48 protein-coding genes, 2 tRNA genes and 1 other RNA gene (1 of these 51 only partly in view) are annotated in these 56,706 nt (G+C 67.8%); 29 read left to right on the top strand and 22 right to left on the bottom strand.

What is annotated here, in order from left to right:
• Positions 1-406: 406 nt before the first annotated feature.
• Both gap and ACOMD9_RS17025 read left to right on the top strand, forming a co-directional pair.
• Positions 407-1,429, top strand: a complete 1,023-nt coding sequence (gap, locus tag ACOMD9_RS17020) for a type I glyceraldehyde-3-phosphate dehydrogenase (RefSeq protein WP_421417175.1) — start codon at positions 407-409, stop codon at positions 1,427-1,429.
• Positions 1,430-1,548: 119 nt separating this feature from the next.
• A complete protein-coding gene (locus tag ACOMD9_RS17025) occupies positions 1,549-2,292 on the top strand; it encodes a sulfite exporter TauE/SafE family protein (protein ID WP_421417177.1) in 744 nt (247 codons plus the stop codon).
• A 3-nt stretch (positions 2,293-2,295) separates the two neighbouring features.
• Here the strand turns inward: ACOMD9_RS17025 and ACOMD9_RS17030 are convergent, their stop codons facing one another.
• The 13 genes from ACOMD9_RS17030 to smpB all read right to left on the bottom strand — a co-directional run bounded on the left by ACOMD9_RS17030 (position 2,296) and on the right by smpB (position 18,695).
• Positions 2,296-3,588 carry an aspartate kinase gene (locus ACOMD9_RS17030; protein ID WP_421417178.1) on the bottom strand — a complete coding sequence of 431 codons (1,293 nt, stop codon included), beginning with the start codon at positions 3,586-3,588 and terminating at the stop codon, positions 2,296-2,298.
• Between the two features lie 150 nt (positions 3,589-3,738).
• A complete protein-coding gene (nspC, locus tag ACOMD9_RS17035) occupies positions 3,739-4,896 on the bottom strand; it encodes a carboxynorspermidine decarboxylase (protein ID WP_421417179.1) in 1,158 nt (385 codons plus the stop codon).
• Between the two features lie 9 nt (positions 4,897-4,905).
• Positions 4,906-6,105 carry a saccharopine dehydrogenase family protein gene (locus tag ACOMD9_RS17040; protein ID WP_421417180.1) on the bottom strand — a complete coding sequence of 400 codons (1,200 nt, stop codon included), beginning with the start codon at positions 6,103-6,105 and terminating at the stop codon, positions 4,906-4,908.
• A gap of 208 nt (positions 6,106-6,313) precedes the next feature.
• Complete coding sequence (locus tag ACOMD9_RS17045; protein ID WP_421417181.1) at positions 6,314-8,395, bottom strand: TonB-dependent siderophore receptor; 2,082 nt, start codon at positions 8,393-8,395, stop codon at positions 6,314-6,316.
• Positions 8,396-8,496: 101 nt separating this feature from the next.
• Positions 8,497-9,441: a helix-turn-helix transcriptional regulator gene (locus tag ACOMD9_RS17050; RefSeq protein WP_421417182.1), complete on the bottom strand. Its 945-nt coding sequence runs from the start codon at positions 9,439-9,441 to the stop codon at positions 8,497-8,499.
• Entirely contained in the window at positions 9,438-10,190 is a 753-nt protein-coding gene (gene fhuF / locus ACOMD9_RS17055; RefSeq protein ID WP_421417183.1) for a siderophore-iron reductase FhuF, read from the bottom strand. The genes ACOMD9_RS17050 and fhuF overlap by 4 nt, the downstream gene beginning before the upstream one ends.
• A gap of 55 nt (positions 10,191-10,245) precedes the next feature.
• Positions 10,246-10,767, bottom strand: coding sequence for an RNA polymerase sigma factor (locus ACOMD9_RS17060; protein ID WP_421417184.1), 522 nt, complete (start codon positions 10,765-10,767; stop codon positions 10,246-10,248).
• Positions 10,768-10,877: 110 nt separating this feature from the next.
• The gene (locus ACOMD9_RS17065; protein ID WP_421417185.1) at positions 10,878-13,340 is read right to left on the bottom strand and encodes a GNAT family N-acetyltransferase; all 2,463 of its coding nucleotides are present in this window, start codon (positions 13,338-13,340) and stop codon (positions 10,878-10,880) included.
• Positions 13,341-13,342: 2 nt separating this feature from the next.
• Positions 13,343-14,515 (bottom strand): MFS transporter, encoded by a 1,173-nt coding sequence (locus tag ACOMD9_RS17070; RefSeq protein ID WP_421417186.1) that lies wholly within the window; start codon positions 14,513-14,515, stop codon positions 13,343-13,345.
• Positions 14,512-15,840: a lysine N(6)-hydroxylase/L-ornithine N(5)-oxygenase family protein gene (locus tag ACOMD9_RS17075; protein ID WP_421417187.1), complete on the bottom strand. Its 1,329-nt coding sequence runs from the start codon at positions 15,838-15,840 to the stop codon at positions 14,512-14,514. Before ACOMD9_RS17075 ends, ACOMD9_RS17070 begins: the two co-directional genes overlap by 4 nt.
• A gap of 18 nt (positions 15,841-15,858) precedes the next feature.
• Entirely contained in the window at positions 15,859-17,406 is a 1,548-nt protein-coding gene (locus tag ACOMD9_RS17080; RefSeq protein ID WP_421417188.1) for a pyridoxal phosphate-dependent decarboxylase family protein, read from the bottom strand.
• Between the two features lie 377 nt (positions 17,407-17,783).
• Positions 17,784-18,163, bottom strand: a transfer-messenger RNA (tmRNA) gene (ssrA, locus tag ACOMD9_RS17085).
• Between the two features lie 40 nt (positions 18,164-18,203).
• The gene (gene smpB / locus ACOMD9_RS17090; RefSeq protein ID WP_421417189.1) at positions 18,204-18,695 is read right to left on the bottom strand and encodes an SsrA-binding protein SmpB; all 492 of its coding nucleotides are present in this window, start codon (positions 18,693-18,695) and stop codon (positions 18,204-18,206) included.
• Between the two features lie 128 nt (positions 18,696-18,823).
• Between smpB and ACOMD9_RS17095 the strand changes: the two genes are divergently transcribed.
• A complete protein-coding gene (locus tag ACOMD9_RS17095; RefSeq protein ID WP_421417190.1) occupies positions 18,824-19,261 on the top strand; it encodes a type II toxin-antitoxin system RatA family toxin in 438 nt (145 codons plus the stop codon).
• Positions 19,248-19,553: an RnfH family protein gene (locus ACOMD9_RS17100; protein ID WP_421417191.1), complete on the top strand. Its 306-nt coding sequence runs from the start codon at positions 19,248-19,250 to the stop codon at positions 19,551-19,553. Before ACOMD9_RS17095 ends, ACOMD9_RS17100 begins: the two co-directional genes overlap by 14 nt.
• 44 nt (positions 19,554-19,597) lie before the next feature.
• Here ACOMD9_RS17100 and ACOMD9_RS17105 read toward each other — a convergent pair whose 3' ends face one another.
• Positions 19,598-20,074 (bottom strand): outer membrane protein assembly factor BamE, encoded by a 477-nt coding sequence (locus ACOMD9_RS17105; protein ID WP_421417192.1) that lies wholly within the window; start codon positions 20,072-20,074, stop codon positions 19,598-19,600.
• A 72-nt stretch (positions 20,075-20,146) separates the two neighbouring features.
• Between ACOMD9_RS17105 and fur the strand changes: the two genes are divergently transcribed.
• Positions 20,147-20,593, top strand: coding sequence for a ferric iron uptake transcriptional regulator (gene fur / locus ACOMD9_RS17110; protein WP_421417193.1), 447 nt, complete (start codon positions 20,147-20,149; stop codon positions 20,591-20,593).
• An 80-nt stretch (positions 20,594-20,673) separates the two neighbouring features.
• Here the strand turns inward: fur and recN are convergent, their stop codons facing one another.
• Positions 20,674-22,347 carry a DNA repair protein RecN gene (gene recN / locus ACOMD9_RS17115; protein ID WP_421417194.1) on the bottom strand — a complete coding sequence of 558 codons (1,674 nt, stop codon included), beginning with the start codon at positions 22,345-22,347 and terminating at the stop codon, positions 20,674-20,676.
• A gap of 246 nt (positions 22,348-22,593) precedes the next feature.
• On the opposite strand from recN, the gene grpE reads away from it, so the two are divergent.
• From grpE to dnaJ, 3 genes are all read left to right on the top strand, one after another.
• Positions 22,594-23,220 (top strand): nucleotide exchange factor GrpE, encoded by a 627-nt coding sequence (grpE, locus tag ACOMD9_RS17120; protein ID WP_421417195.1) that lies wholly within the window; start codon positions 22,594-22,596, stop codon positions 23,218-23,220.
• Positions 23,221-23,349: 129 nt separating this feature from the next.
• A complete protein-coding gene (gene dnaK, locus ACOMD9_RS17125; RefSeq protein WP_421417196.1) occupies positions 23,350-25,281 on the top strand; it encodes a molecular chaperone DnaK in 1,932 nt (643 codons plus the stop codon).
• Positions 25,282-25,372: 91 nt separating this feature from the next.
• Positions 25,373-26,524, top strand: a complete 1,152-nt coding sequence (gene dnaJ, locus ACOMD9_RS17130; RefSeq protein WP_421417197.1) for a molecular chaperone DnaJ — start codon at positions 25,373-25,375, stop codon at positions 26,522-26,524.
• Between the two features lie 72 nt (positions 26,525-26,596).
• On the opposite strand, the gene ACOMD9_RS17135 is transcribed toward dnaJ, so the two are convergent.
• On the bottom strand, positions 26,597-27,214 hold the full coding sequence (locus ACOMD9_RS17135) for an HNH endonuclease (RefSeq protein WP_421417198.1): 618 nt from the start codon (positions 27,212-27,214) through the stop codon (positions 26,597-26,599).
• 776 nt (positions 27,215-27,990) lie between these two features.
• Positions 27,991-28,182, bottom strand: coding sequence for a hypothetical protein (locus tag ACOMD9_RS17140; RefSeq protein ID WP_421417199.1), 192 nt, complete (start codon positions 28,180-28,182; stop codon positions 27,991-27,993).
• Here ACOMD9_RS17140 and ACOMD9_RS17145 point away from each other — a divergent pair.
• Together ACOMD9_RS17145 and ACOMD9_RS17150 are read left to right on the top strand one after the other, a co-directional pair.
• A complete protein-coding gene (locus ACOMD9_RS17145; RefSeq protein WP_421417200.1) occupies positions 28,181-28,459 on the top strand; it encodes a DUF2218 domain-containing protein in 279 nt (92 codons plus the stop codon). The genes ACOMD9_RS17140 and ACOMD9_RS17145 overlap by 2 nt on opposite strands.
• Positions 28,456-29,373, top strand: a complete 918-nt coding sequence (locus tag ACOMD9_RS17150) for an EamA family transporter (protein ID WP_421417201.1) — start codon at positions 28,456-28,458, stop codon at positions 29,371-29,373. The genes ACOMD9_RS17145 and ACOMD9_RS17150 overlap by 4 nt, the downstream gene beginning before the upstream one ends.
• Before the next feature lie 22 nt (positions 29,374-29,395).
• Here the strand turns inward: ACOMD9_RS17150 and ACOMD9_RS17155 are convergent, their stop codons facing one another.
• Positions 29,396-31,342: a Clp1/GlmU family protein gene (locus ACOMD9_RS17155; protein ID WP_421417202.1), complete on the bottom strand. Its 1,947-nt coding sequence runs from the start codon at positions 31,340-31,342 to the stop codon at positions 29,396-29,398.
• Between the two features lie 137 nt (positions 31,343-31,479).
• On the opposite strand from ACOMD9_RS17155, the gene dapB reads away from it, so the two are divergent.
• The 4 genes from dapB to greA all read left to right on the top strand — a co-directional run bounded on the left by dapB (position 31,480) and on the right by greA (position 37,414).
• A complete protein-coding gene (gene dapB / locus ACOMD9_RS17160; protein WP_421417203.1) occupies positions 31,480-32,286 on the top strand; it encodes a 4-hydroxy-tetrahydrodipicolinate reductase in 807 nt (268 codons plus the stop codon).
• A gap of 224 nt (positions 32,287-32,510) precedes the next feature.
• Positions 32,511-33,656, top strand: a complete 1,146-nt coding sequence (gene carA / locus ACOMD9_RS17165) for a glutamine-hydrolyzing carbamoyl-phosphate synthase small subunit (RefSeq protein WP_421417204.1) — start codon at positions 32,511-32,513, stop codon at positions 33,654-33,656.
• A 54-nt stretch (positions 33,657-33,710) separates the two neighbouring features.
• Positions 33,711-36,941 carry a carbamoyl-phosphate synthase large subunit gene (gene carB, locus ACOMD9_RS17170; protein ID WP_421417205.1) on the top strand — a complete coding sequence of 1,077 codons (3,231 nt, stop codon included), beginning with the start codon at positions 33,711-33,713 and terminating at the stop codon, positions 36,939-36,941.
• A complete protein-coding gene (greA, locus tag ACOMD9_RS17175) occupies positions 36,938-37,414 on the top strand; it encodes a transcription elongation factor GreA (protein WP_421417206.1) in 477 nt (158 codons plus the stop codon). Before carB ends, greA begins: the two co-directional genes overlap by 4 nt.
• A 122-nt stretch (positions 37,415-37,536) precedes the next feature.
• On the opposite strand, the gene yhbY is transcribed toward greA, so the two are convergent.
• On the bottom strand, positions 37,537-37,863 hold the full coding sequence (gene yhbY / locus ACOMD9_RS17180; protein WP_421417207.1) for a ribosome assembly RNA-binding protein YhbY: 327 nt from the start codon (positions 37,861-37,863) through the stop codon (positions 37,537-37,539).
• 259 nt (positions 37,864-38,122) lie between these two features.
• On the opposite strand from yhbY, the gene rlmE reads away from it, so the two are divergent.
• The 15 genes from rlmE (at position 38,123) to pnp (ending at position 53,919) form a co-directional block, all read left to right on the top strand.
• The gene (gene rlmE / locus ACOMD9_RS17185; protein ID WP_421417208.1) at positions 38,123-38,791 is read left to right on the top strand and encodes a 23S rRNA (uridine(2552)-2'-O)-methyltransferase RlmE; all 669 of its coding nucleotides are present in this window, start codon (positions 38,123-38,125) and stop codon (positions 38,789-38,791) included.
• Positions 38,792-39,035: 244 nt separating this feature from the next.
• Entirely contained in the window at positions 39,036-41,015 is a 1,980-nt protein-coding gene (gene ftsH, locus ACOMD9_RS17190; RefSeq protein WP_421417209.1) for an ATP-dependent zinc metalloprotease FtsH, read from the top strand.
• A gap of 89 nt (positions 41,016-41,104) precedes the next feature.
• Positions 41,105-41,968 carry a dihydropteroate synthase gene (gene folP, locus ACOMD9_RS17195; RefSeq protein WP_465249816.1) on the top strand — a complete coding sequence of 288 codons (864 nt, stop codon included), beginning with the start codon at positions 41,105-41,107 and terminating at the stop codon, positions 41,966-41,968.
• Positions 41,961-43,316 (top strand): phosphoglucosamine mutase, encoded by a 1,356-nt coding sequence (gene glmM / locus ACOMD9_RS17200; RefSeq protein WP_421417210.1) that lies wholly within the window; start codon positions 41,961-41,963, stop codon positions 43,314-43,316. The genes folP and glmM overlap by 8 nt, the downstream gene beginning before the upstream one ends.
• Positions 43,317-43,416: 100 nt before the next feature.
• Positions 43,417-44,166, top strand: coding sequence for a triose-phosphate isomerase (gene tpiA / locus ACOMD9_RS17205; protein ID WP_421417211.1), 750 nt, complete (start codon positions 43,417-43,419; stop codon positions 44,164-44,166).
• Between the two features lie 4 nt (positions 44,167-44,170).
• Positions 44,171-44,530 (top strand): preprotein translocase subunit SecG, encoded by a 360-nt coding sequence (secG, locus tag ACOMD9_RS17210; RefSeq protein ID WP_421417212.1) that lies wholly within the window; start codon positions 44,171-44,173, stop codon positions 44,528-44,530.
• A gap of 41 nt (positions 44,531-44,571) precedes the next feature.
• A tRNA-Leu gene (locus ACOMD9_RS17215) sits at positions 44,572-44,658 on the top strand.
• A gap of 123 nt (positions 44,659-44,781) precedes the next feature.
• Positions 44,782-44,858, top strand: a tRNA-Met gene (locus ACOMD9_RS17220).
• A 237-nt stretch (positions 44,859-45,095) separates the two neighbouring features.
• On the top strand, positions 45,096-45,557 hold the full coding sequence (gene rimP / locus ACOMD9_RS17225) for a ribosome maturation factor RimP (protein ID WP_421417213.1): 462 nt from the start codon (positions 45,096-45,098) through the stop codon (positions 45,555-45,557).
• 66 nt (positions 45,558-45,623) lie between these two features.
• On the top strand, positions 45,624-47,114 hold the full coding sequence (gene nusA / locus ACOMD9_RS17230; RefSeq protein WP_421417214.1) for a transcription termination factor NusA: 1,491 nt from the start codon (positions 45,624-45,626) through the stop codon (positions 47,112-47,114).
• Positions 47,115-47,219: 105 nt separating this feature from the next.
• A complete protein-coding gene (gene infB / locus ACOMD9_RS17235) occupies positions 47,220-49,730 on the top strand; it encodes a translation initiation factor IF-2 (RefSeq protein WP_421417215.1) in 2,511 nt (836 codons plus the stop codon).
• Between the two features lie 18 nt (positions 49,731-49,748).
• Positions 49,749-50,180: a 30S ribosome-binding factor RbfA gene (gene rbfA / locus ACOMD9_RS17240; protein WP_421417216.1), complete on the top strand. Its 432-nt coding sequence runs from the start codon at positions 49,749-49,751 to the stop codon at positions 50,178-50,180.
• On the top strand, positions 50,180-51,097 hold the full coding sequence (gene truB, locus ACOMD9_RS17245) for a tRNA pseudouridine(55) synthase TruB (protein WP_421417217.1): 918 nt from the start codon (positions 50,180-50,182) through the stop codon (positions 51,095-51,097). The genes rbfA and truB overlap by 1 nt, the downstream gene beginning before the upstream one ends.
• A gap of 79 nt (positions 51,098-51,176) precedes the next feature.
• Complete coding sequence (gene rpsO / locus ACOMD9_RS17250; RefSeq protein WP_421417218.1) at positions 51,177-51,446, top strand: 30S ribosomal protein S15; 270 nt, start codon at positions 51,177-51,179, stop codon at positions 51,444-51,446.
• Positions 51,447-51,783: 337 nt separating this feature from the next.
• On the top strand, positions 51,784-53,919 hold the full coding sequence (gene pnp, locus ACOMD9_RS17255) for a polyribonucleotide nucleotidyltransferase (protein ID WP_421417219.1): 2,136 nt from the start codon (positions 51,784-51,786) through the stop codon (positions 53,917-53,919).
• Between the two features lie 216 nt (positions 53,920-54,135).
• On the opposite strand, the gene ACOMD9_RS17260 is transcribed toward pnp, so the two are convergent.
• The 3 genes from ACOMD9_RS17260 to panC all read right to left on the bottom strand — a co-directional run.
• A complete protein-coding gene (locus ACOMD9_RS17260; RefSeq protein ID WP_421417220.1) occupies positions 54,136-55,311 on the bottom strand; it encodes an acetyl-CoA C-acetyltransferase in 1,176 nt (391 codons plus the stop codon).
• Positions 55,312-55,483: 172 nt separating this feature from the next.
• Positions 55,484-55,864: an aspartate 1-decarboxylase gene (panD, locus tag ACOMD9_RS17265; RefSeq protein ID WP_421417221.1), complete on the bottom strand. Its 381-nt coding sequence runs from the start codon at positions 55,862-55,864 to the stop codon at positions 55,484-55,486.
• A gap of 41 nt (positions 55,865-55,905) precedes the next feature.
• On the bottom strand, positions 55,906-56,706 hold the 3' portion of the coding sequence (gene panC, locus ACOMD9_RS17270) for a pantoate--beta-alanine ligase (RefSeq protein ID WP_421417222.1). The gene runs 48 nt beyond the window's last position; the window shows 801 of its 849 coding nt (coding positions 49-849); its start codon lies off the right edge, out of view; its stop codon occupies positions 55,906-55,908.

Here is a 56,706-nt window from a genome sequence, read left to right on the forward strand (position 1 = left end):
GCGGATGGGATCGTGCAGCGGTGTGCTCGACATGTCGGGCTCCTCCGGTGGGTAGTGTTGTTGTCGGGTCACGATAGCGCTTTTATGGTAAGTTTACTACATAAAGGCGGCCTGGCCAGCCGGGCTACGATGACGGCATGCTCCGGAAGAACCGGCGCATCGCAGTGCAATGGTTGATCATGGCCGCTATTGAGGCGATGGGGCGCGTCGGGAGGGGAAGAACATTATGTTGTAAAGTTACTAAAAAACGCTTGAGACTTTTCGTCGGCTGGTCCACATTGAGTGGAAGATGAGCCGCAGGCCGTCACGCAGGGACGAGATCGACGCCGGTCGCCAAGCCTGGATGCCTCCACCAATCGGCTCAACCACGACCCATCCGACGCCACTGGAGCGAGAGGAAGACGCCATGACGCTCAAGATCGCCATCAACGGCTTCGGCCGCATCGGCCGCAACGTGCTTCGCGCCCTGTACGAGAACGGTTACCGCAACCGGGTGCAGGTGGTCGCCATCAACGACCTGGGCGATCCCGCTCTCAACGCCCATCTGCTGCGCCACGACACCGTACACGGCCACTTTCCCTTCACCGTGGAACACGACGAGGAGAGCCTGGGGGTGGATGGCGACCGTATCGCGATTCTCTCCGAGCGTGATCCCGCCGCCCTGCCCTGGCAGGCGCTGGATGTCGACCTGGTGATGGAGTGCACCGGCCTGTTCACCCGGCGCGAGGCGGCGGCGAAGCATCTGGCCGCCGGCGCCGAGCGCGTGCTGATCTCCGCGCCGAGCCCCGATGCCGATGCCACCGTGGTCTATGGGGTCAACGAGGGTGTGCTCCGCCCCGAACACAAGGTGGTCTCCAACGCTTCCTGCACCACCAACTGCCTGGCCCCGGTGGCCCAGGCGCTGCATGAGGCGGTGGGCATCGAGAACGGCCTGATGACCACGGTCCACGCCTACACCAACGACCAGAACCTCTCCGACGTCTACCACAAGGATCCCTACCGGGCGCGCAGTGCCACCCATTCCATGATCCCCACCAAGACCGGCGCCGCCGCCGCGGTGGGGCTGGTGCTGCCGGAGCTCGAGGGCAGGTTCGACGGCCTGGCGGTGCGCGTGCCGGTGATCAACGTCTCACTGGTCGACCTGGTCTTTACCGCCGGTCGCGACACCACCAGGGAGGAGATCAACGCCATCGTCGCCAAGGCGGCCGAGGCGTCGCCCGTGCTGGCGGTCAACGCCCAGCCGCTGGTCTCCATCGACTTCAACCACGACGCCCACTCCTCCACCTTCGATGCCAACCACACCCGGGTGAATGGTCGCCTGGTCAAGGTGATGGCCTGGTACGACAACGAGTGGGGCTTCTCCAACCGCATGCTCGATACGGCGCTTGCCATGCAGGCCGCGAGCGACGCCAAGCGAGATGCGGCCTGATGCGGTGATCGCAGGTGGTATGATTGAACGCCGGGGCGGGCAACCGCCCCGGCGTTCGTGCGTTCCGGGCCTGCCTGTCCCGAGTGCCGCTCCGATCACCTCTTCCGCAAGGACGCGTCATGCTGCCCGACTACTCCTGGCTCGCCTGGAGCCTCATCGTGACTTCCACCTACCTCACCGGCGTCTCCAAGGGCGGCTTTGCCGGGGGCTTCGGGACCCTCTCGGTGCCGCTGATGGCGCTGGCCATCGGGCCCATCGAGGCCGCCGGCCTGCTGTTGCCGCTGCTGCTGGTGATGGACGCCTTCACGGTGAAGGCCTGGTGGGGGCGGGATGACGGGGCCGAGGTGCGCCGCCTGGTGCCGGGGCTGGTGGTCGGCGTGGTGATCGGTACCCTGCTGGCCGGCACCCTCGACGAGGACGGGGTGCGCCTGCTGCTCGGCGTGCTCTCCCTGCTATTCGCCGCCTATATGCTGCTGCGCCCGGCGGCAGGCCGGCCCATTGCCTCGTTCTGGGCGCTTCCGGCCGGCACCGGCTGCGGCTTCACCAGTTTCCTGGCCCATGCCGGGGCACCGCCACTCAACCTCTACCTGATCCCGCGCCGGCTCTCCAAGGAGACCTTCATCGCCACCAGCGCCATCGCCTTCGCCGCGGTCAACCTGATCAAGCTGCCGCCCTACCTGTGGCTCGGCGAGATCAACCTGACCAGCGCCTGGGCGTCGCTGGTGCTGGTGCCGGTGGCCTGGGCCGGGGTGAAGAGCGGCCTGTGGCTGCAGCACCGGGTCAGCGAGGTGCTCTTCTACCGCCTGGTGATCCTGGCCATGGCCATCGTCGGCGTGCAGCTGGTGGTCAAGGCGCTGGGGTGAGTCTCACCTCGGGATATGCCAGGTCCCGGGGCACTCACTGCTGCGAAACAGCCGCTGCGCGGTGTCACGGTTGCGCCGTTCGGCGAGGATCTCGCGGCCCCCGCCGAGCGCCTCGAGCAGGGGCTCGCTGGGGTGGCGCACGGTGAGCAGCGTCAGGTCGTCGTGGCGCTCGAGGGCATAGTCGGCGGCCAGCGCCTCGACCAGCGGCTCGAGGCGCGCCGGGTGCGAGTCGAGGCAGAGCGACAGGCGCATGGCGCCGCTGTCGACCAGGTTGGCGTGCGCGCCGGCCTCGACGAGGCGGCCGAGGATGTCGTGCTGGCGGGCCTCGTCCATGAAGGAGAAGTCCCGAGGCGAGACCTCGAGCAGCACCTGCTCCTCGGCGAGGATGAAGGCCGGCGCGGCGGCACTCGCCCCCTCGGCGGAGATGGTGCTGGGCGGGGCATCGAGCGCCTCGAAGGAGCGTACCGTCAGCGGGATACCCTGCTGTCGCAGCGGGGCCAGGGTCTTGGGGTGGATCACCTTGGCGCCGTGCCAGGCCAGCTCGATGGCCTCGTCGTAGGAGATCTGCGCGAGCTGTACCGCATTGTCGAAGCGCCGTGGATCGGCGTTGAAGAGCCCCGGCACGTCCTTCCAGATCACCAGCTCCTTGGCCTCGAGGCAGTGGGCGAAGATCGCCGCGCTGAAGTCCGAGCCCTCCCGGCCCAGGGTGGTCGAGACCCCCTCGGGGGTGCCGCCGATGAAGCCCTGGGTCAGCAGTAGCCGGTCGCCATCCCTCGGGAGCGCCCGGATCTTCCTGCCGGTGGCCTCCCAGTCGATATTGGCGGCCTGGTGGCAGGCGTCGGTGACGATCAGCTCACGGGCATCCTGCCAGTCGGTGGCGGTGCCGATCTCGTCGAGCCAGGCACTCACGATGGTGGTGGAAAGCAGTTCGCCGAAGCAGATCGTCTGGTCGTAGTGGAAGGGGCGCGGCTCCCGCCAATGTGCCCGATGCCGCCGGTCGAGCTCCTCGAACAACGCCGCGACCCGTTCGGCGACGCGGGCCGCCCGGTCGCCGAAGAGGGCGTCGACGGTGGCGAGGTGGGCGCGGCGCAGCTCGTCGAGTCGGCTGCGGTAGTCCGCCTCGTCGTCGCTGCGCGCGGCGGCGAGCAGCGCCTCCAGGGCATTGGTGGTCTTGCCCATGGCCGAGACCACGACCACCAGCGGTCGCGTCCTGACGCTTGCCAGCAGCTCGCCCAGATGGCGGATGGCCGCGGCGTCCTTGATCGAGGCGCCGCCGAACTTGTAGACCGTGGTCATCCCTGGCTCTCCCTGTCTGTCGAGGTTGCTATGGGCACCATGCGGCAAATCCGGGCCAGGGAAAAGGGGGAATGGTGGGAGAGGGAAAATGAGTGGCCCAGGAACGAAAGAAGCATCCGCAGGTGCTTCCCTCGTCCTCGCGCCTCGAGCTCAGCTCAGGCGCTGCATGTAGTCCACGTAGCCGAAGGTCCTGACCGTGCGCACCTGGCGGCTCGCCTCGTCGATGCGGCAGATCGACGGCAGGCGGATGCCGTTGAAGGTGGTGGTCTTGACCATGGTGTAGTGGGCCATGTCGGTGAACACCAGGCGGTCGCCGATGGCCAGCGGCGCGTCGAAGGAGTATTCGCCCACCACGTCGCCGGCCAGGCAGGTCAGGCCGCCCAGCCGATAGCTGTGGGCCTTCTCGCCCGGTTCGCCCGCGCCGATGATCTCCGGTCGGTAGGGCATCTCCAGCACGTCCGGCATGTGCGCCGTGGCCGAGGTGTCGAGGATGGCGATGGGGCCGCCGTTGTCGACGATGTCCAGCACCGTGCACACCAGATAGCCGGTGTTCAGGGCGATCGCCTCGCCGGGCTCCAGGTAGACCGTGAGGTGCGGATGGCGCGCCTTGAACTCGCGGATCACGCGCACCAGCCGCTCGACGTCGTAGTCGGCGCGGGTGATATGGTGGCCGCCGCCGAGGTTCATCCACTTCATGCCGGCGAGGTAGTGGCCGAACTTCGCCTCGAAGGCTTCCAGGGTGTGTTCGAGGGCATCGCTGTTCTGCTCGCACAGGGTGTGGAAGTGCAGCCCCTCGAGGCCCTCGAGATCGGCGTCCTCCAGGTCCACCGCGCGGGTGCCCAGCCGCGAGCCCGGGGCGCAGGGGTCATAGAGCGGCACCGCGCCGGTGGAGTGCTCCGGATTGACCCGCATGCCGCAGGAGACCCGCCGGGGCGCCGCCGCGACGGTATCGCGGAAGCGCCGCCACTGGCCCGGGGAGTTGAAGCTGAGGTGGTCCGCGTAGCGCAGGACCACGGCCATCTCCTCCTCGGTGAAGGCCGGCGAGTAGACGTGCACCTCGCCGCCGAAGGTCTCCGCCCCCAGCCGCGCCTCGTCCTGGCCGCTGGAGGTCGTCCCTACCAGATACTGACTCACCAGCGGGAAGGTGTCCCACATGGCGAAGCCCTTCAGGGCCAGCAGGATGCGGGCACCGCTGCGCGCCTGGACCTCGCCGAGCAGTTCCAGGTTGCGGCGCAGCAGGGCGTCGTCCACCACATAGGCAGGTGACGGGCAGGCCTGCACGTCAAAGGGATAAGCCGTGGTTCCCATGTCGTGCGATCAGGCCAGCGGGTCGGCGTCGGGGTCGAGCTCGACCATCTGCCAGGGCAGGCCCATGTCGCCGATGCGCGCCATGAAGGGGTCGGGGTCGAGCTGTTCGACGTTGAACACGCCCTCGCCCTTCCAGAGGCCCTCGAGCATCAGCATGGCGCCGGTCACCGCGGGCACGCCGGTGGTGTAGGAGATGGCCTGGGACTTCACCTCCTCGTAGCACTTCTCGTGGTCGCAGATGTTGTAGATGTACACCTTGCGCCGCTTGCCGTCCTTGATGCCGTCGAGGATCACGCCGATGTTGGTCTTGCCCTTGGTGCGCGGGCCCAGCGATGCAGGGTCGGGCAGGATCGCCTTGAGGAACTGCAGCGGGGTGATCTGGCGACCCTCGAACTCGATCGGCTCGATGCTGGTCATGCCGACGTTTTCCAGCACCTTCAGGTGGGTGATGTACTTCTCGGAGAAGGTCATCCAGAAGCGGATGCGCTTCAGGCCCTTGATGTTCCGGCTGAGGGACTCGAGCTCCTCGTGGTAGAGCAGGTAGAGGTCCTTCTCGCCGATGCCGTCGAAGTCGAAGGTGCGCTTCTCGGCCAGCGGCGCGGTTTCCTTCCACTCGCCCTCTTCCCAGTAGCGGCCGTTGGCGGTGATCTCGCGGATGTTGATCTCGGGATTGAAGTTGGTGGCGAACGGGTAGCCGTGGTCGCCGCCGTTGGCATCCAGGATGTCGATGCGGTGGATCTCGTCGAACAGGTTCTTCTGGCCGTAGGCGCAGTAGATGTTGGTCATGCCCGGGTCGAAGCCGCAGCCCAGGGTGGCCATGTTACCCGCCTCGGCGTAGCGCTCCTGGAAGGCCCACTGCTCCTTGTACTCGAACTTCGCCTCGTCGGGATGCTCGTAGTTGGCGGTGTCCAGGTAGGGCACGCCGGTACGCAGGCACGCCTCCATGATGGTCAGGTCCTGATAGGGCAGCGCCACGTGGATCAGCACGTCCGGCTGGAACGACTCGATCAGCGCGACCAGCGCCTCGACGTCATCGGCATCCACCTGGGCCGTCTGGATGGGGCGGTCCAGCTGGGCGGCGATGGCGCGGCACTTCTCCTGGTTGCGGCTGGCCAGCAGGATATCGCTGAAGACTTCGGGGTGCTGGGCGCACTTGTGGGTGACGACGCCGCCGACGCCACCCGCGCCGATAATCAGGACTTTGCTCATGGGGGTTCGAATCCAGATCGGGGAAAGTGGAAGTGTCTTGGCCTCGCCCGGCCCCCCGACAGGAGGAGGCGAGTGGGCGCTGATAATGGCGTCCCCTGAGGCTGGTATCAAGTGGTTTTCGCGTCAAGGCTGCCACGCAAGTCGGGGAGGGGGTGAGCCCGCCTCACGCGCCTGCCGCAGGCCGACAGGCAGGCGAGGCGGGCGGGGATCAGAACGCGTAGCTGACCGTGGCCTTGACGCTGCGCTCGGCGCCGAAGTAGCAGAAGTTCAGGTCGTAGCAGGAGGCCACGTACTCCTCGTCGAGCAGGTTGCTGACATTGAGACGCGCGGTCATGCCGTCCAGGCCCAGGCGCTCCAGGTCATAGCCCAGGGTAGCGTCGACCAGGGTGTAGTCCGGCACCCTCTCGGAGTTGGCGTCGTCGGCGTGGATATCGGCGTGGTAGCGCACGCCGAGCCCCGCATCCAGGCCGGCCAGGGCGCCGGACTGGAAGGCGTAGTTGCCCCAGGCCGCGAGCTGGTGGCGCGGCACCTGGTTGTCGTGGTTGCCCTGGTTGGCGTCACCGGTCTTCTCCAGGGTCACGTCGGTGTAGCTGTAGGCGGCCTGCACCGAGAGGGCCTCGGTCAGCTGGCTATGCGCCTCCAGCTCGACTCCCCGGGACTGGATCTCGCCGGTGGCGCGATGGAAGTTCTCGTTGGGCAGCTTGGAGGAGACGTTCTCCTGGGTGATATCGAACAGGGCGAGGTTGTAGCGGTCACGGGTGCCCGGCGGCTGGTACTTCAGGCCCAGCTCGACCTGTTCGCCCTCGGTGGGCGCCAGCAGGTCGCCGTTCTGGTCGGTGGTGCTGTTGGGGCTGAAGGAGGTGGAGTAGGTGGCGTAGGGGGCCAGGCCGTTGTCGAACGCATAGAGCAGGCCGGCGCGGCCGCTGACCTGGGTGTCATCCAGCACGCTTTCGGCACCGCTCACCGGGTCGGTGTTGGTGATATCCACCCAGTCGTGGCGCAGGCCCAGGTTGGCCCGCCAGTTGCCGAAGGCCAGCTGATCCTGGAGGTAGAGGCCGGTCTGCTCCAGCTCGCGGTGCTGGCGGACCTCCGGGAACATCATGCTGGGTTCGGCGCCGTACCGGGGATCGAAGGCGTCGATGGGCGGGAACATGCCCGAGGTCCAGAGTACCTCGTTGTCGCGCTGCTGGTAGTCCAGGCCCAGCAGCAGGGTGTGGTCCACGCCGCCGGTGGCCAGGCGTGCCTCCAGCTGGTTGTCCACGGTCAGGGCGTCGAGGGACTCTTCGCCGCCGGAGAAGTAGCGGTTGAGCTCGGTGGCGGAGGCCCAGCCGTAGGCGTAGACCTGCTCGAGCTCGACGTCGGATTCCGTGTAGCGCAGCCGCTGGCGGGCGCTCAGGGCGTCGCTGAAGCGATGCTCGAACTCGTAGCCGACCATGGTCTGGTCGCGCTCGAACGTCTCGAAGGCTTCCTCGCCCTCGAAGAAATTATTGGAGATGCGTCGGCCGTTACGATCCACCACCGTGCCCTCGAAGGGCAGACCGGCGTGGTAGCCGCCCTCCGGATCCTTGTGCAGGTAGGCGTGCAGGGTGAGGCTGGTGGCGTCGGTGATGTCCCAGGTGAGCTGGGGGGCGATGGCATAGCGCTCCTCCTCCACCGGGCCGAACTGGGTATCGGCGGCGCGGGTCAGGCCGGTGAGGCGGAAGGCCAGTCGGCGCTCGGCGTCCAGCGGACCGGTGAGGTCGAAGGCGGCGCTGCGCTGGGCGTTGTTGCCGACGCCGAGGCGCACCTCGCCGCCGGGCTCGAACGCCGGGCGGTGACTGGTCTGAGCCACCAGCCCCCCCGGGGAGGCGCGGCCATAGAGCACCGAGGCGGGCCCCTTGACCACCTCGAGGCGCTCCAGGAACCAGGGATCGATCACCAGGGAGCTGAAGGAGCCGCCGTCGCTCATCACCTTGAGGCCGTCGAGAAAGGTGTTGTTGATGCTGCCGTCGGCGAAGCCGCGCAGCACCAGGTAGTCGTAGCGGTTGGAGGCGCCGATCTGGTTGGTGAAGACGCCGGGGGTATAGTCGGCGGCGCGCTGCACGGTCTCGGCGCCCCGGGCCTCCCACTCCTCGTTCTCGACGACCGAGACCGACTGCGGGGTCTCGTTGAAGGGCGTCGCGGTCTTGGTGGCGGCCTGGCCGGTGACGGTCAGGGTCGAGAGCTGATCGGTCTGCTGGGCCTGGGCGGTGAGCGAGGCACCGGCGGCAACGAGCGACACCGCCAGCGTCAGGGAGCGTGGAGTCGGCATAGTGGTTTCCTGCGGATGGGAAGTCATGTCACGAATGAGAATTATTACGATCAGGGGCCCGAGTGAGGTATCCGCGATGCTCACCCGTCTATGCCGGGCGCTCAGCTTGCCGGTGCCAGGGAGCTCGGCGGGTAGCCGAAGTGACGCCGGAAGGCGGTGGCGAAGTTGCTGGCGTGGCGATAGCCCGAGAAGTGTGCGGCCTGCTGGACGCTGTAGCCGCGCCTCAGGTAGTCGTGGGCCAGGCTCAGCCGGCTCTCGCGCAGGTAGTCGAACACGGAACGGCCGTAGGCCGCCCGGAACTTGCGCCTCAGGCTGGCGGGACTCATGGCGGCAAGCTCGGCCAGGGTCGCCAGGCGATGGTCACCGGCCGGGTCGTCGTGCAGGGCGTCGCGGACCCGTTCCAGGCGCAGGCGTTCCTGGGGGGGCAGCCTGGGGAGCGTCCCCGATGGCGGGGCAGCGAACCGACCGCCGTGGGCCAGCAGTTGCAGGCTCAGTCCCTCGAGGACAAGGCGCAGGGCCTCCCCGGGCAGCGGGGCGTCCAGGGTCTGCTCGAGGCACTGGCGCAAGGGGACGGGCAGTCGCCAGGGATGACAGCCGGCGCCTCCCGGGGCCGGCGACCTCATCCCCAGGCGGGCCAGGCAATTCTCGTCGAGGCTCAGGGTCAGGGCACGCAGGCGCTGGCCGGCCGGCTGGCTGGCGACCAGTCCCCGCCGGGGCTCGAGCCGCACGCTCAGCGCCATGCCGGGCATGAGAGTGAGTGGACGCTCGTCGTCCAGGGCCACCTCGGCCCGCCCCTCCAGCAGGACGATGATCGACAACGGTGAGGACGCGCGGGAGCGCGAGTCGTAGCGGTGGATGACCTCCACGTCGGAGGTGACCAGCTGCATGCCGGGTCGCGGCGAGAATTCGCGCACCACCCCGCTGACCACCGGTACCTCGGCCTGGGGCGAGAGATCCGGCACCCGATAGTCGAGGCCGTAGCGCCGGCCATAGGCCTGCAGGTCCCGGGGCGTGTGCTGGCGTATCGCAGGGTCGGGCGGGTTCATCCGGCTACCTTCGTCGTCCTGGCGTTGCGCCGGCATGCCAGGGGGCAGTTGCCGCAGACGCCCAGCTCGCCGATCAGGTAGCGGATACAGCACAGACGGCGGATACGGGCGGGGGCGCCTGGCTCGCTGGACTCGACATAGCGCACCGGGCGGTAGAGGGGGTTGCGTCGGCCGTCGGGCAGGGTACGGCTCTCCATCAGTGCCCGAGCGGGCTCGCCGACGTCCGGCACGGCCATGGGATGCTCGCGGATGGCGCCGGCAAAGTGCTCGAAGTAGTTGCCGGCGTTGCTCCAGAACACCCTGGGCGAGGCCCCGGTGGCCGAGGCCAGCGCCTCGACCAGCGGCGACAGGTGGTGGTCGAGCAGGGTCGCGAAGCGTGACAGGGCGCCGAGATCGGCCAGCGGGCGGCCGGCATGGCGCAGGTCGAGGCCGGTGGTCTGGCCCTCCGGGGACTGCGCCAGGTGCAGGTCGTCCAGCCCCAGCGGCAGGTCGCGCTCGAGCAGCAGGTTGGCCGCCAGGCCATGGGCCGCGAGAGCGCTGAAGTGCCACTTGGACCATAGCGAAGCCACCGCCCGGCGATCGACCCTGCGACCGTACCGGGCGCCGAACCGCTCGAACAGGTCGACCAGGTAGGTCGGGTCCAGCAGCGTGCATGCGGGCACGGCGTCAGGGCCGGGTTCCGGCGAGACTCGGGGCGGCGTCAGGCCCTCCAGGGGGCCGATATAGAGTGTCGACAGCGCTTGGGTCATGGTGGCTCCGCCGAGGGTGTCGGGGGTCGGATGATAAGTAAAATGGTAATCATTATCAAATGGAGCCTCGACCCCTCTCCCTGGCCAGCCGGTCGCGGCACCGCGCCAGGGCCTGGGCGACATAGCGGCCGGCCATGCGTTCGGAGACGCCCAGTCGGCGGCCGATCTCCGCCTGGGTCAGCCCCTCGAGACGGTGCCAGGTCAGGGCCTGCCTCAGGCGGGTGGGCAGGGTATCCATGGTTTCGCGCAGGCGCATCAGGCAGAGGTGGCGCTCGGCCTCCTCTTCCGGGCAGGGGCGCGGGCAGACCAGGCACAGGCCGGGGGTGTCGAGGGGCTGACTGGCGGGGCGCGAGCGACAGCGTCGGTGATGATCGATCACCAGGTTGCGGGCCATGCGGAACAGGTAGGCCCGGGGCGCCTCGAGCCCTCCGGGCTCGGGGTGCTGGCCGAGGCGCAGGAAGATCTCCTGGCAGAGATCCTCGGCCAGGTGGGGACACTGCAGCTGGCGCCGCAGGTAGCCAGCGAGGTCCGTGGCGTGACGCTGGAAGAGGGCATCGAGATCGGGGTGGGCCGTCATGCGAGCTCCGTCCTGGGAACCGGAGCGCCCCATTATTATGATAATGAGTCTTATTATCAATTAAAGATGGCCAGGCGCCGCCCGAACAGCGCCTGGCCAGTGGCGCGACGTCAGGCCAGGGCGTTGTCGCTCGTCCTGGCCGCGACCGGGATCGGCCGATAGGCGGCGATGGGGTTGACCAGGGTACCGGCGAACTGGAGGTTCTTCGCCGGGTCCGCCAGGTCGATCATCTGCTGATGATCGTTGAGCTGCAGCCGGTTCAGGCAGGAGCGGGTGAACTCCGGGGCGAAGAGGTCGTGGCGGGCGAACTTCTCGGCGAACTCGGGATGGTCCTGCTGGTAGTCGATGACGCAGCGGGCCACCCGCTCCCAGAACTCGCCCTCGGTGATGTCGCCCTGTTCGACGAGGAGCGGTGCCATGAAGCGCAGGAAGCAGTCGAAGACGTCGGTGAAGATCGACAGCACCTTGAGCGGTTCGGGCACCTCGACGGCGATGCGCGAGATGGCTTCGGGCAATTCCACCTCGGTGTTCATGATGCCGATCTCCTCGGCGATGTCCTTCATGATGGCGCGCACCGGCACCCCGTCCTCGAGCTGCAGGATCAGGTTCTCGCCGTGGGGCATGAACACCAGGTCGTAGGCGTAGAAGCAGTGCAGCAGCGGGCGGAAGTAGACCCGCAGGTAGCGGTCCAGCCAGTCGTGGGTGGCGAGCCCCGAGGCCTGGATCAGCCGCGGCAGCAGGGCGCGCTCGTCGGCGTCGACGTGGAGCAGGGCGGCCATGGTCATCAGCCGCTGGCCGTCCTGCTGGTAGCGCACCGGGCTCTCCCGCCACAGGCAGGCCAGCATCTTCTTGTAGGCGCTGTAGCGGTCGAAGGCCGGCTCGATGGCATCGCGGCGAAAGCCGATGGCGGCCTCCTCGCGCAGCACCGTGAAGCCCCGGGCGGCAAGCTCCGGATCATTGTCGACCAGTCGCTTGATCCAGTCGTTGATGGCCGGGGTGGCACGCATGTAGTGGGGCGAGAGGCCGCGCATGAAGCCCATGTTGAGGATCGACAGGGCCGTCTTCACGTAGCGCCGGCTCGGCTGGCTGACGTTGAACCAGGTGCGGATCGACTGCTGGGCGCGGTACTGATCGAAGCCGTAGCCCAGGCAGATGATGCGGCCCCGGGCCACCTCGGCGGCGAAGGTGATGGCCAGCTTGTGGAACCACTGCCAGGGATGGGCGGGCATCAGCAGGTAGTCCGCGGGGTCGAGGCCGTGGGCCTCGAGCCGGCGGTGGAAGTCGTCGAGGGTCGCCTCGCCCAGCTCGTCGCGCAGCAGGGCCGCGTAGTCCAGGCCCTCGATGGCGCTGAAGTGGGCGTCCTCGCGGTGCACGGCCAGCCACACCAGGGTGATGGGGGCGGCGGCCTCCGGGGCATAGGCGTGGTAGTCCACGGCGTCGAAGCCCATGCGGCCGTTGTTGGCCACGAACACCGGGTGGCCCTCGGTCATGGCGGCCTCCAGGGTCTGGAAGTCGGCGTCGACCAGGCCGTCGGCGTCGGGGCGGGTGCCGGCGAGCTTGTAGGCGCCGCCGAACAGGGTGCTGGCGACCTCCTCCAGGTAGACCGGCAGCATCGCGTCGCCGATGCCCAGGGGCCGGCGGAACTCGAGGATGAAGCGCTGGGCGTCGAGCTCGGCCGGGGCGCCGTCGACGCGCTTCTCCAGCGAGTCGAGGTCGATGACCCAGTGATCCAGGGCCAGGCGGCGGGCGCGGAAGCGGTACTCGGCCGCCTCGTCCGGGGCGGCCAGGCGGTAGTCGCCGTGGTCGTCCGCATCGACGGCCGTCGTTTCGACATTCAGGGCCTCGGGGGCCAGCAGCTTCTCATGGGTGAACTCGGCGATGGCCTTGCGGATCAGCCAGCGGTTGGCCCGGGCCCAGAGCGCGGGGGTCAGGTGGGCGGCGGCGCGGGCCGGGTCGGCGGCCAGGGCCGGGTCCAGGCGCGGGTTCCCGGCGCTCACCGCCGAGGCGAAGGCCGCCCGGTCGCAGAAGGCCAGGTGGGCGGTCTTCTCGGGGAGCTCGACCTCGCGGTCGTAGACGAAGCCGACCCGGCGGTTGAGCGGATGGATCTTGCGGTTGTCGACGTCCGGCTCCACCACCACCCGCCGCGTCTCGGCATCCTCGAACATGAAGGCCAGGATGGTGGTGATCACCTGGGCGCTGAAGCCGGGCAGCGGCGTCTCGGCCGGGGCCACCAGGAAGTGCATGCCGCGGTCGCCCTCGGCCACGTCATAGTGCGCGCCGATGGGATCGTGGCGCGGGTCGTAGCACTCCACCAGGAAGGCCGGCTCGCCGTCGAAGAGCCCCAGGTAGCCCTGGGCGTGCTCGCTCTCCTGGAGGTTGCGGTAGAAGGCCTGGACCCGCTCGGGGGAGTGCCCCTGCATGCCCCAGAAACGGGCCCGGGGCGCGCTGACCCAGGCGTGGATCCGCGCCAGGTCCTCGGGAAGCTGCAGCGGGCGCAGGCTGAAGGTGCCCAGCCCCTGGGCGTGGCGGGAATAGGTGAGGCGGGTGGTCGGGGTCGGTTGGAAGAGCTTCATGGTCAGGTCCTTGCAGAAACGGGTTCGTTAGGCCGCGCCGGGGTCGCCTCGGCCCGGGCGAGCAGCAGGCGATGGGCCAGGGCGCAGAGGGCGAAGCCCAGCGCGGCGACGAGGAAGGGGCTGGCCAGGCCCTGGGCGTCGACCAGGCGGCCGGCGCCCCAGGAGGCGACGAGCACGCCGAGCCCCTGGAAGACGTGGATCTTGCTGAAGTCGCTGGCGTAGCGCGCCGGGGTGCTCAACTGGAAGAGGCGCACCTCCAGGCGCACGGTGACGCGGAACAGCGCCCAGCCGAACAGCACCCGGCCGGCCAGGATGGCGGCGATCTCGCCGCTGGCCTGCAGCAGCAGGCCGGTGAGGCCGATGGCCAGGGGCAGGACGATGGCCTCGCCACCGGGGCGGCGGCCCAGCAGGTCTAGGGCCAGCAGGGCCACGGCCACCCCGCCGGGAATGGCGAAGACCGCCCCGGCCAGCACCTCGCCGGGCAGGCCCGAGGCCAGTGCCCAGTACTGGGCGAAGAAGGGCCGGGCCAGGGTGGCGCTGAAGGTGAACAGCAGCATCACCAGGCCCAGGCGCAGGATGGCGCCGCTGGTGCCCGGGGCCGGCGGGGTGGCGGGGGCGGCATGGGGCGCCCGGCCGCGCCGGAGCAGCAGCAGGCAGACCGCCACCTGGAGGGCGTCGCTGACCGCCATCACCCGGAACACCTGGGCCGCCTGCCAGTGCTCCAGTACCAGGCCGCCGATCACGGCGCCGAGGATGCCGCCGGCATGCACCACCACCGAGAGCAAGCCGATCAGGGAGGCGTGGCGGTCCCGGGGCGCGAAGTGCATCAGGTAGGGATAGACCAGCAGGTAGCTGGCCTTGGCCACCAGCATGGCCAGCGACAGGCCCCAGAACCACGGCAGCGAGGTGATCACCGCGCAGGACAGGCTCAGGCCGCCGGCCACCAGCTGGGTGGCGATCAGCAGCCGCAGGGTGCCGAGCCGGCGCGCCAGGCGCGCCCAGACGGGCAGCGCCAGCATCACCACCAGGCAGCTCATGGCCAGGTAGCCGCCGACATGGGACGGATCGGCCACGCCGAAGCGCTCGGCGAAGAACTGCGGGTAGAAGGGCAGCAGCATGGCGTCGCTGACCACCGCCACGGCGGTCACGGCCACCAGCCAGGGAGTCGGGCTCATGCGGGCTCCGCGTCCATGGGTTCGAAGACGGCCTCGCTGGGCGCGCCGAAGCGCTGGTAGGCGATGCGCTCCTCGATGGGGTAGACCTCCTTGCCGGTCAGGGCGCGGATGATGCAGGCGTTGCGGTAGGGCCCCATGCCGAGGTCCGGCGCCACCAGGCTGTGGGTGTGCAGCTCGGCGTTCTGCACGAAGAGCTCGCCGCGCCCGCCGTCGATGTCGTAGAAGCGGCCCACGGCGAAGCGTCCGGCGTCATCGAAGGCGATGCGCGAGGTGATGGGCGCCAGGAAGTCCGGCATGTGGTAGCGGTAGCCGGTGGCCATGATCAGCGCCGGGGTGCGATGGCGGAAGTGGCGCTGCTGCTCGGTGTGCCACAGGGTCAGGTCGTACTCGCCGCGCTCGGCGTCATGGCGGCAGGTCTCGAGGCGGGTATTGGTGAGCAGCTCGGAGCGCACCTCGCCGCTGAGCTCCTTGGCGTAGCGCAGCTCGTAGATGGCGTCGATGAGCGCCAGGTCGATGCCCTTGTAGAGGCTCTTCTGGCGCTGCATCAGCGCGTTGCGGGTGGCCTCCGGCAGGGCGTGGAAGTAGTCGATGTAGTCCGGCGAGGTCATCTCCAGGGTCAGCTTGCCGTACTCCAGGGGGAAGAAGCGCGGCGAGCGGGTGATCCAGTCGAGGCGATAGCCGAAGCGGTCGATGTCGGCGAGCAGGTCGTGGTAGATCTCCGCCGCACTCTGGCCGCTGCCGATCAGGGTGATGGCCGCCTGGCGCTGCAGCTCGGCCTTGTGCTCGAGGTACTCGCTGGAGTGCAGCGGGCGCGGGTCCAGGTCGCGGCAGCCCTCCGGCAGGTAGGGGCTGGTGCCGGTGCCGAGCACCAGGTGCCGGCTCAGGTGGACCCGGGCCTCGCCGCTTTGGGTGTCGCGGCAGTTCACCCGGTAGACACCTGCGGCCGCGTCGTGCTCCACCCGGGTCACCTCGGTGCCGAAGCGGATGGTGTCGAGCTGGGAGGCCGCCCACTGGCAGTAGCGGTTGTACTCGTTGCGCAGCAGGAAGAAGTTCTCGCGGATGTAGAAGTTGTAGAGCCGGCCCTGCTGCTTCAGGTAGTTGAGCACGCTGAAGCGGCTGGTGGGGTCGGCCATGGTGACCAGGTCCGACATGAAGGGGGTCTGCAGGGTGGCGTCCTCCAGCAGCATGCCGGGGTGCCAGTCGAAGCCGTCGCGGCGCTCGAGGAAGAGGCCGTCGAGCGTCTCTATGGGGTCGGTCAGGCAGGCCAGGCCCAGGTTGAACGGGCCCAGTCCGATGGCGATGAAGTCGTGCACTGTCTGTTGCATGATGGGATCTCGTCAGTGTCAGGAAGCGGCGGCACGGGACGGGGCCTGGGCTTCACACCAGTCGCGGCCGTGGTGGACGATGCGCTCGACGATGGCGGTGAGATCCTCGAGCCGGGTGTCCGGGTTGAGCAGGGTGAACTTGAGGTAACGCTTCCCGTCGACCCGGGTGGCGGCGATCACCGCCTCGCCGCTGCGTGACAGCGCTGCGCGCACGTGGGCGTTGAGGTCGTCGAGCTCGGTGTCGTCCAGGCCCGCGGGGCGGTAGCGGAACACCAGGGTGCTCATGGGCGGATCGAGCAGCACCTCGAAGTCGGGGCGGCGGGCCAGCTCGGCGTGGGCCTCGCCGGCCAGGTCGATGACCCGCTCGAACAGCTCGCCCAGGGCATCGGCGCCCATGATGCGCAGGGTCAGCCACAGCTTGAGGGCGTCGAAGCGCTTGGTGGTCTGCAGGCTCTTGTTGACCTGGTCCGGGGTGCCGGCCTCGGCCTGGCACAGCGGGTTGAGGTAGTCGGCGTGATAGGTGACGTGGCGCAGGTCGCTGCGCCGCCGCACCAGGAAGGCGCTGCAGCTCACCGGCTGGAAGAAGGTCTTGTGGTAGTCGACGGTCACCGAATCGGCATGCTCGATGCCGGCCAGGCGGTGGCGATAGCGCGGAGAGCACAGCAGGCCCCCGCCGTAGGCGGCGTCCACGTGCAGCCAGATGCCGTGCTCGCGGCACAGGGCGGCGATCTCCTCGAGGGGGTCGATGCTGCCGAAGTCGGTGGTGCCGGCGGTGGCCACCACGGCGATGGGGATCAGGTCCATCGCCAGGCACTCCTCCAGGCGCACCTTGAGGGCCGCCGGGTCCATGCGGTAGCGGTCGTCGCAGGCCACCGGCATCACCGCCTGGTAGCCGAGCCCGAGGATCGCCGCCGATTTCTGCAGGCTGAAGTGGCTGACCTGCGAGCCGAGGATGCGCAGCCGACGGTAGTCCGCGGGCAGGCCCTCGTACTTGTTGCCGCCGTGATCCGCGAGGGAGGCCCCGTGGTGGTCCCGGGCGATCATCAGCGCCATCAGGTTCGATTGGGTGCCGCCGCTGGTGAAGACCCCATCGGCGTCCCGGCCCAGGCCGATGCGGTTCGCCGTCCAGTCGATCAGCGACTGCTCGATGAAGGTGCCGCCGGCGCTCTGGTCGAAGGTGTCCAGCGAGGAGTTGATCGGCGAGAGGATCGCCTCGGCGAGGATGCCGGGCAGCACGATGGGGCAGTTGAGGTGTGCCACGTAGCGGGGGTGGTGGAAGTAGACGGCGTCGTCCAGGTAGACCCGCTCCAGTTCCTCCAGGGCGGGACGCAGCTCGCCGAGGGGGGTGTCCAGGTCGATGGTCGCGAAGTGCCCCCTGAGCTCCTCGGGACGGGCCCCGCTGAAGGGGCGGTCCACGCCGGCCACCTTGCGCCGTACCAGGTCGAGGCAGCGGGTCGCCTGTTGCCAGTAGGCCTCGGCATGACGGGCATTGAACAGCTGATCCGTCGCCAGGGGGGCGGGTGTGCTGCGGAGGGATCTTTCCTCTTCTAGGACCTCTGGAGTCATGGTGTCACCTCGTGCGTTCGTCGTGCCGTCGCCGATGTGGCCGCGGCATCTGGGGGAGGCCGTGCCCGTCCCGGATCCGGGAGCACGACCGGACTCGATGATAATGCGAATCCTTATCATTTATTGGCGTAGATCAAGGGATAACGAAGGCGCGAGAGGTTTCTGAACCGGAGAGGGACTATTTCGGGTTCGTCGCCTGTAGCGGTGCCCCTGTGCAGGTGGGCGCGCTGCAGGCGCTGCATGCCGGTAGGCTTGACGGCCAGGTCATGCGACAGGACGGATCGGGAGGGAGAAGTGGCAGAGGTTCCACCCATTGACGAAGTGTCGAGGGCACAAACGAAAAAAGCACCCGTAGGTGCTTGATTCGCTTGCTTGATTGGTGGAGGCGGCGGGGATCGAACCCGCGTCCGCCGGCACTCGCCCATTGGCTCTACATGCTTAGGTCCGTCTTTTGCTTTAACGCTACTGGCTCCGACGGGCAGGATCCAGCAACGCGATTCCTCAGAGTTTTAACGATCGGCGTGAGGACGCCACCGCTCGCGATCCCATCAGTCTTGGCTCATATCCCCTCCGCGATGAATGGGCACATCGCTTCGGGGCCGGGCTAGAAGCTAACAGCGTTTATGCTGCCAGCGCGCCCTGAGCGTAGTTGTCGTCGTTTGCGACTATTTAGTCGTGATGTTGGATTTACGAGATACATCACGCTCTCGGCATGCACCGCAGGGGTTGTCACCAGCGTCGAAGCCATGTCGCCCCCATAACGCCCATCCTATCAGGATGTGCAGTTCTGTGACACCTCAGGCCTTGTTTTGTTCCCGCATGATGCGACCTTTCTGCCGCTGCCAGTCGCGGTCCTTCTCGGTGGCCCGCTTGTCGTGCAGCTTCTTGCCGGTCACCAGTGCCAGTTCGCACTTCACCCGGTTGCCCTTCCAGTAGAGCTTGAGCGGCACGCAGGTGTGCCCCTTGTCCTGGGTGCGCGAGAAGATCCTGGCGATCTCCTTGCGATGCAGCAGCAGCTTGCGGGTACGGGTGGGGTCGGCCACCTCGTGGGTGCTGGCGGTGTTGAGCGGCATGATATGGCTGCCCAGCAGCCACGCCTCGCCATCCTTGATCAGGATGTAGGTGTCGGTCAGCTGTGCCTTGCCGGCGCGCAGGCTTTTCACCTCCCAGCCGGCCAGCACCAGGCCGGCCTCGAAGGTCTCGTCGATGTGGTACTCGAAGCGCGCCTTCTTGTTCAAGGCGATGACGTTGCTGCCGGGCCCCTTGCCCTTGCCTTTCTTGTTGGCCATGAAACCTCGTGTCGTGTTCTGCCGATGGCGGCTGCCCCTCCGACATGGGGGGAAGCGTGATACCATTCAAGGCCCGAAATAACGGCTCATGATACGCCCTGGGCACGGTGAAGTCAGCGGAGAGCTCAATGCCAACGGTCAATCGATCCGCCATGGTGCGGCACACCCCCAAGGAGATGTTCGATCTGGTCAACGACTTCGAGCGCTATCCGGAATTCCTGCCCGGTTGCCGTCGTGCGCGGCTGATCGAGCGCGACGACTCTCACCTGATCGGCGAGATGACCCTGGGGCGGGCCGGCATCGAGCAGAGCATTGCCACCCGGAACGACCTGATCGAGCCCGATCGCATCGAGATGTCGCTGGTCAGCGGCCCCTTCAAGCGCCTGCGCGGTCGCTGGCTGTTCATGCCCATGGGGGAGAATGCCTGCAAGGTGAGCCTGGAGATGGAGTTCGAGTTCGCCAGCCGGCTGCTGGGCATGGCCTTCGGCAGGCTCTTCCAGCAGGTGGCCGGCCAGCTGGTGGACTCCTTCACCCGGCGTGCCGATGACATCTATGGCCGCTACTGAGATCGAGGTCGAGGTGGCCTTCGCCCTGCCGGACCGACAGCGCATCGTCACCCTCGCCGTGCCGGAGGCCACCACGGCCCGAGCAGCCGTGCGGCTGGCACGGCTCGAGCGGCACTTCCCCGAGCTGCCCCCGCCGGCCTTCCTCGAGGCGGACCTGGGGATCTTCGGCAAGCGGCTGCGTGATCCCGAGCACCATGTGTTGCGGGCCGGTGATCGCGTCGAGGTCTACCGGCCGCTGGAGATCGACCCCAAGCAGGCACGCGCCCGGCGTGCCACCCGCACCAAGCGCTGACCCCCGGGCCGATGCACCCGGCGGCGGGGGGGGGAGACGGGGGCTCAGAGGTCGAGAGGCTCGCCGGCCGGCTCGCCGCCCTGGGGCAGGGTGCCTCCGGCCTCGGGTTGTGGCTCCGGCGTCGGCATGGCGTCCAGCGGATCGGCTCCCTCGGTCTGGGGGCCGATGCCCTCGACGGGGCGCAGCTCGATGTCGCCGCTGAGATCCCCCATGCGCTCGACGTTGGCCAGGCGGTCGCCGGAGAAGGTCAGGGTGACCCGGCGGCTATCCACGCCACCATACGCCTCGTCCAGGCGGAAAACGTAGTCCCACTGGTTGGCATCGAAGGGGGCTTCCAGCAGCGGGCGCCCCATCACGCGGACGACCTGCTCGCGACTCATGCCGGGCTGGAGCTGGTCGACCATGTCGGCGGTCACCAGGTTGCCCTGGGGCAGGTCGCGCTTGTAGACCCCGAAGTAGCTGCAGCCACTGCTCAGCAGCAGTAGGGCCGAAAGGGTGACGATTCCTGTCAACTTTTGCATTTGCGCCTGTTCTTCACTATCGTGGTTTCGGTCGATCATACCCGACCCTACCCGATACTGCGAAGAGCGACCATGGCCGACCAGAACCATGAATTACGCAAGGCCGGTCTGAAGGTGACCCTGCCGCGCGTCAAGATCCTGCAGATCCTCGAGAATGCCTCCGAGCAGCACCACCTGAGTGCCGAGGATGTCTACAAGACCCTGCTGGAAGCCGGCGAGGACGTGGGCCTGGCCACCGTCTATCGCGTGCTGACCCAGTTCGAGTCCGCCGGCCTGGTGATCCGCCACAACTTCGATGGCGGTCATGCGGTCTTCGAGCTCTCCCAGGAGGAGCACCACGACCACATGGTCTGCCTGGACAGCGGCGAGATCATCGAGTTCTTCGACGAGACCATCGAGCGTCGCCAGCAGGAGATCGCCGACGAGCACGGCTTCGAGCTCGTCGACCATGCGCTGGTGCTCTACGTGCGTCCCAAGGGCTCCAAGGCGACCCGCCAGGAAGGCATACAGAAGAAGTAGCCCGCATAGGCCGCAGGCACAGCTCGGCCCCGATCATCGATCGGGGCCGAGCTCGTTCTGGGCGGGTGGTTCCAGCCGGGTCAGTGATGGGCGCGCCGGCTGGCGTCGAGCATCTCCCGGGCATGGGCCAGGGTGTGGTCGGAGAGGTTGATTCCGCCCAGCATGCGGGCCAGTTCGCCGACCCGGCCCGCTTCGTCGAGCAGTGCCATGCGGGTCAGGGTATTGTCGCGCTTGGCCCGCTTCTCGATATGCAGGTGATGGTGGGCCTGGGCGGCCACCTGCGGCAGGTGGGTCACGGTCAGCACCTGGCCCTGCTCGCCCAGCCGACGCAGCAGCTGGCCGACGATCTCGGCGGTGGCGCCCGAGACCCCCACGTCCACCTCGTCGAACACCAGGCAGGGAACGGTCGAGTGGCGGGCGGCCACCACCTGGATCGCCAGGCTGATGCGCGACAGCTCGCCGCCCGAGGCGACCCGGGCCAGCGGCCGCGACGGCTGGCCCGGGTTGGCGCTGATCAGGAAGCGCACGGCCTCCAGGCCTCCCGCCGCCGGGGTGTCGCGGGTCTCGACCTCCACCTCGAAGCGTGCCTTGCCCATGGCCAGGAAGGCGAGCTGCTCCTGGACGGCCTTGCCGAAGCGCCGGGCCGCCTTGCGGCGCGCCTCGCCCACGGCGCGGGCCTGCTCCTTCCACCGTTCGCGCCAGGTGTCGACCTCGCCGGAGAGCGCCTCGAGGTCCTGGTCGTCCCCCTCGAGCCCCTCGAGCTCCACCTGCAGGGTTCGGTGCAGCGCGGTGAGCTCCTCCGGCATCACATGGTGCTTGCGGGCCAGGCGGTGGATCTCGCCGAGCCGCTCCTCCACCCAGGCCAGCCGTTCCGGATCGAGTTCGGTGGTGCTGGCGAAGTGGTTGAGCTCGCGGGCCGCCTCCTCGACCTGGATGCGCGCCTCGCCCAGCATGGTCAGGGCCTCGTACAGGCTGCCGCGGTCGCTGCCCGGCAGTGCCGAAAGCCGGTTGATCGCCTGGGTCAGCAGGGTGGCGGCGCCGCCCTCTTCGTTGTCGCAGCACTCGGTGGCGAACTGCGCCTCGCGCAGGCGCTCCTCGGCATGGGCGAGCTCCTCCTGCTCCTCCTCCAGGCGCTTGAGCTCGTCCTCCGCCAGCGCCAGCTGGTCGAGTTCCTCGACCTGGTAGCGCAGCAGCTGGCGGCGGGCGGCCTGCTCGTCGCCATCCTCGGCCAGGCGCTTGAGCTTGCGGCGGGCAGCCTGCCAGTGGTTGAAGGTCTCGGCGAGCTCGGTCACCGCCTCGCGCTGGCCGGCGAAGTCGTCGAGCAGCCGCAGGTGGGTCTCCTCGCGCAGCAGCGCCTGGTGGGCGTGCTGGCCATGAATCTCGATGAGCTGCTCGCCCAGCGACCTGAGGTCGGCCACGGTGGCCGGCTGGCCGTTGATCCAGGCCTTCGAGCGCCCCGCGGTGGTGACCACCCGGCGCAGCAGGCAGTCGTCCGCCGGCAATTCGCGGGCCTCGAGCCAGGCGCGTGCCGCGGGGAGCCGGTGGATATCGAAGCGGGCCGAGAGGTCGGCGCGCTCGCGGCCGTGTCGCACGCTGGCGGCATCGGCGCGTTCGCCCAGGCAGAGCCCCAGGGCGCCGAGCAGGATCGACTTGCCGGCGCCGGTCTCGCCGGTGATGGCGGTCATGCCGGTGGCGAGCTCCAGCTCGAGGTGATCGACGATGGCGAAGTCGCGAATCGCAAGCTCTGTCAGCATGACGCCTCCCCGGGGCCTTCCGAAACCACTGTCTATTCGTACACGTATTGTGCGTTTATACAGTAGTCCAGGGTGGCCGACAATGCACGTCGTCGCCCTCGATGGATGCCTTGTCGCTGCCATGGCTTGAGTTCGGCGCACCCAGCCCCATATATCCCCGCAGACTGCGAACATGTTTCGACATCCCAGGCGGGCGGCGCTCACGCCGCCCCTCAGCATTCAAGAGCGGCATTTCAGGAGAGACACATGGCCAAAGACCCCCAGACCCCGCTTGACGAGGAACTCGCCCGCCAGGAAGAGGAAGCCGAGCCCCAGGCCCAGGAGGGCGAGCTGGAGGCCGCCATCGAGGGGGCCGATGAGGCCGAGCAGGCCGCCCGGGAGGCCGAGACCTCCGACAATCCCGAGGCCGAGGTGCTGGCGGCCCGCGTCGAGGAGCTCGAGCAGAGCGTGGCCGAGGCCAAGGACCAGGCGTTGCGTGCCGCCGCCGAGGCGCAGAACGTGCGCCGGCGTGCCGAGCAGGAGGCCGAGAAGGCGCGCAAGTTCGCCCTGGAGAAGTTCGTCAGGGAGCTGCTGCCGGTGGTCGACAGCCTGGAGAAGGCCCTCGAGGCCATGGGCGAGGATGCCACCGAGGCCCATCGCGAGGGGGTCTCGATGACGCTGAAGATGCAGCACGACGTGTTGGGCAAGTTCGGCGTCGAGGTGGTGGAGCCCCATGGCGAACCCTTCGACCCGCAGTACCACGAGGCCATGGCCATGGTGCCCAACCCCGAGCTCGAGCCCAACACCGTGATGGAGGTGATGCAGAAGGGCTACCTGCTCAATGGCCGCCTGGTACGCCCCGCCATGGTGGTGGTCAGCCAGGCCGCCGGCTGACGGCGATCAACAAATGGGGGCGGCGGGTCTTGAAAAGCGACGAGCGGCCCCCAGATAGACGACAACTCCGCGGCGAAGGCCGCAGAACGCGACTTTCAGAAACACTGCAACGACTTTCGAGGATTTCCTATGGGACGCATCATCGGTATTGACCTGGGGACCACCAACTCCTGCGTCGCCGTGCTCGACGGCGACAGCGCCAAGGTGATCGAGAACGCCGAGGGCGCGCGCACCACGCCGTCCATCATCGCCTACACCGAGGATGGCGAGATCCTGGTGGGTCAGGCGGCCAAGCGCCAGGCGGTCACCAACCCCGAGAACACCCTCTATGCCATCAAGCGCCTGATCGGCCGTCGCTTCAAGGACGACGTCGTCCAGAAGGACATCAAGATGGTGCCCTACGCCATCACCGAGGCCGACAACGGCGACGCCTGGGTGGAAGTGAAGGGCAAGAAGCTGGCACCGCCGCAGGTCAGCGCCGAAGTGCTGAAGAAGATGAAGAAGACCGCGGAGGACTACCTGGGTGAGGAAGTCACCGAGGCGGTCATCACCGTGCCGGCCTACTTCAACGACAGCCAGCGCCAGGCCACCAAGGATGCCGGTCGCATCGCCGGTCTCGAGGTCAAGCGCATCATCAACGAGCCCACCGCGGCGGCCCTGGCCTACGGCATGGACAAGTCGCGCGGCGACAAGACCATCGCGGTCTACGACCTGGGCGGCGGTACCTTCGATATCTCCATCATCGAGGTGGCCGACGTCGACGGCGAGACCCAGTTCGAGGTGCTGGCCACCAACGGCGACACCTTCCTGGGCGGCGAGGACTTCGACCTCAAGCTGATCAACTACCTGGTCGACCAGTTCAAGGCCGACAGCGGCATCGACCTGTCCGGCGACAACCTGGCCATGCAGCGCCTCAAGGAAGCCGCCGAGAAGGCCAAGATCGAGCTGTCCAGCGCCCAGCAGACCGACGTCAACCTGCCCTACATCACCGCCGACAACACCGGGCCCAAGCACCTCAACGTCAAGGTGACCCGGGCCAAGCTGGAGTCGCTGGTGGAAGAGCTGGTGGCGCGTTCGCTGGGGCCGTGCAAGACCGCGCTGGCCGATGCCGGCCTGTCCGCCTCCGAGATCGACGACGTCATCCTGGTCGGCGGCCAGACCCGCATGCCCATGGTGCAGAAGAAGGTCGCCGACTTCTTCGGCAAGGACGCCCGCAAGGACGTCAACCCGGACGAGGCCGTGGCCGTGGGCGCCGCGATCCAGGGCGGCGTGCTGGGCGGCGACGTCAAGGACGTGCTGCTGCTCGACGTCACCCCGCTGACGCTCGGCATCGAGACCCTCGGCGGCGTGATGACCCCGCTGATCGAGAAGAACACCACCATCCCGACCAAGAAGACCCAGACCTTCTCGACCGCGGATGACAACCAGACGGCCGTGACCATCCACGTGCTGCAGGGCGAGCGCAAGCAGGCGGGCGGCAACAAGTCGCTGGGCCGCTTCGACCTGGCCGACATCCCGCCGGCGCCGCGCGGCGTGCCGCAGATCGAGGTCGCCTTCGACCTGGACGCCAACGGCATCCTGCACGTGTCCGCCAAGGACAAGGCCACCGGCAAGGAGCAGTCCATCGTCATCAAGGCTTCCAGTGGCCTCTCCGACGAGGAGATCGAACAGATGGTCCAGGATGCCGAGGCGCACGCCGACGAGGACAAGAAGTTCGAGGAGCTGGTGCAGCTGCGCAACCAGGCCGACGGCATGATCCACGCCGCCCGCAAGACCCTCGAGGAGGCCGGCGACCAGGCCAGTGAGGAGGAGAAGCAGGCCATCGAGAGCGCCGCTTCCGAGCTGGAAGAGGCGGTCAAGGGCGACGACAAGGACGATATCCAGGCCAAGCTGGACAAGCTGACCGAAGCTTCCGGCAACCTGGCGCAGAAGATGTACGCCGCTCAGGCCGAGGCGGCCGAGCAGGCCGGTGGCGAGGCTGGTGAAGCTGGCGCCAAGCAGGAAGATGACGTGGTCGACGCCGAGTACGAGGAAGTCAACGACGACCAGAAGAAGCAGTAAACCACGCATCTGATCCACGGATGACGCCAGCGCGGGGGCCAGACTCCCGCGTTGGTGTTTCCGCGGTGTCGCTACGGAGGCGGACAGACCCATGTCCAAACGAGACTATTACGAGGTGCTGGGCGTTGAGCGCGGGGCCGACCAGAAAGAGATCAAGAAGGCCTACCGACGCCTGGCCCAGAAGTATCACCCCGATCGAAACCCGGACGATGACACCTCGGCCGAGAAGTTCCGCGAGGTCTCCGAGGCCTACGAGGTCCTGACCGACAGCGAGAAGCGTGCCGCCTACGACCAGTTCGGCCATGCCGGTGTCGACGGCCAGGCCGGAGGCTTCGGTGGCTTCGGTGGTGCGGGTGCCGGAGCCGGGGGCTTCAGTGACATCTTCGGCGATGTGTTCGGCGACATCTTCGGTGGCGGCGGCGGGCGTCGCAATCCCAATGCCCCGGCCCGTGGCAGCGACCTGCGCTACAACCTCGAGCTCGACCTCGAGAGCGCGGTGGCGGGTACCACCGTCGATATCCGCGTGCCGCGTCATGTCGAGTGCGAACGGTGCGACGGCAGCGGCGCCGAGCCGGGCTCCTCCAAGGAGACCTGCCCGACCTGCAACGGCATGGGTCAGGTACGCATGCAGCAGGGCTTCTTCGCCGTGCAGCAGACCTGCCCGACCTGTCACGGCAGTGGCCAGCACATCAAGGTGCCGTGCCACAAGTGCCACGGCGAAGGGCGCACCCGCGAGACCCGCACCCTGTCGGTGAAGATCCCCGCCGGGGTGGACACCGGCGACCGCATTCGCCTCAACGGCGAGGGCGAGTCAGGCATCAACGGCGGGCCGCCCGGCGACCTCTACGTCCAGGTGGCGATCAAGCCGCACCATATCTTCCAGCGCGAGGGTCGCCACCTGCAGTGCGAGGTGCCGATCAACTTCGTCGACGCGGCCCTGGGCGGCGAGCTGGAGGTGCCGACCCTCGACGGCCGGGTCAAGCTGAAGATCCCGCCGGAGACCCAGACCGGCAAGCTGTTCCGCCTGCGCGGCAAGGGCGTCAAGCCGGTGCGCGGCGGCCCCCCGGGCGACCTGCTGTGCCGGGTGGTGGTCGAGACCCCGGTCAAGCTCAACGAGGAGCAGAAGGAGCTGTTGCGCCAGTTCCAGGAGAGCCTCGGGGGCAGCAACAGCGCCCATCACTCGCCCAGGAAGAGCGGCTTCTTCGACGGCGTGAAGAAGTTCTTCGAGGACATGAAGCCGTAACCTCCCGGCTTTCGCCCCGAAGCGACAGGCCCCCGGTATCGCCAGATGCCGGGGGCCTTGTGTGTTCGGGCTTCAGCGCTGGAGGTGGTCCATGCGCCAGGTCAGGGCATCGCGGGCCGGGTGCCACAGCGGGTCGCGGGGCAGTACCAGCGGCGTGTCGTCCAACTCGCAGAGCCAGCGGTTGTCGGGCACCAGGGCATCCACGGTGGGACTGACGTGCCAGCGATGGTCGGGGCCGGGGGCGATCAGGTGATTATCCATGGCCCAGTGCAGGTTGGGCGTAAGGGCCAGGCCATTCACGGGACGGTCGTCCTGGCTCTCGGAGAAGGGGATCAGGTGAGCCGCCTCCACCAGGTAGCGGTAATCCGGCGTGATATACCGCAATCGGCTCGCTGCGCAGCGGTAGTCGTAGGCCTCCAGTACGAGGGAGCGAAAGGCCGCGGAGCGGGCATACTGCTGTCGACTCTCCTGGACGCGACCTACCAGGCGTTCGGGATGCTGCTCGTATTCACCGCTGGCCAGCGCCACCTCGAGATAGGCCCGAAGGCGCTCCTGGGCCGCTGGGGCCGATGGCAGATAACGTGATCCCAGCAGGGCGCAGGCCTCTTCGGCCGTATGGCGGTCCTGCAGGGCCGAGAAAAGCACGGGGTCCAGTCGCGCAGAGGAGAAACGTTCCAGCAGTTGGTTCAAGGATTTCGGCTGCCCAAATTGACTCGCCAATGAGGCGATCTCGCTCGGGTATTCGGGAGACCAGAGCGATCCGGAAGGGCCCTTGTCTGTACCGAGGTGCCAAAGGGGGAGCCAGGCATTGGCCTTGTGCCGCTCTTCTGTGAGCACCTCGTAGAGGTCGTGGTAGCGAGCCAGCAGGCGGGAGTCGATGGCGATCGGGTTCGATGCGATATGGCCGGCCTGAATCTCACAGATGATGGCCAGCAACAAGCAGGGCTTGTTGAGGGCCGGCTGTCCTCGGCTCTGTCCGACCCTGAGGCGAGTCAGGCAGCCAAGCGTGTCGGCCATGCGGTGTCTCCCTTTTTCCCTGCGCCGTGTTGCTGTCACGTTATCACGCCGGTCGAGAGGGGAGGGGCATGCAGCAGGCCCAGATTTCCTCTCCAGGTATGAGCAAGGCTGATGAAGCTGCGTGGAAAGCTGGGCCAGTAGGCCGTCAGCGCCGGTGCAAGCCGTCAGGCAGCGGGTTTCTTAGGAAGGCGCCGAGGCTGCCCCTATGGGGTCAGACCCCAGCCAAGTCGCGAAGCCTGTCATGGTGCGTCTTGCGAGCGGTTTCGACGCCGCCGGGGTCTGACCCCATAGGGGCTCCCAGCGCTGGCAGTCTGTCACCTGCCCATGTCCAACGTATTGATAATTCTGAAATGCGTCTGGGTGGCCTCGGGTCTGGCCCCAAGGGACATGCCACCGACATCTGCCGCGAGCACGCCGCCAATGCCTGGCGTAATGCAGAGGGCGCCTCATCATGTCGCGAGGGTGAGCTCAACACGCCTGCAGCTGTACGGCAATTCCGGACGACTGCCGCGGGGTGACGCCCGATGATCCGCCTGGTCGAGCACGTCGTTGTGCCCGGCGAACAGGCGGCGGGGCTGGCGCCGGGCGTCCCTGGCGTCATAGTCTGTGGCTTCCACCTCGATCGCGAAGGAGACAGCCATGCCCATTTCACGAACCGAGATTCCCGCCGAGGACGCGGCGGCGCTGGTCGAGCAGCTATGCAAGCACTGGTCCGCCAAGCGGGCGGTGGAGCGCGAAGGCAGCGACGCCAGGGTCGTCTTCGGCGAGGGCAGCTGCCACCTCCGGGCGGAATCCGACCGGCTGATCGTCGCCGTGGAGGCCCTGGACGACGAGAGCCACGACCGGCTTGAAGGGGAGGTGCACGCCGCCCTGGAGGCCCTCAAGGGGGTGTCACCGGATATCGTCTGGGAGACGTGAGCGTCGCCGCATCACCGGTGCGTGTCGCCCACCTGGGCATGCTGCTGTGGGCGCTGCTGGTGGGGCTGTCGTTTCCCGCCGTGGGGCTGATGAGCGAGATGCCGCCGCTGTCGCTCACCGCCCTGCGCTTCGCCATCGCCTGTGCCGGCCTGTGGTGGCTGGCGCGTCGTTCGCCGGCCTTTCTCCCCGGGTGGCGGGCGCTGCCGCTCTACGGCCTGATGGGGCTCTGCCTGGCGGGCTTCTTCGGCGCCATGTTCTGGGCGGCGCACCATGCCACGGCACTCTCCATGGCCACCCTCTATGTCACCGTGCCGCTGCTGGCCTTCCTGCTGGGGCTGGGGTTCGGGGTCGAGCGCCTGGCCTGGCGGCTGCCGGCGATCCTGGCCCTGGGGGCGGCCGGGGCCCTGGGGCTGGCCTTCGCCGAGTCGCTGGGGGAGCCGGAAGGGTTCAGCCTCGGCATCGGCGAGGCGGTGTTCTTCCTCGGCTGCCTCTCCTCGGCGCTCTATCCGGTGCTCAGCAAGTGGGGCCTGGCGACCGGGCGCCTGGCCGAGTCGGCGGCGGTGCGTACCTTCTGGAGCCTGGGCCTGGGTGGGGTGCTGATCGGCCTGCTGGGCCTGGCGGTCGAACCCGTCGGCCGGCTCGCCGCGATGAGCCGGCACGACCTGCTGCTGCTGGTCTACCTGGGGCTCTTCTCCAGCGCCCTGACCTTCTGGCTGATGCAGCGGGCCACCTCGGTGCTGACGCCGGGGGCGGTCACCGCCTATGGCTACCTGGTGCCCTTCGTCTCCATGCTGCTGCTGTTCGTCGAGTCGCCGGAACGGATCGGCTGGGTCTGGCTGCCGGGCAGCCTGCTGGTGCTGAGCGCCATCACCCTGCTGCTGCGCAACGGCCGGCCACCGGCGCCGGCGGGGTAAGCCGTCGGGCGGCGAGGGGCGCTCACGGGGCATCGGCCGCTGGCAGCAGGTGGGCGAAGCGGGTGCGGACCTCGTCGTGAATCGCCTGCGCGTCTCCCGCATGGCGGCGCGAGAAGTGGAAGGGGATCAGCTGGTCGACGCCGGCCGCGGCGGCGATCTCGCCGCAGGCCCGGGCGGTAAGGTGGCCGGTGAGCCGCGCCTGCTCGGCCTCGCGTGACAGGAAGGGGGCCTCGCAGAACAGCACCTGGGCCCGCCGGGCCAGGGCGACCAGTCGCCGGCGGTTCTCCGCGGTATCGCCCAGGTCGGTGGCGTAGACCAGCCGCTGGCCGGGCTCGGTGAGCAGCAGCGTCTCCATCAGCCGCGCCACCTGCCAGTGCTCGCCGTTGGGCAGGGTGAGCCGGGAGTCGCCATCGCCGGCCAGCACGAGGTGCTTGAGCTCGCCCAGCCAGGGACCGGGTGGCCAGCCGAGGGCCTCCAGTCGTTCCTTGCGCACCTTGACCTGGATGTCGGGCTCGAAGGCGAAGGCGAGCACCGGGGTGCCGTGATCCAGCGTCGCCGCGCGCACGCGAAAGCCGAGTTCCTCGTGCAGCACACCCTCGGTCGCCTGCCGTGGCGGCAGGGCAGTCGGCTCCTCGCCGGCGGTGAGGCGCCAGCGCTCGAGCCTCTCGCCGTGCAGCTCGCTGACCTCGAAGCGGGGAGCCTTGTCACCCACCCGGTCCCAGAGCACGCCGCGGATCTGTCCGGCCAGATGATCGGCCAGCCCCGGCGGGCCGTAGAACCGGCAGGTGGGGAAGTCGCCGATGCGTGAACGCAGCAGCCAGGGAAAGCCGCCGATATGGTCGAAGTGGGCGTGGCTGATGAAGACGTCGGTCACCTGGTGCGCGAGGCGCGCCGGCAGGCGGCCCGGGTCGCCGAGGTCGAACAGCAGGCTGCGCTTCTGGTGCCTCAGGCGCAGGTGCAGCAGGGGGTCGCCGAAGGCGCCATTGACCAGGGTCGCCGTCAGGGTGGTGAGCCGGACCTGGGGGCGCGCTCCTGATCCGGCCGTCAGCGGGGCGGGGGTGTCGGCCGGCTCGGTGGCATGCCGGGTCGGTGCGAGGTGGGGGCGGGCGGTGCCCAGCTGCCCGTCGCCGCGTCGCTGGGCGTCACGAATCACCAGGGTGCAGGCCGGCGCGCTCGTCGGCGGCGCCCGCAGCCGCAGGCTGGTGCCGTCCAGCGCGAGTACCTCGCCCAGCGCCAGGGTACGGCCGTGGGCATCGAGCAGCCCGACCTGCCGGCCACGCCAGGCGTCGGGGGCGGAGCGTGGTGGCGGCGTGCCGACCACCGCCAGGCGTGACAGGTCGAGCGCCTGCTCGGTGGCGGTGGCCAGGTAGGCGTTCCAGGCGTCGGTGCGGCGCCGGGTGCGTACCGAACGTCCCGGGTGGCGGGCCCGCGGGTCCGGGGTCAGTGACAGCTGTTCGAGGTCCAGGGCGCGGCACTCGTGACTCAGGGGGGCGGGGTTGGCGTCGGGTGCCAGCATGACCAGGGCGCTCACCCGCCCGGCCGCGGCGAGTGCCGGCAGCAGTTCTGCCCCGGCGGCGCCGCGTACCACGCCGGGGGCATCCAGCAGCAGCGGACCGTTCGGCGCGAGGTCGGCCAGTCGGCGTACCGCCTCGACCAGCGGCAGGCGGAAGCGGGCACTGTCCAGCGTCGCCAACGCCTGCATGGCCTCGAGCCGCCACCGGCCATCCTCTCCCGGCTGCGGATTCCAGCGCCCCAGGCAGACGGCGCCGGGAGGTCCCACGCCGGGCAGTCCCGGATCGGCGCTCAGGCAGAGGCAGGCCCGGCCCTCGTCGGCCAGGCTGGCGGCCGCGGCGCAGGCCAGGGTGCTCTTGCCGCTGCCCGGGGCGCCGATCAGCAGCACGCGTGCGTGCCGCTGGAGCAGCGCCAGCAGTGGGTGACCCGGAGGCAGTCGGTCGGGGGGCGAGTGCATGGCGGTGACCCTTGCATCGATACGCCCAGTGTGGGCGATTCCTCCGCGGCTGCCCAAGCGCATCGTCGTCCTCGGGGAGGCGCGGCTCTGATATACTGCCGCCCATCGTCAACGCCATCGAATTCGCAGGAGTCCGCATGACCCGTATCGCCATCGTCGGTGTCGCCGGCCGCATGGGCCGCACCCTGGTCAATGCCGTGCAGCAGGATGACGGCGCCACCCTGGCCGGCGGCATCGTCGAGCCGGGCAGCTCGCTTGCCGGCGCCGACATCGGCGAGCTCGCCGGGGTCGGCAGGCTGGGGGTGGCTGCGGTGGATTCCCTCGAGGCCATCGTCGATGACTTCGACGTGCTGATCGACTTCACCGCGCCCCGGGCCACCCTCGCCAACCTGGCCTTCTGTGCCGCGCACGGCAAGCGCATGGTGATCGGCACCACCGGGCTCTCCGACGAGGAGCTGGCCGAGCTGGACGGCTACGGCGCGAGGCTGCCCTTCGTGTTCGCGCCGAACATGAGCGTGGGTGTGAACCTGACCCTCAAGCTGCTGGAGACGGCCGCGAGGGCGCTGGGCGACGAGGGCTATGACATCGAGGTGATCGAGGCGCACCACCGCCACAAGGTGGATGCCCCCTCCGGCACCGCCCTGAAGATGGGCGAGGTGGTGGCCGAGAGCCTGGGGCGCACCCTCAAGGAGCATGGCGTGTTCGAGCGGGTGGGGCAGTGCGGGCCGCGTTCGGACCGCGAGATCGGCTTCGCCACCGTGCGCGCGGGGGACATCGTCGGCGAGCATACGGTGATGTTCGCCACCGAGGGCGAGCGAATCGAGATCACCCACAAGGCGTCCAGCCGCATGACCTTCGCCAAGGGCGCGGTGCGCGCGGCGCGCTGGGTGGCCGGCCAGGACAACGGCCGCTACGCTATGCAGGATGTGCTCGGTCTGGCCTAGTCAGGACGGGGCGAATCCTGTAACATCTCCAAAATTTTGGCCGGGCGCATCGGGCGAAAGCCCTCTCAAGCGCTTGTTGCTTCGGCCCCGCATTCCGAGCGAATGACAACAAGCGGGATGAAACCGGTCTTCATCGGGTTTCGTCCCGCTTTTTTGCGGGCCGGCCATCGGTAAGCAGTATTCCTTGACGAGCCGTCGTTTTATAAACATGGGAGGACGTTGCATTGAACAGACCCGCGATACTGGCCCTGGAAGACGGCAGTGTGTTCCACGGCACGGCCATCGGCGCCGATGGGCAAACGAGCGGTGAGGTGGTGTTCAATACGGCCATGACCGGCTACCAGGAAATCCTGACCGATCCTTCCTATACTCGCCAGATCGTCACCCTCACCTACCCGCATATCGGTAACACCGGCGTCAACGCCGAGGACGTCGAGTCCGGCGCCATCGCCGCCGCCGGCCTGGTGATCCGCGACCTGCCGCTGCTGGCCAGCAGCTTCCGCTGCGAGCAGTCGCTCTCCGACTATCTCGCGAGCCAGAACGTGCTCGGCATCGCCGACATCGACACCCGTCGCCTGACCCGCATCCTGCGCGACAAGGGGGCCCAGAACGGCGCCATCCTCGCCGGTGCCGACGCCGAGGGCGATGCTGCCGTGGCGCGTGCCCTGGAGGCCGCCCGCGCCTTCCCGGGGCTCAAGGGCATGGACCTGGCCAGGGTGGTCTCCTGTCAGGCCCCCTACGAGTGGAGCGAGGGCGAGTGGGCCCTGGGCGAGGGCTACGCGGACACCGCCCGGGGCGAGCGGCCCTACCATGTGGTGGCCTACGACTACGGGGTCAAGCGCAACATCCTGCGCATGCTCGCCTCCCGCGGCTGTCGCCTCACCGTGGTGCCGGCCCAGACCCCGGCGTCCGAGGTGCTGGCCCTCAACCCGGACGGCATCTTCCTGGCCAACGGCCCCGGCGACCCCGAGCCCTGCGACTACGCCATCACGGCGATCCGCGAGATCCTCGAGACCGAGCTTCCGGTGTTCGGCATCTGCCTGGGCCACCAGCTGCTGGCGCTGGCCAGCGGGGCGAAGACGGTGAAGATGAAGTTCGGCCACCACGGTGCCAACCACCCGGTCCAGGACCTCGACACGGGTCGCGTGATGATCACCAGCCAGAACCACGGCTTCGCCGCCGACGAGGCGACCCTGCCGGCCAGCGTGCGCGCCACCCACCGCTCGCTGTTCGACGGCTCGCTGCAGGGCATCGAGCGCACCGACCGCCCGGCCTTCAGCTTCCAGGGACATCCCGAGGCGAGCCCCGGCCCGCACGACGTGGCGCCGCTGTTCGACCGTTTCGTCGCCATGATGAAGGCGCGCCGCTAAGCGCGCACCGCCCGACATCAGCCTGTCTATCACCGATTTGCCGCGGGAACCGTCATGCCCAAGCGTACAGACATCCAAAGCATCCTGATCATCGGCGCCGGCCCCATCGTCATCGGCCAGGCCTGCGAATTCGACTACTCCGGCGCCCAGGCCTGCAAGGCGCTGCGCGAGGAGGGCTACCGGGTCATCCTGGTCAACTCCAACCCGGCCACCATCATGACCGACCCGGCCATGGCCGATGCCACCTACATCGAGCCGATCACCTGGCAGGCGGTGGAGAAGATCATCGAGGCCGAGCGCCCCGACGCCATCCTGCCCACCATGGGCGGCCAGACCGCGCTCAACTGCGCCCTGGAGCTGGACAAGCATGGCGTGCTGGCCAAGTACGGCGTGGAGATGATCGGCGCCAACGCCGATGCCATCAACAAGGCCGAGGACCGCGACCTCTTCGACCAGGCCATGAAGCGCATCGGCCTGGAGTGCCCCAAGGCCGAGGTGGCCCACAGCATGGAGGAGGCCTGGCGCATCCAGGCCTCGCTCGGCTTCCCGGTGATCATCCGTCCCTCCTACACCATGGGTGGCTCCGGCGGCGGCGTGGCCTACAACAAGGAGGAGTTCGAGGAGATCTGCACCCGCGGCTTCGAGCTCTCCAACAACCACGAGCTGCTGATCGACGAGTCGCTGCTGGGCTGGAAGGAGTACGAGATGGAGGTCGTTCGTGACCGGAACGACAACTGCATCATCGTCTGCGCCATCGAGAACTTCGACCCCATGGGCGTGCACACCGGCGACTCCATCACCGTGGCCCCGGCCCAGACGCTGACCGACAAGGAGTACCAGATCATGCGCGACGCATCGCTTGCGGTGCTGCGCGAGATCGGCGTCGAGACCGGCGGCTCCAACGTGCAGTTCGGCGTGGACCCGGACACCGGGCGCATGGTGGTCATCGAGATGAACCCGCGAGTGTCGCGCTCCTCGGCGCTGGCCTCCAAGGCCACCGGCTTCCCGATCGCCAAGATCGCCGCCAAGCTGGCGGTGGGCTACACCCTGGACGAGCTGCAGAACGACATCACCGGCGGTCGCACCCCGGCGTCGTTCGAGCCCTCCATCGACTACGTGGTCACCAAGATCCCGCGCTTCACCTTCGAGAAGTTCCCCCAGGCCAACGACCGGCTGACCACTCAGATGAAGTCGGTGGGCGAGGTGATGGCCATCGGGCGCACCTTCCAGGAGTCGCTGCACAAGGCGCTGCGCGGCATGGAGACCGGCAACGACGGCCTCGACCCCAAGGTGACCGAGTTCACCGACGATGCCCTGGCGCATATCAAGGGCGAGCTGCAGGCCGCCGGCGCCGAGCGTATCTTCTTCGTCGCCGACGCCATGCGTGCCGGCATGAGCGTGGATGACGTCTTCGCCCTGACCAGGATCGACCCCTGGTTCCTGGTGCAGATCGAGGACCTGATCGCCAGCGAGAAGGCGGTTGCCAGGCGTTCGCTGTCGGAACTCTCCCCCCGCGAGCTGTTCGGCCTCAAGCGCAAGGGCTTCTCGGATGCCCGCCTGGCCAGCCTGCTCGGTGTCTCGGAGAAGGAGTTCCGCAAGGCCCGCCAGAAGGCCGGCGTCCGCCCGGTCTACAAGCGGGTCGACACCTGCGCGGCCGAGTTCGCCTCGGACACCGCCTACATGTACTCCACCTACGAGGAGGAGTGCGAGGCGGAGGTCAGCGACCGTCAGAAGATCATGGTGCTGGGCGGCGGGCCCAACCGCATCGGCCAGGGCATCGAGTTCGACTACTGCTGCGTCCATGCCGCCTTCGCCATGCACGACGACGGTTACGAGACCATCATGGTCAACTGCAACCCGGAGACCGTCTCCACCGACTACGACACCAGCGACCGTCTCTACTTCGAGCCGGTGACCCTGGAGGACGTGCTGGAGATCGCCGACAAGGAAAAGCCGGTCGGCGTGATCGTGCAGTTCGGCGGCCAGACGCCGCTGAAGCTGGCCCGCGAGCTGGAGGCCGCCGGCGTGCCGATCATCGGCACCACCCCGGACGCCATCGACCGCGCCGAGGATCGCGAGCGCTTCCAGCAGATGATCGACAAGCTGGGCCTCAGGCAGCCGCCCAACGCCACCGCGCGCAGCTTCGAGGAGGCCTTCGCCAAGGCCGAGGCGATCGGCTACCCGCTGGTGGTACGCCCCAGCTACGTGCTGGGCGGCCGCGCCATGGAGATCGTCTACGACGCCTCGGAGCTGGAGAACTACATGACCCACGCGGTCAAGGTCTCCAACGATTCGCCGGTACTGCTCGACCACTTCCTCAATGCCGCCATCGAGATCGACATCGACGCGGTCTCCGACGGCCAGCGGGTGGTGATCGGCGGCATCATGCAGCACATCGAGCAGGCCGGCGTGCACTCCGGTGACTCCGCCTGCTCGCTGCCGCCCTATTCGCTGCCCGCCGAGGTGCAGGACGAGATGCGCCGCCAGGTCGAGCGCATGGCCGTGGAGCTCGGTGTCAAGGGGCTGATGAACGTGCAGCTGGCCTGGCAGGACGGCGAGATCTACGTCATCGAGGTCAACCCGCGCGCCTCGCGTACCGTGCCCTTCGTCTCCAAGTGCATCGGTACCTCGCTGGCCCAGGTCGCCGCCCGCTGCATGGCCGGCAAGACCCTGGCCGAGCAGGGCTTCGAGGCCGAGGTGGTGCCGCACTTCTACAGCGTCAAGGAGGCGGTCTTCCCGTTCAACAAGTTCCCGGGCGTCGACCCCATCCTGTCGCCGGAGATGAAGTCCACCGGCGAGGTGATGGGCAGCGGCGACACCTTCGCCGAGGCCTTCTACAAGGCGCAGCTGGGTGCCGGCGAGGCGATCCCGCCCCTCGAGGGGCCGCGCAAGGCGTTCCTCTCGGTGCGCGAGCCCGACAAGGCGGGTGTTATCGAGGTGGCCCGTTCTCTGGTAAAATTGGGCTTCACGCTGTGCGCGACCCGGGGTACCGCCGCCGCCCTCGAGGCTGCCGGCCTCGACGTCGAGGTCGTGAACAAGGTGTTCGAAGGTCGCCCGCATATCGTCGATCTGCTCAAGAACGACGACATTGCCTATATCGTCAATACCACCGAGGGTCGTCAGGCGATCCAGGACTCCTCGGTGATCCGCCGCACCGCGCTTGCCCGCAAGGTTCCCTACGCCACCACCCTGGCGGGAGCCAGTGCCGTCTGCATGGCGCTGGAGTACGGCAATGCCATCACGGTGCGGCGGCTTCAGGATTTGCATGCAGGAGCTGCACAATGAACAAGGTCCCGATGACCGTTGCCGGTGAGGCACGCCTGCGCAAGGAGCTCGAGGAGCTGAAGAGTGAGGCGCGTCCCAGGGTGATCGCCGCCATAGCGGAAGCCCGTGAGCATGGCGATCTCAAGGAGAACGCCGAGTACCATGCCGCCCGCGAGCAGCAGGGCTTCATCGAGGGGCGCATCCAGGAGATCGAGGGCAAGCTCTCCAGCGCCCAGGTGATCGACGTCACCAAGCTGCCGCGTACCGGCAAGGTGATCTTCGGCGTCACCGTCGAGCTGATCAACCTCGATACCGACGAGGAGGTGACCTACCGCATCGTCGGCGAGGACGAGGCCGACATCAAGTCGGGCCGCATCTCGGTCACCTCGCCCATCGCCCGCGCCCTGATCGGCAAGGAGGAGGGCGATGTGGTGGCGGTCAGGACCCCGGGTGGCGACGTCGAGTACGAGATCTCCAGCGTCGAGCACCTGTAGCCCTTCGGGCAGCTGTAAGCCATGAGCTTTAAGCTGCAAGAAGAACACCTCCAGTTCAGGTTTGAGCTGGAGGTGTTCTGGGTTTGACTTGCGGCTTGAAGCTTACAGCTCTGAGCGGCAGCTCAGTGTCGGCCGTGGTGTCCCTCGAAGCGCTTGACGTTGGAGAGTTTCGGGTTGGCCTGGGGGTTGTGGCGGTAGAGCAGTGCCATCTTGCCGATGGTCTGTACCAGCTCGGCCCCGCTCGCCTGCACCAGCTCGGCGAGCATGGCGGCGCGGTCGTCGCGCTCGGGCAGGGCCAGCTTGACCTTGACCAGCTCGTGGTCGCCGAGCGCCCGGTCGAGTTCCGCCAGCACGCCCTCCGAGATGCCGTTGTCGGAGACCGTGACCACCGGGTTCAGGTGGTGGCCGATGCTGCGGAATGCTTTCTTTTGTGCCTGTGACAAGCTCATGGTATCTTGCGTCTTCCCGGTTGCGCGCAGCCGCCCATAGTACATGAAAATCGATACGGCGAAACGCCGTGGGGCGAAAGCCGCGGGAGGGGCTACGACGAAAACCACACGGCAGGCTGCCGTGTGAAGGGCGCGCCGCGAGCGGTTCGCCGTCGTGCTCTGCCGGGCCCGCAGGTCAGGACCCCGTCGCACTCCCCGGGTCTTTCCGGATTCCGCTCGACCGCCTGTCTGTCATTCCCGTTTCATCGCAGGTGATGCCGTGGCAACTTCCTCCTCTTCCCGCAAGGGCGCCAAGGGCGCGAGCAAGAGTGGCGCCAGCAAGACCAGCAAGGGCTGGCTGAAGGAGCACTTCGACGACCCGTACGTGCAGCGCAGCTGGCAGGACGGCTATCGCAGCCGTGCCAGCTACAAGCTGATGGCGCTCGACGACAAGGACCGACTTCTGCGGCGGGGCATGACGGTGATCGACCTGGGCGCCGCCCCCGGTGGCTGGAGCCAGGTGGCGGCGGAGCGGGTCGGCCCCGAGGGAGTCGTGATCGCCTCCGACATCCTGGAGATGGATGCCCTGGCCGGGGTCGACTTCATCCAGGGGGACTTCACCGAGGCGCCGGTGCTCGAAGCGATCCTGGCGGCCCTGGGCGAGCGCCCGGTGGACCTTGTGATGTCGGACATGGCCCCCAACATGAGTGGTATGGCGGCGATCGACCAGCCCCAGGCGATGTACCTGGTGGAACTGGCGCTGGACCTGGCGCGCCAGACCCTGTCGCCCGGCGGGTGTTTCCTGGCCAAGGTGTTCCAGGGTGAGGGGTTCGACGAGTTTCTCAAGGAGTTGCGTGGCAGCTTCGGCCGGGTGGTGACGCGCAAGCCCGAGGCCTCGCGCGCCCGCTCCCGTGAGGTCTACCTGCTGGCAGAGAATTTTCGCGGTTGAGGCAGGGCCCGGGTCGACCCGGGAAAGCGGCAGTGCCTCGGCCGCCCAAGAGACATACGCAGCGTCCTGATAGGCAGGGACTACTGGCGCCATTGCCGGACATGGCGTCTCGACTGTGTCACAGTCGAGCATGATGCAGACTGGCAGCGAGCCGCTCGCCAGTGGCTGAACACGGCCCGCTCATGTAGTGTCCAAGATGCCAGGCGCATCCGGCTGACAGATATTTGCAATTGAGGGTGGTCCCTTGAACGACATGGCGAAGAACCTGATCCTGTGGTTGGTCATCGCGGCAGTGCTGCTGACGGTGTTCAACAACTTCAGTGTCGACAGCGCACCGCAGACGACGAACTACTCGCAGTTCGTCCAGCAGGTGCAGAATCAGCAGGTCCGCAGCGTGACCATCGATGGTTACAAGATCACCGGTGAGCGCACGGACGGGTCCCAGTTCCAGACCATCCGCCCGGCGGCCGAGGATCCCAAGCTGATCGACGACCTGCTCTCCAACAACGTCACCGTGGTCGGCAAGGAGCCCGAGCAGCAGAGCCTGTGGACGCGCCTGCTGATCGCCAGCTTCCCGATCCTGTTGATCCTGGCGATCTTCATGTTCTTCATGCGCCAGATGCAGGGCGGTGCCGGCGGCAAGGGCGGGCCGATGAGCTTCGGCAAGTCCAAGGCCAAGCTGCTCTCCCAGGACCAGATCAAGACCACCTTCTCCGACGTGGCCGGCTGCGACGAGGCCAAGGAGGAGGTCGAGGAGCTGGTCGACTTCCTGCGTGACCCGACCAAGTTCCAGCGCCTGGGCGGCACCATCCCGCGCGGCGTGCTGATGGTCGGCCCGCCGGGGACCGGCAAGACGCTGCTCGCCAAGTCCATCGCCGGCGAGGCCAAGGTGCCGTTCTTCTCGATCTCGGGTTCCGACTTCGTCGAGATGTTCGTCGGCGTGGGTGCCTCGCGGGTGCGCGACATGTTCGAGCAGGCCAAGAAGCAGGCGCCCTGCATCATCTTCATCGACGAGATCGATGCCGTGGGGCGTTCGCGCGGCGCCGGCATGGGCGGCGGCAACGACGAGCGCGAGCAGACGCTGAACCAGCTGCTGGTGGAGATGGACGGCTTCGAGGCCAACGAGGGCATCATCGTCATCGCCGCCACCAACCGTCCCGACGTGCTCGACCCGGCGCTGCTGCGCCCGGGCCGTTTCGACCGCCAGGTGGTGGTGCCGCTGCCGGACATCCGTGGTCGCGAGCACATCCTCAACGTGCACCTGCGCAAGGTCCCCCTGGCCGACGACGTCAAGCCGTCGCTGATCGCCCGTGGCACCCCGGGCTTCTCCGGCGCCGACCTGGCCAACCTGGTCAACGAGGCCGCGCTGTTCGCTGCCCGCCGCAACAAGCGCCTGGTCAGCATGGAGGAGCTGGAGCTGGCCAAGGACAAGATCATGATGGGGGCCGAGCGGCGCTCCATGGTCATGACCGAGAAGGAGAAGCTCAACACCGCCTACCACGAGTCGGGCCACGCCATCATCGGCCTGGTGATGCCGGAGCACGACCCGGTCTACAAGGTGACCATCATTCCGCGTGGTCGGGCGCTGGGCGTGACCATGTTCCTGCCCGAGCAGGATCGCTACAGCCTGTCGCGCCAGCAGATCATCAGCCAGATCTGCTCGCTGTTCGGCGGGCGCATCGCCGAGGAGATGACCCTGGGGCCGAACGGGGTGACCACCGGGGCGTCGAACGACATCAAGCGCGCCACCGAGCTGGCCCACAACATGGTCGCCAAGTGGGGCCTCTCCGAGGAGATGGGGCCGATCATGTACGACGAGGACGAGTCCCACCAGTTCCTCGGCGGCCCCGGCCAGGGTGGCAAGCTGAAGTCCGGCGAGACCACCTCCAAGCTCGACAAGGAAGTGCGCAAGATCATCGACGACTGCTATGCCCAGGCCAGGCAGATCCTCGAGGACAACCGCGACAAGCTGGATGCCATGGCCGAGGCGCTGATGACCTACGAGACCATCGACTCCACCCAGCTCAGGGACATCATGGAGGGGCGTGAGCCGCGTCCCCCCGAGGGCTGGGACGACCCGAGCGGCGGTGGTTCCTCTGCCGGGGGGGCTGGTGTCGAGGCCGCGCCGGAAGCGCCGGAGCAGGTCGATGACGGCGACGAGGAGGACGACGACGAACCCCGTCGCCGCCCCTCCGACCCCCTGGGGGGGCCGGCCGGCTCCTGAGGCATTCCGTCGAATGGCAGGCGCCCCGCGGGGCGCCTTCGCCATTCTGGTTCTCCGTTTACCGACCCAGGCTCTCGATTTCAGGCACCATGATGGACGATAACCCCACTTCCCTGCCGTGTGGCCGGCATCGGCTCGATCTCTCCTTTCCCCGGGTGATGGGCATCCTCAACGTCACCCCCGACTCCTTCTCCGACGGCGGTCGTCACCTGGCCCTGGACGACGCGCTGCGCCATGCCGAGCAGATGCTGGCCGAGGGGGCGGCGGTCATCGACGTGGGTGGCGAGTCCACTCGCCCGGGTGCCGATCCGGTCGACCCGCAGCAGGAACTGGAACGGGTGGCACCGGTGGTGGAAGCCCTGGTCCGCGAGCTCGATGCCCTGGTGTCGGTGGACACCAGCAGCCCCGAGGTGATGCGTGAGGTGACCGCCCTGGGGGCCGGCCTGATCAACGACGTGCGCGCCCTGGAGGGCGAGGGGGCGCTGGAGGCGGCGACCTGCAGCGGCCTGCCGGTCTGCCTGATGCATCGCCAGGGCGAGCCCCGCGACATGCAGCAGGCACCCCGCTATGATGTGCCGGTGGAGGAGGCGGTCGCCGACTACCTGGAGGCTCGCGTGGCCGCCTGCGAGGCAGCCGGTCTGCGCCGCGAGCGCCTGCTGATCGACCCGGGGTTCGGCTTCGGCAAGACCGTCGAGCACAACCTTCGCCTGCTCAATCGCATGGAGCGCCTGGCGCAGCTCGGCCTGCCGCTGCTGGTGGGCACGTCGCGCAAGAGCATGATCGGCAAGGTGCTCGCGCGACCGGTGGAGGAGCGCCTGCCCGGTGGGCTGGCCCTGACGGCGCTGGCCGTCGAGCGTGGGGCGCGAATCCTGCGCGTCCACGATGTGGGGCCCAGCGTGGACGCCGTGAACATGACCTGGGCCGTACTCAAGGAAGGTTGCGAGCATGACTAGACGCTATTTCGGCACCGATGGCATCCGTGGCACGGTGGGTGAGCCCCCGATCACTGCCGACTTCATGCTGAAGCTGGGCTGGGCCACCGGGCGCGTGCTGGCGGAGACGAACGGCAAGCGGCGCCATCGGGTGCTGATCGGCAAGGATACGCGGATCTCCGGCTACATGTTCGAGTCGGCCCTGGAGGCGGGGCTCTCCGCCGCGGGCGTGGACGTGGCCCTGCTGGGGCCCATGCCGACGCCCGGCATCGCCTACCTGACCCGTACCTTCCGGGCGGATGCCGGCATCGTCATCTCGGCCTCGCACAACCCCTTCGCCGACAACGGCATCAAGTTCTTCTCCACCGAAGGGGTCAAGCTGGCCGACGAGGTGGAGGCACGCATCGAGGCGATGCTCGAGGAGCCGCTGACCACCGTGGCGGCCGACCAGCTGGGCAAGGCGGCACGCATCGACGATGCCGCCGGTCGCTACATCGAGTTCTGCAAGTCGACGATTCCCGACCGGGTCAGCCTGCGCGGCCTGAAGGTGGTGCTGGACTGTGCCCACGGCGCCACCTATCACATCGCGCCCAGCGTGTTCCGCGAGCTGGGGGCCGAGGTGAGCCTGATCGGTGCCGAGCCCGATGGCCTCAACATCAACCGCGAGGTGGGCTCCACTCATCCGGCGGCGCTGCGCGCGGCGGTGATCCAGCGGGGTGCCGACCTGGGCGTGGCCTTCGACGGCGACGGAGACCGTGTCCTGCTGGTCGACGCCGACGGCCGCGAGATCGACGGCGACGACATCCTCTACCTGATCGCCCGCGACCGCCATGCCCGCGGTGATCTGGGCGGCGGCGTGGTGGGTACCCTGATGTCCAACTTCGGCCTGGCCGCTGCCCTCGAGGAGATGGACATTCCCTTCGAGCGTGCCAGGGTCGGCGATCGCTACGTGATGGAGCGCCTGGCCGCCAATGGCTGGCAGCTCGGCGGCGAATCCTCGGGGCATATCGTCTGCGGTCACGTGCAGACCACCGGCGACGGTATCGTCTCGGCGCTGCAGGTGCTGGCGATCATGGTGCGCGAGGGTCAGCCGTTGACTCGCCTGCTGGCCGGGCTGGAGAAGGCGCCCCAGGTGCTGGTCAATGTGCGCCTCACGGCGGGTACCGATGCCAAGGCCCTGATGGACATGCCGGCGCTGCAGGACGCCGTGGCCGGTGTGGAGGCGCAGCTGGGCGACCAGGGGCGGGTGTTGCTGCGTCCCTCCGGCACCGAGCCGCTGATCCGGGTGATGGTCGAGGGGCGTGCCCATCTCGATGTCGCCGGCCTGGCACGTCACCTGGCCGGCGAGGTCGAGGGGCTGCTCGCCTGAGCCGACCCCTGGGGCGGGTGCCCGGTCGACGGCGGCCTGGCGGTTGTCTTGACAGGGCCTCTCCTATACCATTTCGCACCACCTTGAAAGAGGACAGCCGATGCGCACGCCGCTGATCGCCGGTAACTGGAAGATGAATGGCTCGACCGAGCTGGTCGAGGCGTTCGGACGCGCCTTTGCCGATGCCGCTCTGCCGGCGGCGCTGAAGGTCGCCATCTTTCCACCGTTCCCGTATCTCGATGCGGCCCGGCGCGCCTTTGACGGTACGCCGATCCGGCTCGGCGCCCAGACGCTCAATCCCTTGCATTCGGGCGCGCGGACCGGCGAGGTCAGCGGCAGCATGCTGCGCGAGTTCGGCGTCGAATATGCGCTGGTGGGTCACTCCGAGCGTCGCCAGCTCTATCGTGAGGGCGACAGGGAGGTGTGCGATCGGTTGCTGGCCGCGCTGAGCGCCGGCATGACGCCGGTGCTCTGCGTCGGCGAGACCCTGGAGGAGCGCGATGCCGGCCGGACCCTGGACGTGGTGCTGCGCCAGGTGGGCTTCATCATGGCGCGCCTGGAGCCGGAGCAGCGTACCCGGGTGGTGATCGCCTACGAGCCGGTGTGGGCCATCGGTACCGGTCGCACGGCGACGCCCGAGCAGGCTCAGGAGGTCATGGCCGCGATCCGGGCCTACCAGGCCGGCTATGATCGTGAGCTGGCCGAAGGACTATGCCTGCTCTACGGTGGCAGCATGAACGCGAACAACGCGGCTGAGCTGCTCGCTCAGCCGGATATCGACGGCGGCCTGGTGGGCGGTGCTTCGCTCAAGGTCGACGATTTCCTAGCCATTTGTCAGTCAGCAGGTTGAATCCATGCAAGTTGCCATTCTCATGATCCACGTGGCGATCGCCATCGCCCTGGTCGTCCTGATCCTGCTGCAGCAGGGCAAGGGCGCCGAAGCCGGCGCCGCCTTCGGTGGCGGGGCCTCGCAGACGGTATTCGGCTCCCGCGGCAGCGGCGGCTTCCTGTCGAAGTTCACCGGTGTGCTGGCGGCCGCCTTCTTCGCCACCTCCCTGGCCCTGGCCTGGTATGCCACCCAGGCGAGCCAGGCGCCGGAGGCGGGCATTCCCGACTCGCGGCTGGTCGAACAGCAGCAGGGCATCCCGACCCTTGACGACGAGGGCCGCGATGTGGATAATACCGCGCCAGTGCTGGAGGAAAGCAGCGACTGAGCCAGTGGCTCCTTGGCTGTCGTAGTTCCGGCCTCCCCGATGCCGAAGTGGTGGAATTGGTAGACACGCTATCTTGAGGGGGTAGTGACCTTACGGTCGTGCGGGTTCAAGTCCCGCCTTCGGCACCATCTGATACGCCACGATTCGGCACTGAGGAATCGCCGGCTCATCAGAAGCAGGATTGGCACTGTGGTGATGCCGATGCCTTGACGAAAGTACGAGTCAGGCATACAATCACCGACCTAGATTGATGCGGGGTGGAGCAGTCTGGTAGCTCGTCGGGCTCATAACCCGAAGGTCATCGGTTCAAATCCGGTCCCCGCTACCATCTTCCAGGCAGGCGCCTTTCGAGAGCAGTATCTCGGAATCATGGGGCTGCCGCCTAGCCGAAGTGGTATTACAGGTTTCTTGTGAAAGCCCCTTCCTGTGAAGGGGCTTTTTGTTAGCAGCTTGCCCGGTGACGCCCGCGTCGAGGGCGCTGTTCCGGGCAACGCCAATCAGCCACCTGACTCTCTTGTTCACTCCCGGCCAGGTGCCTGATGCAACGGCTGTAGGAGTCTTTTCCGTGGCAATCAAGGATGCTGCGCTGCATGCGCTGATCGAGCCGGTGGTCACGGCCATGGGGTTCGAACTGTGGGGCATCGACTTCCTGTCCCAGGGCAAGCACTCGCGCCTGGTGATCTATATCGATCACCAGGATGGTGTGAGCGTGGATGATTGCGCCGACATCAGCCGCCAGGTCAGTGCCGTGCTCGACGTCGAGGACCCGATCCGCGGCGAATATCGCCTCGAGGTCTCGTCGCCGGGCATGGACAGGCCGCTCTACACACTCGACCAGTTCGAGCGTTACCGTGGCCACGAGGTTAAGCTCAGGCTGCGCGTGCCCTTCGACGGGCGGCGCAAGTTCCAGGGGCTGCTGGCCGGCATCGAGAACGACGAGGTGCTGCTGCAGCTCGACGGCGAAGAGTACTGCTTTCCCATCGACAGCATCGATCAGGCACATATCGTGCCCCGGTTCGAGGATTGATCCCGGCCCCCGGGCGTGGCGAACGAGCACGATGCTCAAGGACAGGTTTTCTGGCGAGGCATAGGCATGAGTAAAGAAATTCTGACGGTCGTTGATGCGATCTCCAACGAGAAGGGCGTTCCCCGCGAGGTGATCTTCGAGGCCGTCGAAGCGGCCCTGGCCAGCGCGTCACGCAAGCGCTTCGAGGGCGAGGAGGCCAGCGTGCGGGTGCACATCGATCGTCGCACCGGTGACTACGAGACCTTCCGTCGCTGGGAAGTGGTCGAGGATGACGACTTCGATGGCCCCGACGCCCAGATCAAGCTCTCCTTCGCCGAGCGCCGCGACCCGCCCCTGGGACTGGGCGACGTCGTCGAGGAGCAGATCGAGAATGCCGCCTTCGGCCGCATCGCTGCCCAGACCGCCAAGCAGGTCATCGTGCAGAAGGTGCGCGAGGCCGAGCGGGCCGAGGTCGTGCGGCTCTATGCCGAGCGCGAGGGCGAGCTGGTTGCCGGCATCGTCAAGAAGACGACCCGCGACGGGCTGATCATCGACCTCGGCGACAACGCCGAGGCCTTCCTGCCGCGCAGCGAGATGATTCCCGGCGAGCGCTACCGCATGAACGAGCGGGTTCGTGCCCTGCTGGTCAAGGTCGATCCCGAGGCCCGCGGTGCCCAGCTGATCCTGTCGCGTACCTGCCCGGAACTGATCATCGAGCTGTTCAAGATCGAGGTGCCGGAGATCGCCGAGCAGCTCATCGAGATCAAGGGGGCCGCACGCGATCCCGGTTCCCGTGCCAAGATCGCGGTCAAGACCAATGATCGCCGCATCGACCCCGTGGGCGCCTGTGTCGGCATGCGAGGCTCGCGGGTCCAGGCGGTGTCCTCGGAGCTGCAGAACGAGCGCGTGGACATCGTGCTGTGGGACGACAACCCCGCCCAGCTGGTGATCAACGCCATGGCGCCGGCGGATGTCGCCTCGATCCTCGTCGACGAGGACGCCCATGCCATGGACGTGGCCGTCGCCGAGGACAACCTGGCCCAGGCCATCGGCCGCAGTGGCCAGAACGTGCGCCTGGCCTCCGAACTCACCGGCTGGCGTCTCAACGTCATGACCGAGGAGGAGGCCGAGGCCAAGCGTGACCAGGAGATCGACAGCCTGGTCGAACACTTCATCCAGCACCTGGACATCGACGAGGAGGTCGCGCGCCTGCTGGTCGAGGAGGGCTTCACCTCGATCGAGGAAGTCGCCTACGTGCCGGTGGAGGAGATGCTCGAGATCGAGGAGCTCGACGAGGAGCTTATCGAGGAGCTGCGCGCTCGTGCCAAGGACGAGCTGTTGAACCTGGCCATCGCTTCCGAAGAAGAGCTCGACGGTGCCCAGCCGGCCGACGACCTGCTGGAGATGGACGGAATGGAGCGCCACCTGGCCTTCATCCTGGCCAGCCGCGGGATCGTCACCATGGAGGATCTTGCCGAGCAGTCCGTCGATGATCTGATGGATATCGAGGAAATGGACGAGGAGCGCGCCGCGGCACTGATCATGACCGCCCGTGCGCCATGGTTCGAAAGCGAATAGCCGAGAACGAATAGATCGAGAGCGAATCGCTCGTCGTCGAATCATTCGAGTCAGGAATCATTCGATAGCGAACAGTATTAGGGTCACGGGCTGAGGAGGGTCGTAATGTCAGAGATGACCGTTAAGGATTTTGCAGCGAAGGTGGGCCGCGACGTGCCCCGCCTGCTGGAACAGATGAAAGAAGCCGGGCTCGAGCACAAGTCCGAGGGTGATGCCGTGTCCGAGGAGGACAAGCGGCAGCTGCTCGACTATCTCACCAAGAGCCACGGTGGCGGTGGTGCCGGTGCCAGGAACCGCATCACCCTGACCCGCAAGACCAAGAGTCGCATCAAGACCGGTGAGCGGGGCAAGACCATCGAGGTGCAGGTCCGCAAGAAGCGCACCTACGTCAAGCGTGCCGAGGAAGAGGCGCCGGAGCCCGCGCCGGCCGAGGAGTCCGGTCCGCGCCAGCTGGTCGGCGACATGGCCGACTCCCAGCAGGCCCGTGCCGAGCAGGAGGCCCGCGAGGCCGAGGAAGCCAAGGCACGCGCCGCCGAGGAGACCGCCCGCGAGGCCGCGGCCAAGCTCGAGGCCGAGAAGGCTGCCGCCGAGCCGCAGATTCCGGTGCCGGAGCTGGTGGAGCAGCCGGCCGGCGACGAGCCGCCGGCGCCCCCCAAGGAGGGTCGCTCCGACCGCCGTACCGCGCCGCCCAAGAAGGCCGCGGCCAAGAAGGGGCGTGGCGGTCGCGAGGAGGACGACCGCGGCGATCGCGAGGAGCGTCGCCGTGGCGGCAAGAAGGCCAAGCGTGCCGAGCGTCGCGGCACCCGCCGTGGCGGTAGCCAGGGCGGCGGCAAGCACGGCTTCCAGAAGCCGACCCAGCCGATCGTCCGCGAGGTCTCCATCCCCGAGTCGATCAGCGTCGCCGACCTGGCCGACAAGATGTCGATCAAGGCGAACGAGGTCATCAAGGCCATGTTCACCATGGGCGCCGCGGTGACCATCAACCAGACCATCGACCAGGACACCGCCGCCATCGTGGTGGAGGAGATGGGCCACAAGCCCAAGCTGGTCAAGGACGATGCACTGGAGACCGAGGTGCTCGAGGGCATCTCCTACGAGGGCGACGAGATCACCCGCTCTCCGGTGGTCACGGTCATGGGCCACGTCGACCACGGCAAGACCTCGCTGCTCGACTATATCCGCAAGGCCAAGGTGGCGACGGGCGAGGCCGGCGGCATCACCCAGCATATCGGCGCCTATCACGTCGAGGACGACCATGGCGGCGTGACCTTCCTGGATACCCCGGGCCACGCGGCGTTCACCGCCATGCGGGCGCGCGGTGCCAAGGCGACCGACGTGGTGGTGCTGGTGGTGGCCGCCGATGATGGCGTGATGCCCCAGACCGTCGAGGCGATCGAGCACTCCCGGGCGGCCGAGGTGCCGATGGTGGTGGCGGTCAACAAGATCGACAAGCCCGGCATCGACCTGGACCGGATCAAGAACGAGCTCTCCCAGCACGGCGTCATCTCCGAGGAGTGGGGCGGCGACACCCAGTTCGTGCACGTCTCCGCGCATACCGGGGAAGGCATCGAGGAGCTGCTGGAGGCGATCCAGCTGGTGTCCGAGGTGCTCGAGCTCAAGGCCGTCCCCGAGGCGCCCGGCAAGGGCGTGGTGGTCGAGTCGCGGCTGGACAAGGGCCGCGGCCCGGTGGCCACCGTGCTGGTCCAGAACGGCACCCTGAAGAAGGGCGACATCGTGCTGGCCGGCCTGCACTATGGCCGCGTGCGTGCCCTGACCAACGAGCTGGGCAAGCAGGTCGACGAGGCGGGTCCCGCCATGCCGGTGGAGGTCCAGGGGCTCGACGGCACGCCCGAGGCGGGCGACGACTTCATGGTCGTGGCCGACGAGAAGAAGGCCCGCGAGGTCGCCAACTTCCGCCAGGGCAAGTACCGCGAGGTTCGCCTGGCCCGCCAGCAGAAGGCCAAGCTGGAGAACATGTTCAGCCAGATGGGCCGGGACGAGGTGGCCAAGGTCAACATCGTGCTCAAGGCCGATGTGCAGGGCTCGCTGGAGGCCATCAAGGGCGCCCTCGAGGAGCTCTCCACCGATGAGGTGCAGGTGGCCGTGGTCTCCTCCGGTGTGGGGGGTATCACCGGGACCGACGCCAACCTGGCATTGGCCAGTGACGCCATCGTGGTCGGCTTCAACGTGCGTGCCGATGCCGCCGCCCGCGAGATCATCGAGCGTGAAGGCCTGGATCTGCGCTACTACAGCGTGATCTACCAGCTGATCGACGAGGTCAAGCAGGCCATGAGCGGCATGCTGGCACCGGAGTGGAAGGAGGAGATCGTCGGCGTGGCCGAGGTTCGCGATGTCTTCCGCGCACCCAAGATCGGCGCCGTGGCCGGCTGCATGGTGGTCGAGGGCACCGTCTTCCGCAACAAGAAGATCCGCGTGCTGCGCGATAACGTGGTCATCTACGAGGGTGAGCTCGAATCGCTGCGTCGCTTCAAGGATGATGTCCAGGAAGTGCGCAACGGCATGGAGTGCGGCATCGGTGTGAAGAACTACAACGATGTCCAGGTCGGCGACAAGATCGAGGTCTTCGATCAGGTCAAGGTCGAGCGGACCCTGTAACGGCTCGAGGAGTCGATCATGCGCGAGTTCAAGCGTACCGACCGGGTGGCCGACCAGCTCCAGAAGGAGCTGGCGGTCCTCATCCAGCGCGAGGTCAAGGACCCGCGGCTGGGCATGGTCACGGTGAGCGGGGTCGAGGTCAGCCGTGACCTCGGCTACGCCGACGTCCATGTGACACTGCTGGGCGAGGACACGCCGGAGCGGATCAAGGAGAACCTCAAGGTGCTGCGCCAGGCCGCCGGTTTCCTGCGCGGCCAGATCGCCCGGCGCATCAAGCTGCGGCACGTGCCCGAGCTGCGCTTTCACTACGACGAGAGCGTGGTTCGCGGCCAGCGGCTGTCGTCGCTGATCGACGAGGCCGTGGCCAGCGACAAGGTCCGTCAGGGCGATGCGCCGGGCGACGACGCCTCGGGCAGTGACGTCGGCGACGACCAGGGCGGGCGCGACTGATGGCGCGTCGGCGTCGTGGCCTGCCGGTTAACGGGGTGCTGCTGCTGGACAAGCCGAAGGGCGTGTCCAGCAACCACGCCCTGCAGCGGGTGCGGCGCCTGTTCCAGGCCCAGAAGGCGGGGCACACCGGGACCCTGGACCCCATGGCCACCGGGCTACTGCCGATCTGCTTCGGCGAGGCGACCAAGTTCTCCGCCCATCTGCTGGAGGCCGACAAGGTCTACCGCACCCGGGTGGAGCTCGGCGTGGTCACCGATACCGGCGATGCCGAGGGCCGGGTGGTCGAGCGCCACGCGGTGCCCCGGCTCACCGAGACCGATGTCGAGGGCGTGCTCGAGGGCTTTCGCGGCGAGATCGGGCAGGTGCCGCCGATGTACTCGGCGCTCAGGCACCAGGGGCGCAAGCTCTACGAACTGGCCCGGGAGGGCAAGTCGGTCGAGCGTGCAGAGCGGCGCGTGACGGTGTATGATGCGCGCCTCCTGGCCTTCGAAGGCGCTGCCTTCGAGCTGGAGGTGAGCTGCAGCAAGGGTACCTACATCCGCACCCTGGCCGAGGACATCGGCCGGGCGCTGGGTTGCGGGGCCCACATCAGCGCGCTGCGGCGGCTGAAGACGGGCCCCTTCACGAGCGAGGGCATGCTGACCCTCGATGCGCTGGAGGCCCTGCCCGGTCAGGCCGAGCGCGAGGCGCTGCTGCTGCCCGTCGACGTGCTGGTCGCCCACCTGCCGCGGCTCGACGTCGATGTCGCGGCGGCCGGTCGATTGACCCATGGCCAGTCGGCCCGGGTCGGCACCGGTGCCCTGGCGGAAGGCGAGGTGGCAAGGCTATACCGTGACGAGGCCTTCCTGGGGCTCGGCGCGGTGACGGGGCCACAGGAGGTGGCGCCGAAACGACTGCTGAGCACGGCAGCCGATTGAAGGGAAAGACGCTCGAGACTGCAAATATGCGTGGTCTCACACCTACATCATTCAGGCATATTGCTTACTGGAGAGACAGATGGCACTGACAGCCGAACAGAAGGCCGAGATCGTCAACGAATTCGGTCGTGGCGACAACGACACCGGTTCCCCCGAGGTGCAGGTGGCCCTGCTGAGCGCCAACATCGATGGCCTGCAGGACCACTTCAAGACCAACAAGCAGGATCACCACTCCCGTCGTGGCCTGATCCGCATGGTCAACCAGCGCCGCAAGCTGCTGGACTACCTGAAGCGCAAGGACTTCGAGCGCTATCAGGCACTTATCCAGCGTCTGGGCCTGCGTCGCTAAGCGACGTACCCCAAGCGGTAGAGAAACGGGCAGCCTTCGGGCTGCCCGTTTCGCGTCTGGGGAACGGCGCCATGCTGCTGGCGGTCTTTCCACCGAAGTCGTCGGCGACATGGCCCCTTTGGGGTCAGACCCCAGCCCAGCCGTCAGGCCTGTCACGGTGCACGGTTCGGTCGGCATCGCCCCCGTCGGGGTCTGACCCCAAAGAGACCGCCAGTGCTGGTGCTCCTCGTGGACGGAAATGTCGCTACCTGGTGGCCCTCGCGCGCGTCAACCCCTAAAATGGTCGCCGAGTCAAAACGACCCAAACACAGAAAAGTAGATATTGAAGGAAGTCGCCGTGAATCCGGTCAAGAAGACATTTCAGTACGGTCGCAGCACCGTCACCCTGGAAACCGGGCGCATCGCCCGCCAGGCCACCGGTGCCGTGATGGTCACCATGGACGATACCGTGGTGCTCTGCACCGTCGTCGCCAAGAAGGACGCCAGGCCCGATCAACCCTTTTTCCCCCTGGCCGTGTTCTACCAGGAGAAGACCTATGCGGTGGGCAAGATCCCCGGTGGCTTCTTCAAGCGCGAGGGACGCCCCACCGAGAAGGAAACCCTCACCTCGCGGCTGATCGATCGCCCCATCCGCCCGCTCTTCCCGAAGGGGTTCATGAACGAGGTGCAGGTGATCTGTACCGTTCTCTCCACCGACCGCAACCATGACCCGGACATCGCGGCGCTGATCGGCACCTCCGCGGCCCTGGCCATCTCCGGCGTGCCCTTCAACGGCCCCATCGGTGCGGCCCGCGTGGGCTTCACCGAGGCCAATGGCTACTTCCTCAACCCCACCGTCGAGGAGCTGACCACCTCCGAGCTGGACATGGTGGTCGCCGGTACCGAGAAGGCGGTACTGATGGTGGAGTCCGAGGCCAAGGAGCTGCTCGAGGACGAGATGCTGGGCGCCGTGCTCTACGCCCACCAGGAGATGCAGGTCGCCATCCAGGCCATCAACGAGCTGGCCGCCGAGGCCGGCAAGCCGAAGTGGGACTGGCAGCCTCCGGCCGAGAACACTGCGCTGAAGTCCGCCGTGGCCGAGGCGTTCGAGGCCAAGGTGGGCGAAGCCTACCGTATCACCGACAAGATGGCCCGCCAGGACGCGCTCTCCGCCCTCAAGGAGCAGGCGGTCGAGCAGCTGGCCGGTGAGGAGGAAGGCAAGTTCGACGCCGATGAGGTCAAGGGCGCCTTCGCCGGCCTGGAGAAGCGTGTGGTGCGTTCGCGCGTGGTCAAGGGCGAGCCGCGCATCGACGGCCGCGACCTGAAGACGGTGCGTCCGCTCTCCATCGAGGTGGGTACCCTGCCCAAGACCCACGGCTCGGCGATCTTCACCCGCGGCGAGACCCAGGCGATCGTCATCGCCACCCTGGGCACCCTGCGCGACGCCCAGCTGATCGAGTCGCTGGAAGGCGAGCGCAAGGACCGCTTCCTGCTGCACTACAACTTCCCGCCCTACTGCGTGGGCGAGGCCGGTTTCATGGGCGGCCCGAAGCGTCGCGAGATCGGTCACGGACGCCTGGCGCGTCGGGGTGTCGAGGCCATGTTGCCCGATGACGCCGAGTTCCCCTACACCATCCGCGTGGTCTCCGAGATCACCGAATCCAACGGCTCCAGCTCCATGGCTTCCGTGTGCGGTTCCTCGCTGGCGCTGATGGATGCCGGCGTGCCGATGAAGGCTCCGGTGGCGGGCATCGCCATGGGCCTGGTCAAGGACGACGACGGCTTCGCGGTGCTGACCGACATCCTCGGCGACGAGGACCACCTCGGTGACATGGATTTCAAGGTGGCCGGCTCCTCCGAGGGCGTCACCGCGCTGCAGATGGACATCAAGATCGAGGGCATCAACGAGGAGATCATGGAGGTCGCCCTGCAGCAGGCCAACGAGGCGCGCCTGCATATCCTCGAGCAGATGAACGCGGTGATCGGCCAGAGTCGTGCCGAGGTCTCCGAGAATGCCCCCTCCATGGCCACCATCAAGATCGACCCGGACAAGATCCGCGACGTCATCGGCAAGGGCGGCGCCACCATCCGCAAGATCTGCGAGGACACCGGCGCCTCCATCGACCTGGACGACGACGGCACCGTGCGCATCTACGCCGAGGACAAGGCGGCGGCCAAGAAGGCCATCGACACCGTGCTGGCGATCACCGCCGAGGCGGAGATCGGCAAGCTCTACCGCGGCAAGGTGGTGCGCATCGCCGACTTCGGTGCCTTCGTCAACATCATGCCGGGCACCGACGGCCTGGTGCACATCTCCCAGATCGTGCCCGAGCGGGTCAACGATGTGCGTGACTTCCTCAACGAGGGTGACGAGATCGTGGTCAAGGTGCTCGACATCGACAACCGCAATCGCGTGAAGCTCACCATCAAGGAGATCACCCCGGAAGAGAAGGCGGCGTTCGAGGCTGAGGAGGCCGCCGAGCCCCAGCTGTGAGCCGTAAGCGTTAAACCGTAAGAAAAACCGCCCCCGCAGCCAGGCTGCGGGGGCGGTTCACGTTTGGGGTGGCGCGGCTTTCCCGGTGACAGGCCCCGAAGTGTCGGACCATCGCGGAGGCGCTGTGAACCCTTCCCTGGGCGCTACCGATGCCATCTGTGGCATCGGATCTCCGCTTCGACCTGTCCCCGGGGCCGCTCGTGTTGTGGTGCGTGCTTAGCGCTCGATGGCGAGCGCGACGCCCTGCCCTCCGCCGATGCACAGGGTGGCGAGGCCCTTCTTGGCATCGCGGGCGATCATCTCGTGGACCAGGGTCACCAGGATGCGGCAGCCGGAGGCGCCGATGGGGTGGCCGATGGCGATGGCACCGCCGTTGACGTTGACCTTGCTGACATCCCAGCCCAGCTCCTTGTTGACCGAGAGCGCCTGGGCGGCGAACGCCTCGTTGGCCTCGACCAGGTCCAGGTCGTCCAGGCTCCAGCCGGCCTTCTCCAGGCAGCGGCGGGTGGCCGGGGCCGGTCCGATGCCCATGATGGAGGGATCGACGCCGGCGTTGCTGTAGGCCTTGATGCGGGCCAGCGGCTCGAGGCCCAGGGCCTTGGCCTTCTCGGCCGAGCAGAGCATCACCACGGCGGCGCCGTCGTTGATGGAGGAGGCATTGCCGGCGGTGATGGTGCCGTCCTTCTTGAAGGCCGGACGCATGCCGGCAAGTTTCTCGGCGGTCACGTCACGCGGGCCCTCGTCGGTGTCGAAGACCACCGGGTCGCCCTTGCGCTGGGGAATCTCCACCGGGACGATCTGGCCCTTGAACTTGCCCTCGCGGATGGCGGCGGCGGCCTTCTGCTGGGAGGAGGCGGCGAACTCGTCCATGGCCTCGCGGGTAATGGCGTACTTCTCGGCCAGGTTCTCGGCGGTGATGCCCATGTGGTAGTTGTTGAAGGCGTCCCACAGGCCGTCGTGGACCATGGTGTCGACGGCCTTCCAGTCGCCCATGCGCTGGCCGTTGCGGGAGTTGGGCAGCACGTGGGGCGAGGCGGACATGTTCTCCTGGCCGCCGGCGATGATCAGCTCGGCGTCGCCGCAGCGGATCGCCTGGGTGGCCAGGTGCAGGGCCTTGAGGCCCGAGCCGCACACCTTGTTGATGGTCATGGCGGGGACGGCATCCGGCAGGCCGGCCTTGATGGATGCCTGGCGGGCGGGGTTCTGGCCGACGCCGGCGGTCAGGACCTGGCCGAGCAGTACCTCGTCGACCTGGTCGGCGGCGACTCCCGTGCTGGCCATGATGTCCTTGATCACCACGGCGCCGAGGTCGCTGGCGGGGATGCCGGCCAGGGAGCCGCCGAAGGCGCCGACGGCAGTGCGGCGTGCGGCAACGATCACCACTTCTTGCATGAGGGGTTACTCCTGAAGTCAGATGCGGGCACTAGCCCTGTCAGCATAGGGGACTCTTGTGCGCTGCGGCAATGCCCAATGGCACGAAAGTGCGGGCGGCCGGGAGCTTCGGCGGAGCGGGGGAGGGGCCATGCCCGGCGGGGGCGCCGGGCGAGTGCCGCCGGACCGAGGGTCAGGCCAGCTGGACCGGAATGGCATGGCTGGTGTGGCTCACCTCGTTGCCTTCCTGAAGGTAGACCAGGGCCGGCTGGTGGTTATCCAGCTCGGCCTCGCTGTAGTGGGCGTAGCTGCAGATGATCACCCGGTCACCGGGGCCGGCCAGGTGGGCCGCGGCGCCGTTGATCGAGATGACCCTGGAGCCCTCCTCGGCGCGTATGGCGTAGGTGGTGAAGCGCTGGCCATTCTCGACGTTGTAGATCTGAATCTGCTCGTTCTCGCGGATACCGGACATGTCCAGGAGATCGCCATCGATGGCACAGGAGCCTTCGTAGTTGAGGACGGCGTGGGTGACGCGGGCCATGTGCAGCTTGGCCTTGAGCATGATGGTGAACATGGGTGGGGTGTTCCTCCGGGTGCAGTGTCGTGGCCTCCGCCTTAGCGGGGCAGGGTCAGGGCCAGGTTGTCGATCAGTCGGGTCGGTCCGAGTCGGGCGGCTGCGAGGAGCACGGCATCGCGAGTGGTCGCCGTGACCGCGCCCAGGTCCGGGGCGCGAAGTTCCAGGTAATCGGGCTCGAAGCCGGCATCGCGCAAGCGCTCCAGGCCCGTTGCCAGGGTGGTGTCGATCGCTTCGCCGCCTTCCAGGGCGTCACGCAGCTCGCAGAGCGTCCGGTAGAGCCGGGGGGCGATGGCGCGCTGGTCGGGGTCGAGATAGCCATTGCGGGAGGAGAGCGCCAGGCCGTCCTCCGCGCGCACGATGGGCACGCCGACGAGCTCGATCGGAAAGTGCAGGTCGGCGACCAGCTGTCGGATCACCGCCAGCTGCTGGTAATCCTTCTCGCCGAAGCAGGCCACGTCGGGCTGCACCAGGTTGAAGAGCATGCTGACGACGGTGGCGACACCATCGAAGTGCCCCGGCCGCGAGCCACCGCACAGTCCCTGGCTGACGCCGGGGACGCTGACCCGGGTCTGGGCCTCGAGGCCGCGGGGGTAGATGGTCGCCGTCGTCGGGGCGAACAGCAGGTCGCAGCCGGCACTCTCGAGCTTCTCCTGATCCTCGGCCAGGGTGCGCGGATAGGCGTCCAGGTCCTCGCCCGCGCCGAACTGCATCGGGTTGACGAAGATGGTGGCCACCACCACGTCGCCATAGCGGCGAGCGCTCTCCACCAGCGCCAGGTGGCCGGCATGCAGGTTGCCCATGGTGGGCACCAGGGCGATACGCTGGCAGCGCCGGCGGCA

Origin of the sequence: Halomonas terrestris (assembly GCF_049166755.1) — a bacterium.
Lineage (GTDB): Bacteria > Pseudomonadota > Gammaproteobacteria > Pseudomonadales > Halomonadaceae > Halomonas.

Excerpts from the sequence above, each read along its gene's own strand:
- gap (WP_421417175.1), top strand. The coding sequence starts at position 407 with ATGACGCTCAAGATCGCCATCAACGGCTTCGGCCGCATCGGCCGCAAC.
- ACOMD9_RS17025 (WP_421417177.1), top strand. The coding sequence starts at position 1,549 with ATGCTGCCCGACTACTCCTGGCTCGCCTGGAGCCTCATCGTGACTTCC.
- ACOMD9_RS17030 (WP_421417178.1), bottom strand. The coding sequence starts at position 3,588 with ATGACCACGGTCTACAAGTTCGGCGGCGCCTCGATCAAGGACGCCGCG.
- nspC (WP_421417179.1), bottom strand. The coding sequence starts at position 4,896 with ATGGGAACCACGGCTTATCCCTTTGACGTGCAGGCCTGCCCGTCACCT.
- ACOMD9_RS17040 (WP_421417180.1), bottom strand. The coding sequence starts at position 6,105 with ATGAGCAAAGTCCTGATTATCGGCGCGGGTGGCGTCGGCGGCGTCGTC.
- ACOMD9_RS17045 (WP_421417181.1), bottom strand. The coding sequence starts at position 8,395 with ATGCCGACTCCACGCTCCCTGACGCTGGCGGTGTCGCTCGTTGCCGCC.
- ACOMD9_RS17050 (WP_421417182.1), bottom strand. The coding sequence starts at position 9,441 with ATGAACCCGCCCGACCCTGCGATACGCCAGCACACGCCCCGGGACCTG.
- fhuF (WP_421417183.1), bottom strand. The coding sequence starts at position 10,190 with ATGACCCAAGCGCTGTCGACACTCTATATCGGCCCCCTGGAGGGCCTG.
- ACOMD9_RS17060 (WP_421417184.1), bottom strand. The coding sequence starts at position 10,767 with ATGACGGCCCACCCCGATCTCGATGCCCTCTTCCAGCGTCACGCCACG.
- ACOMD9_RS17065 (WP_421417185.1), bottom strand. The coding sequence starts at position 13,340 with ATGAAGCTCTTCCAACCGACCCCGACCACCCGCCTCACCTATTCCCGC.
- ACOMD9_RS17070 (WP_421417186.1), bottom strand. The coding sequence starts at position 14,515 with ATGAGCCCGACTCCCTGGCTGGTGGCCGTGACCGCCGTGGCGGTGGTC.
- ACOMD9_RS17075 (WP_421417187.1), bottom strand. The coding sequence starts at position 15,840 with ATGCAACAGACAGTGCACGACTTCATCGCCATCGGACTGGGCCCGTTC.
- ACOMD9_RS17080 (WP_421417188.1), bottom strand. The coding sequence starts at position 17,406 with ATGACTCCAGAGGTCCTAGAAGAGGAAAGATCCCTCCGCAGCACACCC.
- smpB (WP_421417189.1), bottom strand. The coding sequence starts at position 18,695 with ATGGCCAACAAGAAAGGCAAGGGCAAGGGGCCCGGCAGCAACGTCATC.
- ACOMD9_RS17095 (WP_421417190.1), top strand. The coding sequence starts at position 18,824 with ATGCCAACGGTCAATCGATCCGCCATGGTGCGGCACACCCCCAAGGAG.
- ACOMD9_RS17100 (WP_421417191.1), top strand. The coding sequence starts at position 19,248 with ATGGCCGCTACTGAGATCGAGGTCGAGGTGGCCTTCGCCCTGCCGGAC.
- ACOMD9_RS17105 (WP_421417192.1), bottom strand. The coding sequence starts at position 20,074 with ATGCAAAAGTTGACAGGAATCGTCACCCTTTCGGCCCTACTGCTGCTG.
- fur (WP_421417193.1), top strand. The coding sequence starts at position 20,147 with ATGGCCGACCAGAACCATGAATTACGCAAGGCCGGTCTGAAGGTGACC.
- recN (WP_421417194.1), bottom strand. The coding sequence starts at position 22,347 with ATGCTGACAGAGCTTGCGATTCGCGACTTCGCCATCGTCGATCACCTC.
- grpE (WP_421417195.1), top strand. The coding sequence starts at position 22,594 with ATGGCCAAAGACCCCCAGACCCCGCTTGACGAGGAACTCGCCCGCCAG.
- dnaK (WP_421417196.1), top strand. The coding sequence starts at position 23,350 with ATGGGACGCATCATCGGTATTGACCTGGGGACCACCAACTCCTGCGTC.
- dnaJ (WP_421417197.1), top strand. The coding sequence starts at position 25,373 with ATGTCCAAACGAGACTATTACGAGGTGCTGGGCGTTGAGCGCGGGGCC.
- ACOMD9_RS17145 (WP_421417200.1), top strand. The coding sequence starts at position 28,181 with ATGCCCATTTCACGAACCGAGATTCCCGCCGAGGACGCGGCGGCGCTG.
- ACOMD9_RS17140 (WP_421417199.1), bottom strand. The coding sequence starts at position 28,182 with ATGGCTGTCTCCTTCGCGATCGAGGTGGAAGCCACAGACTATGACGCC.
- ACOMD9_RS17155 (WP_421417202.1), bottom strand. The coding sequence starts at position 31,342 with ATGCACTCGCCCCCCGACCGACTGCCTCCGGGTCACCCACTGCTGGCG.
- dapB (WP_421417203.1), top strand. The coding sequence starts at position 31,480 with ATGACCCGTATCGCCATCGTCGGTGTCGCCGGCCGCATGGGCCGCACC.
- carB (WP_421417205.1), top strand. The coding sequence starts at position 33,711 with ATGCCCAAGCGTACAGACATCCAAAGCATCCTGATCATCGGCGCCGGC.
- greA (WP_421417206.1), top strand. The coding sequence starts at position 36,938 with ATGAACAAGGTCCCGATGACCGTTGCCGGTGAGGCACGCCTGCGCAAG.
- yhbY (WP_421417207.1), bottom strand. The coding sequence starts at position 37,863 with ATGAGCTTGTCACAGGCACAAAAGAAAGCATTCCGCAGCATCGGCCAC.
- folP (WP_465249816.1), top strand. The coding sequence starts at position 41,105 with ATGATGGACGATAACCCCACTTCCCTGCCGTGTGGCCGGCATCGGCTC.
- glmM (WP_421417210.1), top strand. The coding sequence starts at position 41,961 with ATGACTAGACGCTATTTCGGCACCGATGGCATCCGTGGCACGGTGGGT.
- tpiA (WP_421417211.1), top strand. The coding sequence starts at position 43,417 with ATGCGCACGCCGCTGATCGCCGGTAACTGGAAGATGAATGGCTCGACC.
- secG (WP_421417212.1), top strand. The coding sequence starts at position 44,171 with ATGCAAGTTGCCATTCTCATGATCCACGTGGCGATCGCCATCGCCCTG.
- nusA (WP_421417214.1), top strand. The coding sequence starts at position 45,624 with ATGAGTAAAGAAATTCTGACGGTCGTTGATGCGATCTCCAACGAGAAG.
- infB (WP_421417215.1), top strand. The coding sequence starts at position 47,220 with ATGTCAGAGATGACCGTTAAGGATTTTGCAGCGAAGGTGGGCCGCGAC.
- rbfA (WP_421417216.1), top strand. The coding sequence starts at position 49,749 with ATGCGCGAGTTCAAGCGTACCGACCGGGTGGCCGACCAGCTCCAGAAG.
- truB (WP_421417217.1), top strand. The coding sequence starts at position 50,180 with ATGGCGCGTCGGCGTCGTGGCCTGCCGGTTAACGGGGTGCTGCTGCTG.
- rpsO (WP_421417218.1), top strand. The coding sequence starts at position 51,177 with ATGGCACTGACAGCCGAACAGAAGGCCGAGATCGTCAACGAATTCGGT.
- ACOMD9_RS17260 (WP_421417220.1), bottom strand. The coding sequence starts at position 55,311 with ATGCAAGAAGTGGTGATCGTTGCCGCACGCCGCACTGCCGTCGGCGCC.
- panD (WP_421417221.1), bottom strand. The coding sequence starts at position 55,864 with ATGTTCACCATCATGCTCAAGGCCAAGCTGCACATGGCCCGCGTCACC.